55 protein-coding genes and 2 pseudogenes (2 of these 57 only partly in view) are annotated in these 55,293 nt (G+C 70.3%); 28 read left to right on the forward strand and 29 right to left on the reverse strand.

The genetic code is table 11. The annotated features are described in order from the left end of the window. On the forward strand, positions 1–229 hold the final stretch of the coding sequence (locus tag ACIRVH_RS26140) for a hypothetical protein (protein ID WP_403957434.1). Its footprint begins 374 nt before the window's first position; the window shows 229 of its 603 coding nt (coding positions 375–603); its start codon lies beyond the left edge, outside the window; it ends in the stop codon at positions 227–229. Here the strand turns inward: ACIRVH_RS26140 and ACIRVH_RS26145 are convergent. Then, a complete protein-coding gene (locus ACIRVH_RS26145; protein ID WP_403957436.1) occupies positions 226–660 on the reverse strand; it encodes a winged helix-turn-helix transcriptional regulator in 435 nt (144 codons plus the stop codon). The genes ACIRVH_RS26140 and ACIRVH_RS26145 overlap by 4 nt on opposite strands. Before the next feature lie 65 nt (positions 661–725). Here ACIRVH_RS26145 and ACIRVH_RS26150 point away from each other — a divergent pair, with 65 nt between their 5' ends. Beyond that, the gene (locus ACIRVH_RS26150; RefSeq protein ID WP_403957439.1) at positions 726–1,421 is read left to right on the forward strand and encodes an NADPH-dependent F420 reductase; all 696 of its coding nucleotides are present in this window, start codon (positions 726–728) and stop codon (positions 1,419–1,421) included. Positions 1,422–1,525: 104 nt separating this feature from the next. Here the strand turns inward: ACIRVH_RS26150 and ACIRVH_RS26155 are convergent, their stop codons facing one another. After that, entirely contained in the window at positions 1,526–1,744 is a 219-nt protein-coding gene (locus tag ACIRVH_RS26155; RefSeq protein WP_403957442.1) for a hypothetical protein, read from the reverse strand. A 170-nt stretch (positions 1,745–1,914) separates the two neighbouring features. Between ACIRVH_RS26155 and ACIRVH_RS26160 the strand changes: the two genes are divergently transcribed. Together ACIRVH_RS26160 and ACIRVH_RS26165 are read left to right on the forward strand one after the other, a co-directional pair. Continuing rightward, positions 1,915–4,086, forward strand: coding sequence for a trehalose-6-phosphate synthase (locus ACIRVH_RS26160; protein ID WP_403957444.1), 2,172 nt, complete (start codon positions 1,915–1,917; stop codon positions 4,084–4,086). Between the two features lie 103 nt (positions 4,087–4,189). Beyond that, positions 4,190–4,939 (forward strand): hypothetical protein, encoded by a 750-nt coding sequence (locus ACIRVH_RS26165; RefSeq protein ID WP_403957447.1) that lies wholly within the window; start codon positions 4,190–4,192, stop codon positions 4,937–4,939. A gap of 49 nt (positions 4,940–4,988) precedes the next feature. Here ACIRVH_RS26165 and ACIRVH_RS26170 read toward each other — a convergent pair whose 3' ends face one another. Next, complete coding sequence (locus ACIRVH_RS26170; protein WP_403957449.1) at positions 4,989–5,762, reverse strand: class I SAM-dependent methyltransferase; 774 nt, start codon at positions 5,760–5,762, stop codon at positions 4,989–4,991. A 32-nt stretch (positions 5,763–5,794) separates the two neighbouring features. Then, on the reverse strand, positions 5,795–6,736 hold the full coding sequence (locus ACIRVH_RS26175) for a DUF6924 domain-containing protein (protein WP_403957453.1): 942 nt from the start codon (positions 6,734–6,736) through the stop codon (positions 5,795–5,797). Between the two features lie 548 nt (positions 6,737–7,284). Between ACIRVH_RS26175 and ACIRVH_RS26180 the strand changes: the two genes are divergently transcribed. The 5 genes from ACIRVH_RS26180 to ACIRVH_RS26200 all read left to right on the forward strand — a co-directional run bounded on the left by ACIRVH_RS26180 (position 7,285) and on the right by ACIRVH_RS26200 (position 12,118). Continuing rightward, positions 7,285–7,869, forward strand: coding sequence for a hypothetical protein (locus tag ACIRVH_RS26180; protein ID WP_403957456.1), 585 nt, complete (start codon positions 7,285–7,287; stop codon positions 7,867–7,869). A 171-nt stretch (positions 7,870–8,040) separates the two neighbouring features. After that, entirely contained in the window at positions 8,041–8,556 is a 516-nt protein-coding gene (locus tag ACIRVH_RS26185) for a hypothetical protein (protein ID WP_403957996.1), read from the forward strand. Between the two features lie 197 nt (positions 8,557–8,753). Then, positions 8,754–9,446 carry a DUF4232 domain-containing protein gene (locus tag ACIRVH_RS26190; protein ID WP_403957459.1) on the forward strand — a complete coding sequence of 231 codons (693 nt, stop codon included), beginning with the start codon at positions 8,754–8,756 and terminating at the stop codon, positions 9,444–9,446. A 633-nt stretch (positions 9,447–10,079) separates the two neighbouring features. Further along, positions 10,080–10,742 (forward strand): response regulator transcription factor, encoded by a 663-nt coding sequence (locus ACIRVH_RS26195; RefSeq protein ID WP_403957462.1) that lies wholly within the window; start codon positions 10,080–10,082, stop codon positions 10,740–10,742. After that, the gene (locus ACIRVH_RS26200; protein ID WP_403957465.1) at positions 10,739–12,118 is read left to right on the forward strand and encodes a sensor histidine kinase; all 1,380 of its coding nucleotides are present in this window, start codon (positions 10,739–10,741) and stop codon (positions 12,116–12,118) included. The genes ACIRVH_RS26195 and ACIRVH_RS26200 overlap by 4 nt, the downstream gene beginning before the upstream one ends. Here ACIRVH_RS26200 and ACIRVH_RS26205 read toward each other — a convergent pair. From ACIRVH_RS26205 to ACIRVH_RS26225, 5 genes and pseudogenes are all read right to left on the reverse strand, one after another. Beyond that, positions 12,099–13,001: a hypothetical protein gene (locus ACIRVH_RS26205; RefSeq protein WP_403957468.1), complete on the reverse strand. Its 903-nt coding sequence runs from the start codon at positions 12,999–13,001 to the stop codon at positions 12,099–12,101. The genes ACIRVH_RS26200 and ACIRVH_RS26205 overlap by 20 nt on opposite strands. A gap of 174 nt (positions 13,002–13,175) precedes the next feature. Next, positions 13,176–13,412: pseudogene (locus ACIRVH_RS26210) on the reverse strand (hypothetical protein); the annotation flags it as partial. A gap of 70 nt (positions 13,413–13,482) precedes the next feature. Continuing rightward, positions 13,483–14,283, reverse strand: a complete 801-nt coding sequence (locus tag ACIRVH_RS26215; RefSeq protein WP_403957471.1) for a thioesterase family protein — start codon at positions 14,281–14,283, stop codon at positions 13,483–13,485. A gap of 178 nt (positions 14,284–14,461) precedes the next feature. Further along, entirely contained in the window at positions 14,462–15,589 is a 1,128-nt protein-coding gene (locus ACIRVH_RS26220; RefSeq protein ID WP_403957474.1) for an aminotransferase, read from the reverse strand. Continuing rightward, complete coding sequence (locus tag ACIRVH_RS26225) at positions 15,589–16,497, reverse strand: ornithine cyclodeaminase family protein (protein ID WP_403957477.1); 909 nt, start codon at positions 16,495–16,497, stop codon at positions 15,589–15,591. The genes ACIRVH_RS26220 and ACIRVH_RS26225 overlap by 1 nt, the downstream gene beginning before the upstream one ends. A 63-nt stretch (positions 16,498–16,560) precedes the next feature. Here ACIRVH_RS26225 and ACIRVH_RS26230 point away from each other — a divergent pair, with 63 nt between their 5' ends. After that, entirely contained in the window at positions 16,561–17,136 is a 576-nt protein-coding gene (locus ACIRVH_RS26230; RefSeq protein ID WP_403957480.1) for a helix-turn-helix domain-containing protein, read from the forward strand. Between the two features lie 15 nt (positions 17,137–17,151). Here ACIRVH_RS26230 and ACIRVH_RS26235 read toward each other — a convergent pair whose 3' ends face one another. Beyond that, positions 17,152–17,757: a TetR/AcrR family transcriptional regulator gene (locus tag ACIRVH_RS26235; RefSeq protein ID WP_403957483.1), complete on the reverse strand. Its 606-nt coding sequence runs from the start codon at positions 17,755–17,757 to the stop codon at positions 17,152–17,154. A 53-nt stretch (positions 17,758–17,810) separates the two neighbouring features. Here ACIRVH_RS26235 and ACIRVH_RS26240 point away from each other — a divergent pair, with 53 nt between their 5' ends. Further along, positions 17,811–18,737, forward strand: coding sequence for a DUF2867 domain-containing protein (locus ACIRVH_RS26240; RefSeq protein ID WP_403957486.1), 927 nt, complete (start codon positions 17,811–17,813; stop codon positions 18,735–18,737). 35 nt (positions 18,738–18,772) lie between these two features. Here ACIRVH_RS26240 and ACIRVH_RS26245 read toward each other — a convergent pair whose 3' ends face one another. Next, positions 18,773–19,732, reverse strand: a complete 960-nt coding sequence (locus ACIRVH_RS26245) for a DUF4331 family protein (RefSeq protein WP_403957489.1) — start codon at positions 19,730–19,732, stop codon at positions 18,773–18,775. Positions 19,733–19,919: 187 nt separating this feature from the next. Here ACIRVH_RS26245 and ACIRVH_RS26250 point away from each other — a divergent pair, with 187 nt between their 5' ends. Together ACIRVH_RS26250 and ACIRVH_RS26255 are read left to right on the forward strand one after the other, a co-directional pair. After that, positions 19,920–20,459 carry a hypothetical protein gene (locus tag ACIRVH_RS26250; protein ID WP_403957999.1) on the forward strand — a complete coding sequence of 180 codons (540 nt, stop codon included), beginning with the start codon at positions 19,920–19,922 and terminating at the stop codon, positions 20,457–20,459. Positions 20,460–20,645: 186 nt separating this feature from the next. After that, the gene (locus tag ACIRVH_RS26255; protein WP_403957490.1) at positions 20,646–20,861 is read left to right on the forward strand and encodes a hypothetical protein; all 216 of its coding nucleotides are present in this window, start codon (positions 20,646–20,648) and stop codon (positions 20,859–20,861) included. Between the two features lie 74 nt (positions 20,862–20,935). Here ACIRVH_RS26255 and ACIRVH_RS26260 read toward each other — a convergent pair whose 3' ends face one another. Continuing rightward, a complete protein-coding gene (locus ACIRVH_RS26260; protein WP_403957493.1) occupies positions 20,936–25,231 on the reverse strand; it encodes a CHAT domain-containing protein in 4,296 nt (1,431 codons plus the stop codon). Positions 25,232–25,330: 99 nt separating this feature from the next. Here ACIRVH_RS26260 and ACIRVH_RS26265 point away from each other — a divergent pair, with 99 nt between their 5' ends. The 4 genes from ACIRVH_RS26265 (at position 25,331) to ACIRVH_RS26280 (ending at position 28,314) form a co-directional block, all read left to right on the forward strand. Next, positions 25,331–25,690, forward strand: coding sequence for a hypothetical protein (locus ACIRVH_RS26265; protein WP_403957496.1), 360 nt, complete (start codon positions 25,331–25,333; stop codon positions 25,688–25,690). Next, entirely contained in the window at positions 25,687–26,547 is an 861-nt protein-coding gene (locus ACIRVH_RS26270) for a hypothetical protein (protein WP_403957499.1), read from the forward strand. The genes ACIRVH_RS26265 and ACIRVH_RS26270 overlap by 4 nt, the downstream gene beginning before the upstream one ends. Positions 26,548–26,737: 190 nt before the next feature. Then, on the forward strand, positions 26,738–27,151 hold the full coding sequence (locus ACIRVH_RS26275; protein WP_403957502.1) for an ANTAR domain-containing protein: 414 nt from the start codon (positions 26,738–26,740) through the stop codon (positions 27,149–27,151). A 74-nt stretch (positions 27,152–27,225) separates the two neighbouring features. Next, entirely contained in the window at positions 27,226–28,314 is a 1,089-nt protein-coding gene (locus ACIRVH_RS26280; protein WP_403957505.1) for a glutamate--cysteine ligase, read from the forward strand. A 110-nt stretch (positions 28,315–28,424) separates the two neighbouring features. On the opposite strand, the gene ACIRVH_RS26285 is transcribed toward ACIRVH_RS26280, so the two are convergent. The 4 genes from ACIRVH_RS26285 to ACIRVH_RS26300 form a co-directional block, all read right to left on the reverse strand. Continuing rightward, positions 28,425–28,793 (reverse strand): low affinity iron permease family protein, encoded by a 369-nt coding sequence (locus tag ACIRVH_RS26285; protein WP_403957508.1) that lies wholly within the window; start codon positions 28,791–28,793, stop codon positions 28,425–28,427. After that, positions 28,790–29,527, reverse strand: coding sequence for a UdgX family uracil-DNA binding protein (locus ACIRVH_RS26290; RefSeq protein ID WP_403957511.1), 738 nt, complete (start codon positions 29,525–29,527; stop codon positions 28,790–28,792). Before ACIRVH_RS26290 ends, ACIRVH_RS26285 begins: the two co-directional genes overlap by 4 nt. 438 nt (positions 29,528–29,965) lie before the next feature. Further along, positions 29,966–30,514 carry a type 1 glutamine amidotransferase domain-containing protein gene (locus ACIRVH_RS26295; RefSeq protein WP_403957514.1) on the reverse strand — a complete coding sequence of 183 codons (549 nt, stop codon included), beginning with the start codon at positions 30,512–30,514 and terminating at the stop codon, positions 29,966–29,968. Between the two features lie 39 nt (positions 30,515–30,553). Continuing rightward, complete coding sequence (locus ACIRVH_RS26300) at positions 30,554–30,985, reverse strand: CBS domain-containing protein (protein ID WP_403957516.1); 432 nt, start codon at positions 30,983–30,985, stop codon at positions 30,554–30,556. Between the two features lie 489 nt (positions 30,986–31,474). On the opposite strand from ACIRVH_RS26300, the gene ACIRVH_RS26305 reads away from it, so the two are divergent. Next, on the forward strand, positions 31,475–31,843 hold the full coding sequence (locus ACIRVH_RS26305) for an STAS domain-containing protein (protein WP_403957519.1): 369 nt from the start codon (positions 31,475–31,477) through the stop codon (positions 31,841–31,843). A gap of 30 nt (positions 31,844–31,873) precedes the next feature. Next, positions 31,874–32,359, forward strand: coding sequence for an ATP-binding protein (locus ACIRVH_RS26310; RefSeq protein WP_403957522.1), 486 nt, complete (start codon positions 31,874–31,876; stop codon positions 32,357–32,359). Here the strand turns inward: ACIRVH_RS26310 and ACIRVH_RS26315 are convergent. Continuing rightward, positions 32,292–33,206, reverse strand: a complete 915-nt coding sequence (locus tag ACIRVH_RS26315; RefSeq protein WP_403957525.1) for a SigB/SigF/SigG family RNA polymerase sigma factor — start codon at positions 33,204–33,206, stop codon at positions 32,292–32,294. The two genes, ACIRVH_RS26310 and ACIRVH_RS26315, sit on opposite strands and share 68 nt — an antisense overlap. 130 nt (positions 33,207–33,336) lie before the next feature. On the opposite strand from ACIRVH_RS26315, the gene ACIRVH_RS26320 reads away from it, so the two are divergent. Both ACIRVH_RS26320 and ACIRVH_RS26325 read left to right on the forward strand, forming a co-directional pair. Next, a complete protein-coding gene (locus tag ACIRVH_RS26320; protein ID WP_403957528.1) occupies positions 33,337–33,789 on the forward strand; it encodes an ATP-binding protein in 453 nt (150 codons plus the stop codon). 77 nt (positions 33,790–33,866) lie between these two features. Then, on the forward strand, positions 33,867–36,827 hold the full coding sequence (locus tag ACIRVH_RS26325; RefSeq protein ID WP_403957531.1) for a HAMP domain-containing protein: 2,961 nt from the start codon (positions 33,867–33,869) through the stop codon (positions 36,825–36,827). A 71-nt stretch (positions 36,828–36,898) separates the two neighbouring features. Here the strand turns inward: ACIRVH_RS26325 and ACIRVH_RS26330 are convergent, their stop codons facing one another. After that, positions 36,899–39,169 carry a SpoIIE family protein phosphatase gene (locus ACIRVH_RS26330; RefSeq protein WP_403957534.1) on the reverse strand — a complete coding sequence of 757 codons (2,271 nt, stop codon included), beginning with the start codon at positions 39,167–39,169 and terminating at the stop codon, positions 36,899–36,901. Positions 39,170–39,450: 281 nt separating this feature from the next. Between ACIRVH_RS26330 and ACIRVH_RS26335 the strand changes: the two genes are divergently transcribed. After that, entirely contained in the window at positions 39,451–40,476 is a 1,026-nt protein-coding gene (locus tag ACIRVH_RS26335; RefSeq protein ID WP_403957537.1) for a cation diffusion facilitator family transporter, read from the forward strand. Here the strand turns inward: ACIRVH_RS26335 and ACIRVH_RS26340 are convergent. Together ACIRVH_RS26340 and ACIRVH_RS26345 are read right to left on the reverse strand one after the other, a co-directional pair. Next, a complete protein-coding gene (locus ACIRVH_RS26340; protein ID WP_403958002.1) occupies positions 40,396–40,971 on the reverse strand; it encodes a DUF6328 family protein in 576 nt (191 codons plus the stop codon). The two genes, ACIRVH_RS26335 and ACIRVH_RS26340, sit on opposite strands and share 81 nt — an antisense overlap. 8 nt (positions 40,972–40,979) lie before the next feature. After that, positions 40,980–41,768 (reverse strand): SigB/SigF/SigG family RNA polymerase sigma factor, encoded by a 789-nt coding sequence (locus ACIRVH_RS26345; RefSeq protein WP_403957540.1) that lies wholly within the window; start codon positions 41,766–41,768, stop codon positions 40,980–40,982. Between the two features lie 260 nt (positions 41,769–42,028). Here ACIRVH_RS26345 and ACIRVH_RS26350 point away from each other — a divergent pair, with 260 nt between their 5' ends. Next, entirely contained in the window at positions 42,029–42,202 is a 174-nt protein-coding gene (locus tag ACIRVH_RS26350) for a CsbD family protein (RefSeq protein ID WP_403957544.1), read from the forward strand. 390 nt (positions 42,203–42,592) lie between these two features. Beyond that, positions 42,593–43,216: pseudogene (locus ACIRVH_RS26355) on the forward strand (caspase domain-containing protein); the annotation flags it as partial. Positions 43,217–44,008: 792 nt separating this feature from the next. On the opposite strand, the gene deoC reads toward ACIRVH_RS26355, so the two are convergent. Further along, entirely contained in the window at positions 44,009–44,770 is a 762-nt protein-coding gene (deoC, locus tag ACIRVH_RS26360) for a deoxyribose-phosphate aldolase (RefSeq protein ID WP_403957547.1), read from the reverse strand. 128 nt (positions 44,771–44,898) lie between these two features. Between deoC and ACIRVH_RS26365 the strand changes: the two genes are divergently transcribed. Next, a complete protein-coding gene (locus ACIRVH_RS26365; protein ID WP_403957550.1) occupies positions 44,899–45,660 on the forward strand; it encodes a GntR family transcriptional regulator in 762 nt (253 codons plus the stop codon). A gap of 107 nt (positions 45,661–45,767) precedes the next feature. On the opposite strand, the gene ACIRVH_RS26370 is transcribed toward ACIRVH_RS26365, so the two are convergent. Continuing rightward, positions 45,768–45,965, reverse strand: coding sequence for a hypothetical protein (locus tag ACIRVH_RS26370; RefSeq protein WP_403957553.1), 198 nt, complete (start codon positions 45,963–45,965; stop codon positions 45,768–45,770). A 66-nt stretch (positions 45,966–46,031) separates the two neighbouring features. Between ACIRVH_RS26370 and ACIRVH_RS26375 the strand changes: the two genes are divergently transcribed. Further along, positions 46,032–46,181 (forward strand): hypothetical protein, encoded by a 150-nt coding sequence (locus ACIRVH_RS26375; RefSeq protein WP_403957557.1) that lies wholly within the window; start codon positions 46,032–46,034, stop codon positions 46,179–46,181. Positions 46,182–46,254: 73 nt separating this feature from the next. Here ACIRVH_RS26375 and denD read toward each other — a convergent pair whose 3' ends face one another. Continuing rightward, positions 46,255–47,265, reverse strand: coding sequence for a D-erythronate dehydrogenase (denD, locus tag ACIRVH_RS26380; protein WP_403957560.1), 1,011 nt, complete (start codon positions 47,263–47,265; stop codon positions 46,255–46,257). Positions 47,266–47,681: 416 nt separating this feature from the next. On the opposite strand from denD, the gene ACIRVH_RS26385 reads away from it, so the two are divergent. Next, positions 47,682–48,659, forward strand: a complete 978-nt coding sequence (locus ACIRVH_RS26385) for an asparaginase (protein ID WP_403957563.1) — start codon at positions 47,682–47,684, stop codon at positions 48,657–48,659. 83 nt (positions 48,660–48,742) lie between these two features. Here the strand turns inward: ACIRVH_RS26385 and ACIRVH_RS26390 are convergent, their stop codons facing one another. After that, positions 48,743–49,138, reverse strand: a complete 396-nt coding sequence (locus ACIRVH_RS26390; RefSeq protein ID WP_403958005.1) for an iron chaperone — start codon at positions 49,136–49,138, stop codon at positions 48,743–48,745. A 205-nt stretch (positions 49,139–49,343) separates the two neighbouring features. Beyond that, positions 49,344–49,799, reverse strand: coding sequence for a carboxymuconolactone decarboxylase family protein (locus ACIRVH_RS26395; RefSeq protein WP_403957566.1), 456 nt, complete (start codon positions 49,797–49,799; stop codon positions 49,344–49,346). 186 nt (positions 49,800–49,985) lie between these two features. On the opposite strand from ACIRVH_RS26395, the gene ACIRVH_RS26400 reads away from it, so the two are divergent. Beyond that, positions 49,986–52,424, forward strand: coding sequence for an ATP-binding protein (locus ACIRVH_RS26400; protein WP_403957569.1), 2,439 nt, complete (start codon positions 49,986–49,988; stop codon positions 52,422–52,424). Between the two features lie 52 nt (positions 52,425–52,476). Here the strand turns inward: ACIRVH_RS26400 and argF are convergent, their stop codons facing one another. The 4 genes from argF to msrA form a co-directional block, all read right to left on the reverse strand. Continuing rightward, the gene (argF, locus tag ACIRVH_RS26405; protein ID WP_403957572.1) at positions 52,477–53,433 is read right to left on the reverse strand and encodes an ornithine carbamoyltransferase; all 957 of its coding nucleotides are present in this window, start codon (positions 53,431–53,433) and stop codon (positions 52,477–52,479) included. Between the two features lie 189 nt (positions 53,434–53,622). Further along, positions 53,623–54,168, reverse strand: coding sequence for an HD domain-containing protein (locus ACIRVH_RS26410; RefSeq protein ID WP_403957575.1), 546 nt, complete (start codon positions 54,166–54,168; stop codon positions 53,623–53,625). A 116-nt stretch (positions 54,169–54,284) separates the two neighbouring features. Beyond that, positions 54,285–54,860 carry a hypothetical protein gene (locus ACIRVH_RS26415; RefSeq protein ID WP_403957578.1) on the reverse strand — a complete coding sequence of 192 codons (576 nt, stop codon included), beginning with the start codon at positions 54,858–54,860 and terminating at the stop codon, positions 54,285–54,287. 172 nt (positions 54,861–55,032) lie between these two features. After that, positions 55,033–55,293 carry the final stretch of a peptide-methionine (S)-S-oxide reductase MsrA gene (gene msrA / locus ACIRVH_RS26420; RefSeq protein WP_403957581.1) on the reverse strand. It continues 261 nt past the right edge of the window, so 261 of the gene's 522 nt are visible here — the last part of the coding sequence; the start codon falls outside the window, past its right edge; its stop codon occupies positions 55,033–55,035.

The raw sequence follows: 55,293 nt of genomic DNA on the forward strand, positions 1-55,293 counted from the left end.
GGGTGCCAGGCTGCGCGAGCGTCACGCCTCCCCCACCATGTCGATGTTCGCCCGGCTGCCCGCCTGGATGAAGTCCGCTCACCACCGTGACCAGGTGCTGGCCGGGCTGTCGACTCTCCGGGCCCTCGCCCGGCGCTCGGCCCCGGCCGACCGCTCCGACACGGCCCACGAACGCGGTGACCGCCCGCGCCACTACGGCAGCATCCTCTTCCGCGGCGGCTCCTACTAGAGCGTGTCCGACCGGTCGTCGTCCGCTGGACCGTCCGTAACGCGTTGGCGCTGCTCGAAGCAGTCCTGTGCCGCCAGCACGTCGTCTCCGTAGGCCGCCGCCCAGGCGCCCAGGGCGCGGATCGGGGTGAGCAGGGCGGTGCCGGCATCGGTCAGGGCGTAGTCGACGCGGGGCGGGGCCTCTGCGTAACGACGGCGCCGCACCAGGCCGTTGTACTCCAGCCGCCGCAGCGCCTCGTTGAGCACCTTGGGGCTGATCCCGCCGATCCGGGCCAGCAGCGCGCGCGGCCGCATCGCGCCCGCCTCGCCGAGGACGTAGACGACCACGCTGTCCCAGCGGTTGGCCAGTACCTCGACGGCGATGCGCGCCCGGCAGTCCGCCGCGAACGGTTCCCCGCCCAGGTCGTCCCCGTCCCCATCCACCTGTCCCATGCGGACATCCTGCCCCGCCCGATGCCTACCGGACGGTGTGCATCGGCTCGCCTAGCGTCCGGGCCATGACATTCCAAGACGCGAACGGGAGCAGGACGATGCGCATCGGCATTCTCGGCACGGGCGCCATGGCAGCAGCACTGGGCGGGGCGTGGGTACAGGCCGGACACGAGGTCATGGTGGGCGGCCGCAACGCCGTTTCCGCCGCCGCCACGGCCGCCCGTATCGGGGTCGCCGCGCACGGCGGCCCTGCCGAGACGGCGCGGTACGGCGAGGCGATACTGCTCGCCGTACCGGCCGACGCCGCACCGCAGCTGGCCCGGGAACTGGCAGCGGACCTGGCCGGACGGACCGTCCTCGACTGCACGGTGCCGATGCAGCCCTCCAGCGACGGCGGCCCGGTCCTGTCCACTGCCGGAGGTTCGGACTCGGCCGCTTTGCGCATCGCCGCGGCCGCGCCCTCTGCCCATGTCGCCAAGGTGTTCGGTATCTGCCACGAGAGCATCTGGACCCTGCCGCAACCGGCTTTCGAGGGTGCTCCGCTGGCGGTGCCCTTCTGCACGGACGCCCCGCCCGCCGACTCTGTGACAAGGGAGTTGATCTCGTCGATGGGCTGCACCCCGCTGCCGTGCGGCGGTCTGGAGCGAGCGGCGCTGCTGGAGGCTGCAGCGGTCTTCGCCATCGGCGTGTGGTGGTCCGGCAGCGAAGTCCGCCACGCCTTCCCCGCCCCAGCCCTGGCCCCCGGCGCCGTCGACGACTGAAGCGTGTCCGACGGGTCGCGTGACCGAGCGGTGTTGGTGTCGTCCCGGCCGGCGTGGAGCGATCTGGTCTCTTGGGCCGGGTCCTCCACCCGATCGGGCGGTCGTCACCAGGCCGGGTCGTGGGTGATCGGGTCGATGACGCAACCCGCGTCGGACGGCTTCATCGGCGGGGAGCCGGAGCTGGTCCTCTGGATTTCCTGGATGGCACGTCCGAGCCGGGCCACGCGCGGATCGTCGCTGTGCAGCAGATGGGTGACCAGTTCCGCGCGCACGTTGCGTGCGCAGGACACCAGCTCGGTGACTGCGGGATCAGTCTCGTCCATGGCACCTCCGGGGCTGTTCGGCCGGGTGGGTTGCGGCGCCTCGATGTGCCCGAGGCGCAAACCTCATCTCATCTGGCCCTCGGCGGGGCGCTACCGGCGCGCGGTTTCCGTCAGAAAGTAACACTATGTGTTGTTGATCACACACTCTGTGTCACCGTCAAGGAGAAGTGATGGGCAACATCCCGCGCACCCCGTACAGCCCGCATCGCCGCACCGACCGCGCTGCCGGCCCGCACCCGTCACCCAGCGCCGGCCGTGTGCTGGTCACCGACCTCGACGGAACCCTTTTACAAGGTGATGACCGCGCACGTCGAAGACTGCGTCACCTCCTGGGCCTGCACCCGTGCATCACCGTGGTCTTCGCGACCGGCCGCTCACTGCACTCCGTACGCTCGAAACTGGAGAGCGATCCGCTCGTGCCGTCGCCACGATGGATCGTCGCCGATGTCGGGGCCAGCGTCATCGACGCCGCTGAGCTGAGCCATGTCGACGCTCTGGAGGCTCGGCTGCGTGCCGGATGGCCCGGCGCGGACCCGGTGCTGTCTGCCTTGGCGAGATTTGACGGACTGGTCCACCAGGACGGAGTCGTCCAAGAGGGACGATGCTCCTTCTACCTGGCCCCTGAGCACCTGACCGCAGACCTCAAGGCGGCGGTGGCAGAGCTGGGCTGTTCGTGGACGTACTCCGCAGGGCGCTACTTCGATGTCCTGCCGGCGAACGCGAGCAAGGGAGCAGCCGTGCGGGAACTCGCCCGCACGCTCGGCTGGCCCATCTCTGCTTTGCTAGTTGCCGGCGACTCTCTGAATGACCTCTCCTTGTTCGGCCTCGGTGCGCACGGTGTGCTCATGGGGAACGCCGAACCCGGGCTGGGCACCCGCGTGCCCCTCGACGCGCGCGTGCATCGCCCGGCACTGAACGGTGCGTCGGCCATCCTGTCGGCCATGGAACGCCTCGGCTGGATCGACCGGCCCTCGCGGGTGGTGGTCGGCTACCACCGCCCGCCCATGCAATGGTGCGACGGCAGATGGCAGCCCCCGGCCAGCCCCAACGGCATCCTTCCCACGCTCGCCTCCGCCCTGGACCCCCGCTGCTGCGACCAGGACGCCGTGTGGGCGGCCGCCCTCGTCACCGACCAGGACACCCCTCCGGCCCCCAGCCCGAACACCCGCTACACACACTGCGCATGTCCGGCGCCGCCGACCCCGCTCCCACTGGCTCTGCTTCCCGTGCGGTACGAAACCTGGGCGGGCTACTTCCACGGCGCGTGCAAGGAGACGCTGTGGCCGGCCCTGGTCTCCGAACCCCAGCTGATCCGTCACGATGCACGCCACTGGGCCGACTTCGAGGAAGTCAACACCGCCTTCACCGAGCACATCGACGCCCACGCCGCGCACGGGGCGACCGTCTGGCTGCACGACTACAACCTGTGGCTCGTCCCCGGCCTGCTCAAACCGCGCCGCCCCGACGTGAACATCGGCATGTTCCACCACACCCCGTTCCCCGACCCGGACACCTTCGGGCGACTGCCCACGGCCGATCAACTGCGGGCCTCGCTGGCGCATCTGGACTGGGCCGGCTTCCACACCACCACCTGTGCCGACAACTTCGAACGGCTGTTGGAGAACGCCCCGTGCCCGCCACGTACCGGGGTGCATCCGCTGGGGATCGACCGCCAGGCTGTGGAAGCCCACGCCCGCGCACGCTCAGCGCGGTGTCCTCCGCGAAGCGGTGGGCAACTGGTCCTCTCCGTCGAGCGACTGGACTACGCGAAGGCACCCGTGCTCAAGATTCGCGCACTGGCGGCTCTGCTCGATCAGGTGCCGGCGCTTCACGGCCACCTACGCTTCCGGCTGATCTGCCCACCCCCCGAGCCGGGCATCCAGGCCTACGAGAGGACCCGGGTCGAACTGGAGAAGGCGATCAGCGGTCTCAACTCCCGTTGGGGTACCCCTGCCTGGCAACCAGTTGAATACGTGCCCCGATCGCTGCCCTTCCCGCACATCGTGGACAACTACCTTGCGGCGGACGTGTTCTGGGTGACGTCCCTGGCCGACGGCATGAACCTCACGGCGCAGGAGTACGTCGTATGCCAGGCAGCGGCAGGACGCACCGGCGTCCTCGTGCTGTCCCGACGCGCCGGCGCCGCCGAACACCTGGGCAGGGCCGCCCTTCTCACCGACCCGGGCACACCGCAGAACCTGGTCGACACCCTCCACCGGGCCCTCACGATGAGCCCCGCGCAGCGCCGCCTCCACACCGACCGCCTCGCCGCCTGCCTGACCACCCCGACCCCTGCCGACTGGACGCGCACCATCCTGAGAGCAATCCCCGGCGACAGATGACTGCACGCGTACTCGCGCGACGCCGCGCTGATCTGTCGAGCGGCCCGAAGTGTCCCCCGGGGCCCGCGTGGATCGCGGACGGTGCCCGTTCTAGCCTGGCCCGATGAGGTATGCGGGGGACTTCCGGGCCGGTGACGTGCTGTCGGTCGCCTGCCCCTTCACGCCGGCCACAGTCGAGCGAGGCGTGACGTGGGATCACGTCTCGGTGAGGTGGCCATGGTGGTGTATCGACAGCGACAGCGATTTCATTCACTGGAACGGAATCGTCGCCCTGGGCGTGGACAAGGGCGGGCGCGTCGCGCCCGAGGTGGAGGCGGAGCTGTTTCGGACCGACCCGCCGCCCGAGCACCTGGCGGCGGGAGACGTCTGCCGGATCGGAGTGCCGCCGACCGTCGTCCACGTGACGGCTGTCGACCACCACGACCCTCCGCTGGAGACGGGCTGGCTGCCACGCCCCCGGCTGACCGTGACTGTGCTGCGCCGCGGCCTGTCGTATCGTGAGTTTCCGGACGAGAGTCATCTCGACGGCTCGGGCTACACCATCCACCCGGGCGACGGGATCCCGTTCACCTTCGATCTGTTGATGCGGCCGTACGCGTTTCTCCAACTGGGCGACGAGGTCGCCGACGCCGCAGGACGGGCATGGCGGTTCGACGGGCCCTGGGACTGGACCGCCTTCGACGGAGCCGGGACCGGCCCGGGCCCCGAGTGGCCGCTCCTCCTGCTGACCCGCGCAGGGGTGCCGTGCTCCGTCGCTGACGCGGAGGCGGTGGCCGCAGGCACGGCGACCGGTTCCCACCAGGACACGGTCCAGCACTGGATGTCTCTCACCGAGGCTTCACCCACGCCCTAGCCGGACGGCCCGTACCGGACGTCCTGTACCGGGCGCGGATCAGGGCTGCCTAGTCGTCCGAGTCCACAGCCGACAGCGGTACCTCGACGACGAAGAACAGGAAGGTTGTTTTGGTCGAAAGGTCATGGAAGTCGTCGGGGAACAGCTCACGGGCGGCCGGGTCGGGCTGCGGCTCGCTGATGACGGCGATGCGGAAACCGGCGGTGGTGAACGCATCGGTCATCGCGTGCAACGGCTTGCGCCAGAACTTCATCGGGAAGGACTGCCCGTTGAACGTCCAGTCGAAGGTATAGCTGGTGGTCGCAAAGTAGTCGGGCCGAGGATCCTGGATCGTGTAGGCCACGAAGGGGTGGTCCACCGACGCGATGAGTCGGCCGCCGGGCCTGAGCACTCGCCGCAACTCGGCCAGCGTCGGGCCCCAGTCCTCCAGGTAGTGCAGCACCAGCGACGCCACCACGTCGTCGAACGCACCGTCGGGGAACGGCAGCGGGTCGCTCAGGTCGACCACGTGCAGGTCCGCGTCGTCCCCGAGCCGCCGCCTGGCCAACGCCGGCATCCCGGCGCTGGCGTCGATGCCGGTGACGACGGCGCCGCGGTCGCGCAGCGCAGCGGACAGGGGGCCCGAGCCGCAGCCGGCGTCCAGGATCCGACGGCCGGCCACGTCTCCGGCGAGGGCCACCATCGCGGGCCGCGCGTAGTACGCGTTCACGAGGTTGTTCTCGGTGCCCGCCGAGTACGCCTCTGCGAAACTGTCGTAGTCGTTCGCCTGGGCCGGATCTGCAGGCTGGGCGAGACCCTCGGGCACGTCGGTCATCCGTTCCATCGCCGCAGCCCAGTGGTCACATGATCTCCCGATCATCTCTCCCACCACGGCTCCATGCCCTCCTCGGCGATGAAGTCGTGGAAGTCCATGTTGCCGATCTCCAGGTTGCAGGCCATCGATCCGACCATGCTGCAGGGCAACACAGCGGTCTGCCCCGGGGTGTCGTACAGATCGACGACGGTCAGCGGTCGGCCGGGCTCGGCAAAGGTCCTGGCGTCGGCGAGCGCGACCAGGGTGGTGTGCTCCCCGGGCGGGGTCAGCGCCGGGACCTGGCCCGGCAGGAGGTCCTCGAAGGCCCGGTCGTCGACGACCAGCGCCTCCAACGGGTAGTTCTCCACATCGATCTCATCCGTGTCCGGATCAGCGCCGACCCAGCCCTCCTCGTCGGCCCCGCCCAACTCGTCGAGCAGGGCGCGCCAGCCGTCCTCGTTGTCGAAGGACGTTCGGACCAGCAGGGCCGCGGCTGTGGAGGGCAGTGCCGAGAAGGACCGGCGCGGCGGCGTCGTCGGCGTGGGGAAGGCCGGCCGGCCACCGTCACCTTGGTACATGCCGTACTTGTCCATGTCGCGCACCAGGTCGCCGAACGCGAGCGCGCCGCCCAGCAGAGCGGTCAGGATCTCGCCGAGCCGGGCCGACGGAACCCGGACACCGCGCCCGGGTATCGCTGCCAGGTCCACCAGTAACGGCCCGTCCCCGCCGTACACCACAGGGATGTCCGCCAGGACGACGACCGGCGGCACGAGGCCACCGCTCGGGACAAACGCCGGTACGTTGCCGCCGTGCAGGTCATCCCATCTGCGATCCTCGGTCAGGCGGAGCCGCACCTGACCGCCCGCGAGGACGAGCACGTCGCCTTCGCGGCGACCCCCTATCTCGTTGAGCAATCCACCCCACAGAGCCTTGCCATCCTCGTAGCACGTGCAGACCAACAGCGCTTCACCAGGCGCGGGCTGGGGAAGCCCGGGAATGGACATGACTCTCCTTCGAAGGATCGGCAGGGACCAGGACACTAGCCCACCACCAATCCCGAGCTGGAGCACTTCATTTGACGGACAGTGCGCGTCTGTCCGCGGACGGCATGCTCCGGGTCGCATACCCGGATCAGGACGGCTGGCTCCTGAAGGGCATCCTGCCGGATGGATCCACTGGTCCGACCGTCCGCCCGGACTGCGGCCCCGATGAGGAGGTCGGCGCGTTCGTCCTGCTCGATGACGGCTTCTGTGTCGCCTGGGCCGACGGCTCCCGCCTGCTTCGGAGGGCACGAAGCCGGCAGGCCTCGGTACCGCAGCCTCGGGTGGCCCGGTACACGCGGGACGGAACGAGCCTGTGGTCGACGCCGATCCTGCTCGGTGCGGTGTCGCATCCGGGTGGGGTGGAGGTGGGTCGGGACACCGGGTGGGCGATGCGTCCGCATCGCCCCTGGGTGCCGAAGGAAGTCGGAGTCGATCACTGCGAGCCGCTGCTCGTGTCGGGCGACCGGGTCGGGGCCGGCTTCAACGACACGAGGAGTGGGGTCGGAAGGGTGTTCTTCCTCGACCTGGACAGCGGCCGGATCGTCTCGGCCACCGCCCCCGCTCCGACGGGACACAAGGCGATCGCGGGTCCGGGCGAGTTCTTGATCGGGTCCCAGGGGTATGGCGCATTCACGACGGGCCGCTACGGCCGAGATGGTGGCGAAACAGCGCGATGGGCCAGCCATGGAGCGATGCTCGTCGACGACCGGGGCACCGTCCGTGGCCCCGAACTGGAGAACGTCCTGCCGTCGAGATCACGCTTCCGGCGGCTCGCACCGGGCAACACCCTGGTGGACGGACCTTCGCTGACGGGCTACTACACGTCGTATCCCGCGATGGACAGCGAGGGCACCACGGTGTTCTGGCGGGATGGCAAGCTCCTCGCCGTGGACGCGGACCTGACCGCGCACGAGCTGTTCGCGATGGACGACGACCGGAAAGTCATAGGCCGCGCACTGCTGTTGGGCGAAGGTCGCGTCGTCGTGTCCTTGGGCAGTGAAGTGCTCACCTTCCACACTCCGCTGGGCGCCCCGGACGAGGGGCCCTGGCCATGTGGGGACGCGAATCTTCGGGGCAACCCTGTTCTGGGCTGACACCGCCCAGTGATGTGGCCGGGAACGTTCACCGGGTTCGTCGCAACCGAATCCGTACTCAGGTCCACTCAGGTCCACTCAGGTCCTCCCCCAAGCGGGTACACCCTCCGCCGCACGGGGGAGACGGTCTGCCGCAGCGGACGAAGCGGGTCTGCCATGTCCGCGCACAGCATGTGTGTCATGACGACAGAATCCACCCCTCTCCCCGCCCCCGCACCTGTCTGGGCCCGTCGTGCCGCGCACGCCATCGCCCTGTGCGCCGTCCCGTCGGGCCTGTGGCGCATCGCCATGGCATCCGGCATCTACGTCGGCTACAGCGACCAAGTCCTGCGGGACGTCTTCGACATCCCGGGTTGGGGTGTCGCGTACGTCATCGGCCTCTCCGTACTCACCGAGCTGGCCGCCCTGTTCCCGCTGCTCCTCGTGAGCGACCGGTGGCGACCGCTGCGGCCCCGGACCCTCGCCACGCTGGCCCGGACCGCCTCGGCCGTCCTGGTCCTGGTGGCGCTGTGGCAACTCGTGGTCGCTTTCGCGGTCGAGAGCCAGACGTACATGTCGAGCGGTGCGGCACAGACCGTCTGGGGCCTCGTCTACGCCCCGCTGTTCGCCGTTCCGGCCCTCATGACCGCGGTGACCTGGTCATACGCAAAGCGGCACCGGGGACTTCGGCACGTCACCCGCATCTGACCTGCAAGGAGTTGACCATGTGTCACTCGGTGGTGGGCGCGGGCCGCGCGGGGCCGACGGAAGGATCTGCCAGGTGGTTGCCGCTCTCCCCGCGTCCAGGCCTGTGACCCTTGTCATGAACCGGCACGGAACGGAGCACGGTGTCACCCGCGTCTCCTCGCATGCAATTACTGAACGGTCATTCAGGAGGGATCTTCATGCGAGTTCGTACCGCGGTCGCCGCCGCCACCATGCTTGTCGCCGGGTTGGCTCTCACGGCATGTCAAGGAGACGACAGCAAGGCCGCCGACAGCCCGTCCAATGCCGGCACCGCCACGGCCAAGAGCACACCGGGCAAGTCCCAGGGCGACACCGCCAACTCCAGCACCGGAGGCAAGGGCACGTCGAGCGGCTCGACCGGCTCCGGCACCTCGGGAAGCAAGGGCACGTCGGGCGGCAAGGGCGGCACGATCGTCGCCTGCACCGCGAAGACGACCAGCGTGACCTTCGTGGCAGCCACCAAGCACGCGACCGAGTCCGAGCCCGCGGCCGCCACGGTGAAGATCACCAACACGTCGGGCAAAGCCTGCACGATCGTCGGCGCCACCAGCCTCGTCGCCAAGGACGACCAGGGCAAGAGCGACCCGATCGAGACCGACAACTCCGCGGCCGGAACCGACGCCGTCGACCTGGCGCCGGGTGCCACCGCGACCGCCGACGTGCTCTACGCCGACCTGAACTTCGAGGGCAGCCAGTCGGCCCGCGAGGTGTGCGGGGTCCAGGCTTCGAAGGTGGAGATCGCTCTGCCCAAGGATGTCGGCCGCACGGTGAAGGTCGTCAACGGCAGCGGCTCGGCGGCCACGTTCAACGTCTGTGGTCCCGCAGTGAAGTTCGAGGCGTTCCACGCCTGATCGGGCGGGGCACGCGAGGGGGCTCGGAGAGCCATGCGGTCAAAGCAGTTGAGCAGACCATGGCTCCAGGACCGCACCGCGCCCCCTGACGGACGGCCGGGCTGGAGTCCCCCTTTCGCATGACCTTGCTGTCCGGATGAGGAACCTCGCGTGGCGTCGGGACGACCCGAGGGTCTGGGCGAGGTACAGGGCGAGACCGCCGTCGGCGCCCTCACCAGCGAAGTCGCCGATCGCTGTCCACTGAAGGACATCGCCGAGGCACGAGTGGGCCGACTCCGGTGTGCGTGGCCGCGTGCTCGTCGGCATCCCTGACCGACGCGCGGGAGTCGGCCGACCGTGCGACCTCGGATGACCTTCGGGTGGCACCCGTCACTCGGGAACCTTCCTCGACCGAGGTTCGTCTACAGTTACGTAGACCGTCTACTCTCCTGTAGTCATCCGCTGCCATCTGCATGCTCACGCCCGCTGGGCCGCTCGGAAAGGGCTCGTCCTGCATGATCTCTTCGTTGCACCCGGCCACGCAGCGCCGCCGACGGGCCGGCCGACGGTGTGTCCGGGGGCTAGGGACCGGTGGCTGCCCGAGCCCTTCCTTCATCGCACGTACGAGCTCGGCCGGAGCGCCGACGGAGGATCATGCGACCCAAGATCCTGGTTGTTGAGGACGATCACGCCCTGCGGGACGTGCTGCGGCGAGGCCTGCAGGAAGAGGAGTTCGAGCCGGTTCTCGCCGCCGACGGCGCCACCGCCCTGCGGTTGGCGACGGCCGACATCGCGGCGGCCGTACTGGATGTCGGCCTCCCCGACTCGGACGGGCGTGACGTGTGCCAGGCGATGCGTGCCAACGGCTTCCTCGCTCCTGTGATCTTCCTGACCGCCCGGCACCAGCTCACCGACCGCCTGTCCGGCTTCTCCGCCGGAGGCGACGACTACCTGCCCAAGCCCTTCCATCTCGCCGAGCTCGCCGCCAGGCTGCGTGCCGGGGTCAGACGGGCCGCCCCGCGGTCCTCCGCCACAACCGGTGATCTGGTCCTGGACGCGGTGGATCACAGTGCGATCGTGCACGGTACGCGCGTCGACCTCTCCCCCACGGAGTTCCGGTTGCTGGCCACGCTCGTCGGCGCGGACGGGAGCCTCGTGCGCCGGCGTGACCTGGTGCGGGCCGGCTGGCCCGAAGGCGCGCAGGTCAGCGACAACACCTTGGACCAGTACCTGAGCCGGTTGCGCCGCAAACTGCGCGAGGCGAGCAGCCGACTGACGATCGACACGGCGCGCGGGGTCGGGCACCGCCTGTCATGAACCGTGTCTTCCGCTGTTTTCGCCGCTTGGTTCCACGCACCCTGCGAGGACGGCTCTCCCTCCTCGCGCTGGCCACCACCGCCCTGCTGATGACGGTCCTGACCGTGGCGTTCAACGCCGTGATGGACGAGCACCTGCAACACCAGGCCGACGACGAACTGCGCACCAGGGCGGCAGCGGTGACCACGACCGTCGACACCAGCGGACCACGGGTGCACGTCCTGGAAACCGTCAACGACCGGCTTCTCGACGCGAACGTGTGGATCTACGCCGGCAGCCGTCTCCTGGAGAAGCCGCCGTCGGCCACCGCCGGGAGCCCGCTGACCCGGGCCGCCGGCCGGCTGGCCGCAGAGGCGAAGCATGTGTGCGAGACGGTGGACGGTCGCCGGCCCGTCCGGATGTGCTCCCAGCCGGTCCACGCCCGCAACGCCGCAGCCACTGTCGTCACCGCGCTCGACCTGGCTCCGTATCGCAGCTCGGCCGAGACCGTGCTGCTGGGGTCGCTCGTCCTGGACGCCGTGATGCTCGGATGTACGTACGCACTCACGCGCCTGTCCGTCGGCCGGGCACTGCGCCCGGTGCGGACGATGACCGACCAGGCCACGCAGTGGAGCGCCGTGGGCTCCGACGACCGCTTCGGCACGGACGATCACCCGGCCGAACTCGCCCGTCTGGGTGGCTCGTTGGACGCGCTTCTTGATCGCATACGCACCGTACTGCGCCACGAACAGCAGCTGACGGGAGAGCTGTCCCACGAACTGCGCACGCCGCTCACCCGCATCATCATGGAACTCGACTGGTGGCGGACCCGTCCGCGCACGGACGCCCAGACCCGCGCCACCCATGAGGTGATCGCCGAGGCCGCGCAGTCCATGCGCACGATCTGCGACACGCTCCTCGACGACGCCCGCGAGAACGCGCTGAACCCGGCGACAGCCCCCGCCACGACGGACGTCGGGCCCGTCCTGGACCGCATGCTCCAGCACGTCGACCCACCGGATCGATTGAAAGCCACGGTGGAAACAGGCGTCCAGGTGGTGGAGGCGGGGGTCGCACCCGCTCTCCTCGAACGGATCCTCAGCCCTCTGATCGCCAACGCCGTCCGCTACGCCCGCTCCAGCGTGACCGTGTCCGCGCGCCGCCTGCCCGGTTCCGTGCGGATCGATGTGGTCGACGACGGTCCCGGTGTGCCTGAGACCTTCGTGGACGAGCTGTTCCAGCCCGGCCGACGCGCCGACACCGACGACGGGCACGACGGCGCGGGCCTCGGGCTGCCGCTCGCACGACGCCTGGCCCGCGCCGTCGGCGGGGATGTCTCCTACGACCCCGGACACGCGCCCGGGGCGAGATTCACGGTCAGTCTCCCTGCGGGGTGACCGGCTCCCGCTCCGCGCCCGCCGCCACGACAGCGCTCCGGCGCTCCTGCACCTGGGCGTACGCCATCAGGCCGAACAGCACGATGAGCAGGACGGCGGACGAGCCCGCCGTACCGAGGTTGAGGCCGCCCTTGGCGACCGGCTTGGTGAGGAAGTCGCCCGCGGTGGCGCCCAGCGGGCGGGTGAGGACGAAGGCGATCCAGAACAGCAGGACGTTCGACACGGCCGGCACCTTCATCAGCGCCAGGAGTACGGCGAGCAGCCCGGTCACGAGCAGCGCGCCACCCGCGTAACCGAGGCCGGAGCTGTCGGACAGGAAATCGCCCATCGAGGTGCCGAGCGTGTTCGACACGAGGATCGCCGACCAGAACAGGGCCTCGCCCTTGAAGGTGACGATGTCGCGGATCTGGAAGGTCATCCCGGTCAGCTTCCAGGCGAGGAAGATCGCCAGGAGGATCGAGATCAGGATCGCCGCTCCGGTGGGGTAGCCCAGTCCGAGGCCCTGCGGGCCCCAGCCCAGCTTGGTCGCGCCGTTCGAGAGGAACTTGGTGCTGGCGTCGCGGTTCATGAAGTCGGACATCGTGGTGCCGGCCATGCTGGTCGACAGGATCACGGTCCAGTAGAAGAACGGGTTGTAGCGGCTGGAACGCAGCTGGATCACCAGAGTCACCACGAAGATCACGAACAGTGCGATCGTGGTGAGGAAGTAGCCCAGCTTCAGGGTCTGCGCGAAGAGGTCGCCCGCCGTCTCACCCAAGGTCGTCGCTGCGGTCTTCATGATCCAGAAGGCCAGCGTGACTTCAGGCAGTTTCTTCATCACCGACTTGGTCGTGCTCGACGTGCTCGCCACGTCGAGATCGGTGAGGACCTCGCTCGTATCCAACTGAGCTTCTCCTGTTCGGTCTAACGACAGGGCGCTCGCCCCAGAAATCGGGACGAGCGCCCTGTGAGATCAGTCGGCCGCCGGCGGCGGCCTTGATCAACGACCGTGGCACAGAGATCCTGAACGCATCCTGAACGCATCCTGAACGCATCCCGAACGCGGACGAGTTGCAGGTCAGGCCGCGTATCGGGCGTCCTGCTGCGGCTCGGTGACGTCCTTACGGGTCACGCCGAGGTACACGACCAGACCGAGGACGATCGTCAGGAACGACGCGCTGGTGTTCACGGTGCCCAGGCCCAGACCGCCGTCTCCGGTCGGCTGGGAGAGGTAGTCGCCGATCGACGCGCCGAGCGGCCGGGTGAGGATGTACGCGATCCAGAAGCTCCATACCGCGTTGAGACCGAGCGCACGCCTACCGAGGGACTCCGTGGAGCCGCTGGACGGGCCCGGGTCCTGGACAGCGCCTCCGAGTACGGGTGCCTCAGCCGCGCGCGGCCACGTACAGGGTCTGGGTGCTGCGGCCGATCGGGCCCTTCTCGTCGTGCAGGGCGGACTCGGCGAGGCCGATGCCCGCGCCGTCCACCATCGTCCGCGCGTCCAGGCAGACCCACTCGCCCTCGGGGTGACGGTGCAGGCTGACGGTGAGGTCCGCGTTGATGAAGACGTATCGACGGAAGTCCAGCTCGGAGCTGACGCCGTTGCCCGAGTCGGCTGCCGTCAGCACCCGGCTGAGCGGGGTGATCTCCTCGCCCGCGACCAGGGGGACCCGCATGCGCATCCACGCCGTGGCCGGGCCGGACTCGAGGAACGAACCGGCGGCGAAGCGCACTTCCATGGCGGTGTGATAGCCCTGGTCCCAGGGGACCGGGAAGAACGCCTTCGTGGGTACGGCCTCAGGCCCGGGCACCCGCCGGCCCGGCGACACCTCCGGTACCGAGTCCGGCGTCGTCTTCATCAGCAAGGCCGTCGCCCGCATCACTTCCTGGCCGCCGTCGGGTGTGAGACCGACCTCCACGAGCTCGACGCTGCGCCCGGAGCGCAGCACCCGCGTGGTCACGGTCAGCGGCCGTATCGGGACAGGCCGCGTGATCTCGTACGTGAGACGGGCGACCCGCATGTCCGGCCGGCCATCCGGTCGTTGTTCGACGGCCAGACCGAGCAGTGCGGCCGGCGGACCGGCGTGCTGGGAGTCGGCGTCCCAGGGCCCCCGGGTGTACGCGGTGGGGAGGAACCGGGCGTGGGCCTCCCGCTCGTAGAAGGCCTCGGCTTGCGACGTCGGCATATCGGTCCCTTCATGTCGCGCGTTCTGTCCGACGCCATATTACTAAGCGCTTGCTCATATGGGCGGAAGGACAGCCCACTGACCGAGCCCCAACGGCAGCACCCCAGGCATCGCCACGAGAGCCGCGAGGCTCACGATCACCAGGCCTGGCATCGGTCGCACCTCGGAGCGGGAGCGGTTATTCCTGGGCGAGTTGGTCCAGGAACCGGCCGACCAGGTGCAAGCCGGTGCGCAGGGTCTGGGTGTCGTCGGCGAAGCCGATGCGCACGGTGCGTTCGATGCCGAAGGCGGCTCCTGGGGTGAACATGACGCCGGTCCGCTCCAGCAGGCGGGTGCAGAAGTCGTAGGAGCCGATCGGGGCCTCGTAGCGCAGGAGCGCCGTGGTGCCCGAGGCGGGCCGGACGTAGCTGATGTCGTCGCGGCTGGTGATCCACTCGTCCAGGACGGCGAGGTTGGTACGGGTGATCCGGTGGGAGCGGGCCAGGATCGCGTCCTTGTTCTCCAGGGCTACGCAGGCGAGCAGGTCGTCGACGCGTCCGACGCTGATCGTGGTGTAGTCCCGGTGTGTGGCGACGTCGGCGAGCAGTCCGGTGGGGCCGACGATCCAGCCGAGGCGCAGGCCGGCCAGGGAGTAGGGCTTGGACATGCTGCCGGTGGAGATACCGCGTTCGTACAGGTCGGCGATCGAGACGGTGAATCCGTCGCCGGTCTGGTCCACGCCCCGGTAGACCTCGTCGCACAGCACCCACGCCCCGGCGCGGTCGGCGATGCCGGCGATGCGGGTCAGGCCTGCCTCGTCGATGAGGGCGCCGGTCGGGTTGTTCGGGTTGTTGACGGCGATGAGCTTGGTGTCGGCGGTGACCAGACGATCGAGTTCGTCGAGATCGGGCAGCCAGCCGGTCTCCTCGCGCAGCGGCAGGTGGTCGACGCGGGCGCCGTAGCCGTCCGGGATGGAGTAGTGCTGCTGGTAGGTGGGGACCACGGCCACGACGTGGTCGCCCGGCTCGACGAGGGTGGCGTGCACAAGGGCGTTGGCGCCGATCGCCCCGTGGGTGATCAGCACGTTGTCCGGGCCCTGGGCCGCGTACAGGCCGGCGACCAGGCCGCGCAGGCGCGGGCTGCCCGGGATCGGCCCGTAGGTGAGCGGGGTGGCGTCCAGCTCGGCCAGTATGTCCTCACGCCGGCCGGACAGTGCCAGCAGCTCGCCGGTGGTGAGCGAACGGACGCAGGTCTCGGCCAGGTTGTACCGGCACGTCTCCTCGTAGTCGTTCATCCAGCGCTCGACTTCGAACTCGCGGATCTTCATCAGGACCGTCCCTCGGTGGTCTCGTTGTCGTGCTCGTAGGCGGCCCAGGCAACAGCCGCGTCCTCGATGCCCAGTCCCACGGACCGGAAGTACACCGGGCGCTGCCCACTGGGAAGTAGGGCCTTGTCGGCGACCAGGTCGGCCAGGTCACCGCGCACCGCGGCGGGGTCCCAGCCGGATGCGGCGGCCTGCACCAGCTCGGTGGCCACGTCGAGGGTGGTGCGCGCGTCCACGTACACCTCGAGCTCCGCCACCGCCGCGGCCGGGATCTCGCGCGCTCCGGGAGCGTTGGTCGAGATCGAGGTGACGACGACGCCCGGGGCCAGGGTGCGGGGGTCGACCACGTCGTCGGCCGCCGAGGTGCACAGCATCACCAGGTCCGCGCCCGCCAGGGCCTCCCGGCTGCCGGCGACGGCCTCGACGCCGTCGTCCACATGCTCGGGCCGCGGCGGTGAGTACGTGCGAACAGTCATGCCGGGACGGACATGGCGCAGGTAGCGGGCGTGCTCGCGGCCGACGCGGCCGTACCCGATGACGGCGGCGGAGCGGGCGTCCGGCGGAAGCAGGTGGTCGGCGGCGAGCACGGTCGTGGCCGCGGTGCGCTCCACGGTCAGAGCCGAGGCGTCGAGCAGCGCGACCGGCTGCCCGGAGGACAGGCTCATCAGCATCGTCCAGGCGGTGACCACGGCAGGGCCGGCCGTTCGCGGCAGGTACGGGGAGACCTTGATCGCGTAGACCCCTGCGCCGGGCAACACGGCCGGGTAGTGGATGACGTCACCGCCGCCGGGCAGGTCGACGGCGAACTGGCCGGGTCCGGCCACCTCACTGTGGGAAAGATCCCCGAATGCCTCGCGCAGCGCGGCCAGCACGGCCCGCTCGGAGACATGGGGAGTGGTGATCACTCGCATGATGAGCAATATATTGCTCACTCCGCGATTCGAGCAAGCTTTTTGTGCACTATAGTGCTCACCATGAGCAGCGAGGTCGACGCCGGCAGCAGCGCCACGCAGGAGTTCGTCGCCCGTATCGGCGGGCGTATCCGGGCACTGCGCAAACAGCGTGGCTGGAGCGTGCAGCAGCTGGCCGAGGCCGGCGGGCTCAGCCGGAGGATGCTCACGGATGTCGAGCTGGGTCAGGCCAACCCGAGCCTAGCCACCGTCGACCGCGTCGCACGCGCCCTGGACACCGACTTCGCCGCCCTGGCCCTGCCGGAGCGTGACACGGCGGACGAGCAGGTCGAGGGAACGCTCGTGTGGCAGGACGCCGACGGCAGCCACGCGCTGCTCCTCGCGGCGACACAGGACCCACGGGCCGAACTGTGGCGCTGGACCCTGGCCCCCGGGGGCCACTACGACGCCGAACCCGACCGGCCCGGCGCACAGGAGATCCACCATGTCCTTGCCGGCCGCCTGACCCTGACGCCGGAGAGCGGACCCCACGTGCTGGCACCCGGGCAGAGTGCCGTCATCGCCAGCGACCAGCAGTACGCCTACCGCAACGACGGCACCGAACCGGTCGTCTTCATGCGGGTCGTCACCGGCGCCTGATCCCTACGACACGCTTCAGGACTCCGGAGCAGCCGTCATCAGCGTGTCGAGCACCGAGGCCACGTAGCGCTCGCCCTCCTCACCGGCAGGAAGCGTCTCCGGCACCGCGTGCGCCAGCTGCGTGTGGCCGAGGTAGCCGGTGTACGCCAGCAGTGCGCGGCGGCGGGCATCGTCCGGGGGGAAGCCCAACTCCATGAAGAGCTCGGCCAGGTAGCCCACCCGACGCTCCGTCACCCGGCGCAGTACGGCGGCGACTCGCGGATGCCCGGCCGAGGCCGGCAGCGAGACCTCCAGCGGGTCTTCGGCGGCGAGTTCGGACGCCTCCGCGAAGAGCCTGCGCAGCCGTGCGGCCGGATCCGGCTCGGACTGCAGCCCGGCGATGACGCTCTCGGTGGACTTCTGCTCCCAGCGGTCGAGCGCGGCCTCGATCAGCGCCTCACGGTTGGCGAAGTGCCAGTAGAAGCTGCCCTTGGTGGTGCCGAGGCGCGCGGCGAGCGGCTCGACGGCGACCGCCGCGAGACCGCCTTCGCCCATCGCGGAAAGGGCCGCGTCAGCCCAGTCCTGCACCGTCAGTCGCTTCCGCCCGCCCCCACGGGGCCCCTCCGCATGCCGCTGCACCATGTCCATACGCTACCGTATGGTCGACAACATACGGCAGCGTATGGAGGCGCGTTATGCGCAGGTTCCGCACGATCCGCAATGTCCATGAGCGCACCATCGAGGCGCCCGCCCAGACGGTCGGGACCCTCCTTGAGCGGCTTTCCTCGCCCCACGACCCGGTCTGGCCCGCGCCGGCCTGGCCCCCGATGCGCTTCGACCGCCCCCTGGGCGTCGGTGCGGACGGTGGCCACGGCTTCGTCCGCTACCGGGTCTCCGCGTACGAGCCCGGCCGCCGCGCCCGCTTCGACTTCAACCCGCCCATGAGCGGCCACCATGAGTTCGTCATCGAGCCGACGGGGCAGGACCGCTGCCGCGTGCGGCACACCCTGGAGCTGCAGCGCCGTGGCCCGATGGTGCTGGGCTGGGCCCTGGCGGTGCGCTGGATGCACGACACGGTGATCGAACAGCTCTTCGACAACATCGAGCGGTCCGTCACCGGGACGGTGCCCAGCCCCGTCCGCTGGTCGCCGTGGGTCCGGCTGCTCCACCGGCTGACGTGGGAAAAGGCAACCGGCGGCCCGCTCCCGAGCGACGCCCGCCTGGTCCGTGCCGCGTTCGAGCAGACCGACTACACCGATGCCTGGCGCATGACGATGCGTCCCGGCATGCCGCGGGACCCCGAGCCCTGGCGGGATGTCCTGCGCGGCGCCTCCTTCCCGGTGGTGGGCCGCGAGGGCGGTGAAGTGCTCCTGGGCGAGGACGCCGGACATCTCGACTTCCGCGCGTCGATCCACGTCGACGACCGTCAGGTCACGCTCAGTACGGTCGTGCGGATCCACAACTGGCGCGGCAGGCTGTACTGGGCGGCGGTCAAACGCGTCCACCCCTTCATGGCCCGCATGATGCTGCGCCGCATCCACCGCCGGCTCGCTCTGACGGCTCCGAGCGCTGCCGAACGCGCGCTGCGCGAACCCGCTTCACCTGTCCCGCAAGGGAGTTGAGCCCGCTTGGACGTATCTCTCCCCCACCGCGGTGGTCAGGAGACCGGGTGCGGGCGGCCGAGGTAGGGAAACTCGGACAGCAGGTCGGTGTGCGGGCCGATGTGGTCGTCCGTGATCTTGCCGCCGGAGACCATGGCCAGCCGCGCGGAGGTGACGTCGTCGGTGAGCTTGCGGCCGTTGGGATAGGCGACCGGCTTGCTGCGGTCGTAGCGGAGCACGTCCGGCAGGACGGTACGCAGCGTCCTCTCGGCCTCCTCCGCGCTGTAGCCGCCGGTATGGGCGAGGACGGCACTCCACGGCTCCAGGTAGGTGTCCCAGTCGTCGGCGGGCTCGCCCTCGTTGTACTTCTCCTTGGCTTCCTCGGCGTTGAAGTACGCGGTCAGGGAGGGGTGGGCCCCTCGGTCGACGGAGACGAGCCGGCCGTTCTGCCGCAGACTGACCCGTGCCCACACGCCGATCGGCCCGCCGCCGAGTTCGTCGTCGGGGACCTCCAGCACGATCCCGAAGACGTTCTTGTCGATTCCGAAGTCGTTGCCGGTCCAGCGGAAGTTGTCGACGATGCCGTCCAGGTCGGCGAAGAAGGGATCACTGCGCAATCCGGCGGAGAAGCGGTAGCCACCGCTCTCCACAATGTTGGGCTCCGCACCGAAAGCGACCTCGGCATCCGACATCACGGCCTGACCGTCAGGCACGTGATTCCGGGCGCCGGCGCCGACCGCCCGGTGGACGGTGACCGTCTGCCGGCCCTCCGAGGGCGCCGAGAAGACGAAGCTGTAGGCCAGGTCGGCGACGTTGTCTCCGTCGGTGTCGACGTTGATCCGGTACACGGCGTCCGGGTGGAACGCATCACCCTGGGTCGGCGCGAACGGATTCACGTTCATGACCAGGACGGTGCGCCCGCTCTCCGCCGCGGCGAACACGAACACATCTGTCAGGTCCAGGCGGGCGTCGTCCTTGGGCGAACGCAGATCGGGTCCGCTGAGGTGGTGCGACATGGTGGCCTCTCGGTGAGCATGCAGCCCCCTGACGCCGCGCGAGCAGCAACAGGAAATCACAGCTCGCCCGCCTCGGCACCTGGGGCGCCGCCCGGGACGCCGACGCGCCGTCGACGTTCGGATCGTGAAGCCCATCAGCGGGAAAACTCCCCTGTCCCGGTCGCGGTGTCGGTCTAGGTTGGCCGGCATGGAAGTGCCGGGACGGGAATACCGCTATGTCGGGCCCAGCGATCTGAAGGGTCTCGTCCGGCCGGGCGGGGAGGGTGCGAGCATCCGCGCGGCAGCGGACTTCGCCCTGTGGGTGTCGGCTCGCGGCGCTGCGGAGTTGGCTGAGCCGTTCACCTTCGTGGTCGATGCCGAGGGCGTACTGCGACTGGCGCCGCGCCGCAGCGAGCATGTGGTCTGCGCGGGCGGAGGGACAGTGCTGAGCGCTGGTGAGATGAGCTTCCGCGAGGAGTCCGGGCGGTGGGTGGTCGACGAGGTCAGCAACCAGTCGACCGGATACTGCCCGGACATCGGCTCATGGTCGGTCCTTGCGGATGCCTTGGACCGAGCGGGGCTCGCTCACTCCGGCGGGTTCACCCACGGGGTCGTGTTCCGTCGCTGCGTGTCGTGCCAGCAGGTCAACATCGTGCGTGAGGACGACTTCGCCTGCGTCTTCTGCGACGAGAGCCTGCCGTTCGACTGGAACGTCGATCAGGACGTGGGTGAGCGCCGTGGTAGGTGAGTTCGCGGTGGAACGCAGCCGCGAACTCGGCCGCCCAGTCCGTTTCGTCGTTACTCGTGCGGATTGCCCAATCCGGTACAGCGGGGCCATCAGGGTGGCCCCAGGCCGTGTCGGGCGGCCGGGATGAGCCCTGTTGGCCATGCTGGGCGGGGTGTGCACCCCCTTCCCGGCGACAAGGAGCACGGTATGCCGACGGACTCGGTCGAACGATTCCTGGCGGCCCTGGACCCGGAGCACCGGGAGGCCGTCGGCGCCAAACCGCGAGAAGCGCAGGAGCAGCTCGCGGCGGCCTGGGAACGGGAGCTCGAGTCGGACGACGAGCTCGACACCCTCGACGAACTCTCGCCGCCGGCCGCGGAAGCCGAGGCCGCCCGCCGTGTCCTGGAACGGGAAACCGACTGACTCCGGCCGGACGGTTCGTCCGACTGTCGTCCCGCCCGGCCAGGGGCCCCTCTGCGCATGAGCTTCTCGCCCGGTCAGGGCCCCATGTGCACATAAGGGGCCCACAGCCATGGGCTGCGCGGATAGCGCTCGCGCAGGTCGCGGGTCACTCGGTGTATCGCCTCGGCCGGCGGGACGCCCTCGGCCAGGAGGCCGTACAGGGTCGTGGTGAACTCGGTGGCGTCGCCGTCGGCGACCTCCCACAGGGTGGCGATCACATGGGTGAAGCCTGCCAGCTGGAACGACGAGGCGACATGCTGGGCTTCGTCGGCGAGGTGGTAGGCGCCGGCAGCGGATCCGCACGAGGCGAGGAAGACCAGCTCGGCGTCGAGGGAGAGCGCCGTGATGTCCGGTAGCGACAGTGAACCGTCCTGCAGTGCGAGCTCGTTGGCGGACCTGCCGAGAATGTCGGCCTGCGTGTGGCAGGCGAAGTGGGCCCAGGAGTGCTGCGTGAGCTCGCGGAGTACGGCCTGCTTCGTAGCGGCATCACCGGTCAGGACGGTGGTCCGGGGAAACAGCTCGGCGAGCGCCTGCGCGTCCGCGGCCGCGTGCCGCAGGGGTGCCGCTCCGGGCGCTTCCGGGGTGGCGACCACCAGCAGGTGCGGATCATGGACGAGGCGGGAGCGGCTGGGGCTGTCGTGCTCGGCGGTCTTCGGGCGCAGTGCGTTGAGTGTTGTCGTGTACGACGACATGACGTAGTCGGCGATTCCCTGTGGGGCACCGCCGGTGTACCGCCCGGCCGCGTGCAGGGGCAGGAAGCTCAGGATGCCGGTTGGGCACCACCACAGCTGTGGAAGGTGGTCACCGCCGCTTTCGAGACCCAAGTGGCGGACGACTGGTCCGGCGATCGCCTCCCACAGCCAGGCGAGTGTGTCGAGGACGACGGTGCCTGCCTCCCAGCGGTGTTCCGCAGGCTCGTGCGGGTCGTGCAGCGCGTGGACCGCCGAGCTGAAGGCCATGAACCGGTCCGCCGCGGACCTCAGGTCGGCCCGGGGCAACGGCACACACTTCGCCGTGCCCTCGGCGAGGACGATCGCGTCGCTGCGCAGGGTCGCGAGGTTGACGACCACCACCGGGCCGGCCTCGGTCAGTGCGCCGAGGTCAGGTACTCCAGGCCGGAGAAAGGTCTCGAAGCCGGGCAGGCCACGGATCGTGTCGCGCATCCGCTCCCAGGAGCGGACCGTCAGCCGGTGCTCGTCCCTGGTGGGACCGGGCGCGTGGGTGGAGGCACGGTCGGTGCTCGCGCCGAGGGACGTCATGGCCTCGCTGAGCCGACTGAACTCATCGGCCAGTTCCGGTGCTTGGCGACGGAGGTCCGTCAGGTCGCGACGAGTCTCGGTGAGCTGTCCGAGCAGGATGCCCCGCCCGCGTTCGAGCAGATCCAGTGCCTCCTCGGGATCGCCCAGCTGCAGGGCGCAGGCCGCGGCCTGGGAGGCGAGCAGGAACTCGTCGGCGAGCAGCAGCTCGCGGTCGGAGCGTGCGAGGCGGTGCCCGACCAGAAGCGGCAAGAGGTCCACCGCGGCTTCGTAGTGTGTGGCCGCGCCGTGCCAGTCGCCGACACCGGCGGCCAGGTCACCGGCCGACTTGGCGGCCTCGATGCGATCTGGAAGAGAGAAGTGCGGGGATCGGTAGACCTGGCTTCTCAGTTCGAGCACGTCCGGCGCCGAGTGGCCCGTCTCGCCGTCGCGTCGCGCCAGGACGTGGGACAGCACCAGCAGCGCTCGCACGTGCCGTACGTCGTCCGGGCTCGTGGCGGCCTTGGCTTCGCGCGTCACGGCTTCGGCCTCGTCCAGCAGCGGCGCATCAGCGTCGTACCGGTGGACGTCGAGCAGAGCGTTGGCCAGGTTGGTGCCCCAGAGGGACCGGTGCGGGTGGTCGGCAGGACCCGTCCGGATCGCCTCACGCAGCAGTTCGGCGGCTTCGCGGGCGTCTTGTGCCGACCTACGGTCCCGCGCTCGGCCCAGTAGCACCACGGCCAGGTAGGACAGTGAAACGGACCGTTCTGAGCTGCCTTGTGTCCGCAGTGCCAGGGACTTCCGGCAGAGGTCGACGATCGCGTCGAGTTCGTGCTCGTACGCGGCGAAGGGCTGGGCGAAGAGGTCCGTGAAGATGCGGGGACTGCTCTCTCGGGCCCTGCGGGCCATGTCCATGAAGGGGGCGAACTGCCGGGTGTGGTGCAGCCTCGCTTCCGCCAGCCTCGCCATGGCCTCCGGCGTCGTACGCCAGGCCTCGGGCCCCGACGCGGCCTCTTCGAGTACGTCGATGGCCTCCAGCAGCGCCGAGCTGTCCCGTGAGACCTCGTAGAGCGAGACCAGGGAGACCCCCAACTCCAGCAGGGACCGGGCCCGCTCGAAGGACTTCTCCCGGGCGAACCGTACGGCGGCGCGGCAGACGGGAACGAGCTCGTCGAGGAGCCTTCTGTCCTGCGTGCTGTAGTAGGCGGTGCTGAGGGCACCCGCACATCTGCCGAGGAGCAGCCCGCGCTCGTCCTCGTCCAGCGTGGGGTCTTCCAGGTAGCTTCGGGCCAGCCTGAGGGACTCGTCCAGCGCCGCTTCCTCCCGGGTGAGTTGGAATTCCACGCGGTAGGAGTCGATGAGGTTGGACTTGGCGCGGCGCGCCTCGGCATGGTCGGCGGGGAGTTCGGCGACGACCGACTGGAGGACACGTCTGCCCTCCGCCACGGCCTGCGGATCCTTGCCCAGTTCGCCCCGAAGAGTCAGCGAGTGGCCCAACTCGACGCACACGGGAACCTGTTGAGGGTGTCGCGCATTCAAGTGCTCGGCCGCCGTCCGTAGCACGGTCACCGCGTTGTCGGCGTCGGAGAGGGTGCTGGTGGCTGTGGCCGACTCCTGGTGGGACAGCCCGGCGTTCATCAACTGCGCCACGTAGGCCGGATCGGCCGGGTCCAACGCTCGTGCGGCCGCATGGTTCAGGCGTGCCGACTCTCGCATGGCCTCGACGTCGCGCAGCAGGAGCGCCTTCACCCGCAGCACATTGCCGAGACAGGACAGCGTTCCGGCGTCCTCCGGTGCCGCCTGATGGGCACGGCGCGCCCACTGCTCGGCCGCCGCGATGTCGTGCCGCACGCCTTCACCGACCCTGGCGTCGGTGTCCTCTCTCCGCCCGTCGTGCGCACGCGACTTGAGGGCATTGGCGAGACTGACCATCCGGCTCACGGCGTCAGGCCCCGGCCCGTCCGAACCGGACAGCGCAGCCTCCAGGACCTCCACCGCCTCGTCCAGCGAGGCGACCTCGCCCGTGGCGGCGTGCGTCATCCGCAGACACATACCGAGGTCCGCCTGGTACTCGCGCCGCTGACCGTCGCTCATCCCCGGGTGCACGACGAGCCGGCGCAGCACGAGGGCTCGTGCGCGAAGCAGGGTGGGCTCGCCCTGCGCGACGTGCAGCGGCACGACGGAGGTCAGGGCGTCGAGGACGCGACGCGAGCGGGGGTCGGCCGGATCGTATGCGTCGGGCACGCGCTCGATGTAGGCGCCGGCCTGCCGGACCCACTCGGCGGACGGGGTGTGCAGGTGGCCCTCGATGAGAGCCGCGGCCAGTCGGAGCCGGACCTGTACCCGTGTCTCCTGGTCCATGGCCTTGTCCTGGACACGGTCCCATGCCGCCGCGGCCAGGGAGAGCAACCGCGGATCGCGGCCCGTGGGGCCGGCCGCACCGTCGCGGTAGGCGTTCAGCAGGTTTCCCCCCAACGGACCGAGCAGCGGTACGGCCTGTTCGTCGGGGACCGCCGCGAGGGAGTCGATCGTGCGCGAGGCCCACCCGACGGCCTCTTCCAGCGAGTCGGGGTCGTCGCCTCTCGCATGCCGCTGCAGCAGGACTTCCACCAGGTTGATCTGCAGCATCTCCGGCAGGGCTGCGATCTCCCGCAGGATGCCGATGCCGCGTCGGAGCAGACCGACGGCCTCGCTCAACTGCGTCGGGTCGCCGGTGGTTCGGTGCGCGGCGGCGCGGTCGGCTGCCTCGTTGGCGAGCTGCAGCGCTTCTTCGAGCCGTTGCGGTGTGGCGGACTCCCGCGCCAGTACGGCGCCGATCGCGTCCGGTACCGCGTCCGGCAGCCGCGCCCACAGGGGCCGGAAGAGCTCCAGGGCTTGCTGGAAGTCCGTTCCGTCGTACGTCTGTTGGGCCAGGCAGCGGGACCAGTGGAACCGGCCCAGGGCGTGGGCGGCCTCGTCGCTCCAGGACATGTGCAGGGACTCGGCGAGACGTCTGGCCGCCGTGTCGGCCTCGGGTCCGAGCACCTCCTGCGGATCGGCGCTGGACGCGAAACGTCCGAGCCGTGCCTGCACAGTGGTGAGTGGCGAGTTCCTCATCTGTTCCATCGCTCCCCCGCGGTGGCTGTTCGGCGTGCGGCGCCCGTACCATCATGCAGCGACGCTGACGCGTCTTCTGCAGGAGGGACGAGGGGCAGCATGGAACGTCGGGGGGATGTCGCGGCATGGTGTGAGGCCCTCCCTCTCCTGCGCCGTCTCGCCGCTGCGCAGGGCCGCGCGGACGAGGTCACGGAGCTGGTGCTCCGTATGCGTACGGATGGCGAGGTGGTGCCGCAACTCGACGAACTGGGGCGGGAGTTCGGGATTCCGGCCGTCGGCGCCAGGTCGGTGCTCGGAGTGCCCGGGGTGGCCCCGGGGGTGCCGGTCGACGAACTGTTCGTCTGTCCGGCAGGGCGGTGCGACCGGGACTGGCTTCGGGCGCCGGGTGTGGCGACGCCCGAATGCCACCTGTTCGAGGAGCCGTTGGCGCGGGCGACGCCTGAGCGGCGCGCTCGGTGAACTCCTTCCTCAACGAGCTCGCCAAGCAGTTGGCCGGCAAGTGGGTCTCCCTCCTGGTCGTGCCCGGGGCCCTCTTCGTCGCCTCCGTTGTGGTGGGTCGGCGGATGCACTCCGGGTCGTGGCCCGGCGACGAGCACTTCGTGGCGGCAATGCAGCAGGGCAGGGCCTCGGGTGGCCAGCTCGCCGCCGTCACTCTGGGCGCCGTACTGCTGTCGGCCTGGGCGGGGCTGCTGGCGCAGGGCGCGGGAAGGGCTGTTCACTGGCTGTGGCTCGGCCGGTGGCCCGGACGTACGGGCGAGGCACTGACCGGTCGGCGTCGTCGCCGCTGGGCTCGCACCCAGGAACGCTATGAACAGGCATACCGCCAAGGGCAGTCGGACGAGACGCTGGCCCAGCTGGCGCACCGGCGCAATCGCATCGCGCTGGCGCCGCCGACGGGGCCGACGTACATGGGTGACAGCATCGCGGCGCTGAGCATCCGCGTCGGGATCGAGTACGGACTCGACCTCGAACACGGCTGGCCACGGCTGTGGTTGGTGCTGCCCGAGGAGGCACGGGCGGTACTGGACGAGAGTCGGGATGCGTTCAACAGGTCCGCCGCGTTGGCTGGTTGGGGAGTTCTCTACACCCTCGCCGGAGCCGTCTGGTGGCCCCTCGGGCTGGCGGGACTGGGAACGCTCCTCACGGCCATCGTCCGAGGCCGGTCGGCCGTCACGAACCTCGCTCAGCTGATGGAGTCGGCGGTCGACCTCCATGGAGCGAGCCTCGCCACCTCGCTCGGCATTTCCGTCCCGGACGGGCGTGTCACACCGGAGATCGGGCGCGAGGTGACTCGGGTGGTGCGTAAGGGGGCGTGACGGGCGGGCGACGACAACCCCAGCGACCGGGGGAAGCCCGGTGCGAACACGCGCCGACGACGGCCCTCGGCATCGGGCCCGTGATGCACGTACGCGCGCTCTTTGGGTAGTCGCGGGTCGTCCTCCTCGTCATCGGGCACGTCGGCGGCGACGGTCCGGGGCGGAGAGCCAGTTCCGGGACGTGATGACGATGGGTTGCTCGCATCGGGGCAACACGGGAAGCACCGCAGTGGGCGCCCTCCTGACCTGCGAAGATCTCCACATCAAGATCTGCTGTTTGCGAGGGGAGATCCACCAGCTGCAAGAGGCCGTCGTGTCACACGCCGTGATCGACCAGGCGATCGGCGTGGTCATGGCCGTCGGCGGGCTCTGTCCCGACCAGGGCATCGAAGTCCTCGGGGCAGTCTCCCGGCGCACCGGCCTCGGACTGCCCACGATCGCCCGTCTCCTCGTCGACTGGGCGGGGGCCGATCGACTGCCCGACGGCCTCCGTCGGGCACTGGACACCGCGATGGCGGACGCGGGAGCCGGCGCAGCCGAGCACACCCCGCCGGTCGTCGGCTCGCCCGCTGGCCGATGGCGCGGCAAGCTTGAGGTGGCGTGAGCATCGCACACCCGGGCTGAGGCGACGGCTCCGGTCACCGGACGGCCCTGAACGGCACAGGAGGGCGGTGTCAGGTGCGTACCGTGGGAGTGGAGGAAGAACTCCTCCTGGTCGACGCCGACAGCGGGGAGCCGAGGGCGGTGTCGGCCGCAGTCCTTGCCCGTGCCGCCCAGGACAACCCCGGACAGAACGTCTTCGAGAAGGAGCTGTTCGGGCAGATGCTGGAGTTCGCCACACAGCCGCAGTCGGAGATGGCGGACCTCGGCGCCGAGATCGTGCGCTGCCGCAAGGAGGCGGCACGGCACGCCGGCGAGATCGGATGCGCGGTCGCCGCGCTTGCCACCTCCCCGCTGCCGGTCAGCCCGTCGATCACCGTGAACGACCGCTACCAGTGGATGGCCGAGCGGTACGGGATCGGCACCCGGGGCCAAATGGCCTGCGGCTGTCATGTGCATGTGTCGGTGGAGTCCGACGAGGAGGGCGTCGCCGTTCTCGACCGGATCCGGCCCTGGCTGCCCGTGTTCTGCGCGGTCAGTGCAAACTCTCCGTTCTGGCAGGGCCTCGACACCGGCTACGACAGCTACCGCACCTGGGTCTGGGGGCGCTGGCCGTCGGCCGGGCCGGCCGAGCTGTTCGGGTCCGCCGAGCGGTACCACCAGCGGGTGGCGGACATGGTGGCCACCGGCGTCATCCTGGACGAGGCGATGGCGTACTTCGACGCCCGTCTGAGCGCGCACTTTCCGACGGTGGAGATCCGGGTGGCGGATGTGTGCCTGTGCGCGGACACCGCCGTGCTCGTCGCCACACTGATCCGGGCCTTGGTGGAGACCGCCGCGCGCGACTGGCGGGCGGGCAGGCCACCGCTCGACCACAGCGTCAGCCTGCTGCGGCTGGCCGCCTGGCAGGCCGCCCGGTCGGGCCTGACGAAGGATCTCCTCGATCCCACGACCCTGCGGCCCCGGCCCGCAGCGGACGTGGTGCGCTCATTGCTGGAACACACCGAGGACGCGCTGATCGAGAGCGGCGACGCGGCCCGCGTCGAAAAGGCCGTCTCCGAGCTGCTGAGCCGCGGGAACGGCGCGCGCGAACAGCGGGTGCTCATGGAACGCACGGGCAGCCTTCAGGGCGTCGTCACCGAGTGCGTACAGCGCACCCTGGCGTGAGCGACTCGGTGCGAGGATCAGTACGCCAAAGCCCTCGGCGTCGGGCAGCTTCGGCATTCCTGCGCCGCGGGATGGAGCCGTGGGCGCATCCTGTCCCGCTGATCCTCTCGTCAGATCTCCTCCTCCATACGGATGGCCGCTCTGAGGTCCTCGTGCGCCTTGCCCGGCGAGCCCTCCTGCGCTTCGAGCAGGGCCGCGGCGATGGCGTCCAGCTTGCGCTGGATGGCGCGCTCGGCCCGTAGCTCGGAGTTCTTCAGCAGGGCGAGCAGGAGCAGCGTCACGGCCGTCATGAAGTCCCCGGCGAGCACCTGCCACTCCGTGCCCATCCCGACGGCATGGACGATCACCACCCATGCGACCAGCGCCAGGCACAGCAGGAAGAACAGAGGGGAGCTGGTGAACAGCCACGCGCCCCCCGCGAACCGTTCGAACCACCGGCGCCGGTCGCCACCCCGGTCAGCAGGATGCGGGAAGGTCATCGGCTCTCACCTCTCCGGGCGCGCCCGTCGCCGTTCGCGAGGAGGTCCGCGACCAGTCGCAAGTCTCCGACGAGGCCGTCGTACACCGCCGTGCGGTCGTCGGCGCGCAGGACGGCGGACGGGTGGATCGTCGCCACCAGCCCGCTGATCCCCTCGCCGGCCCCGCCGGCGCCGTCCGCCTCGCCGTGCTCGTCGAGGCCGGGCCAGGGCAGCAGGGCGCCACGCTGCTCGGTCACCCGGAATCCCGGGCCGAGCAGGGCCTTACCCGCCGTGCCGCCGAGCGCGACGACCACGGTCGGTGACACGACCCGCAGCTCAGCAACCAGCCAGGGCCGGCAGGCCGTCATCTCGCGCAGGGTGGGCGCCTTGTGGATACGGCGTTTGCGGCCTTCGGAAACCGTGAACTTGAAGTGCTTGACGGCGTTGGTGACGTAGACCTGCTCCGGGTCGATGCCCGCGTCCGCGAGGGCTCGGCGCAGCACCTTGCCCGCGGGGCCGACGAACGGTCTGCCCTGCCGATCCTCCTGGTCCCCGGGCTGCTCGCCGAGGAGCAGGACGCGTGCGTCCGTGTCGCCTTCGCCGAACACGGTCTGGGTCGCCTCCCGGTACAGCGGGCAGCCCCGGCACAGCGCGGCCGCCTTCCGCAGCCCGGGCAGCCCCGCGTGCCGGCCCGGGAGGAAGGGCGTCGCGTCATGCCCCTGGCCGCTCTGGACCCCGGTTCCCGTCCCGGCCACGGCGAGTCACCCCCCGGGAACGACCCGGCCGCGCCGCGAACCGGACTCGCCTTCGACCCCGACCGCTTCCCTCGCCGTGCCCATGGTCGTCGCTCCTTCCGTATGAAGCCCGCGCTCGTCACCGGGTGGGGCTACGGGCTCCCCCGTCCGAGTACCCCCACGAGGCGGGGTGCTCGCGGCACCGTGGGAGACGACTCCCCGGCCGTCGGGCATCCCGTACGGCGGTTTGTGGCGGCCGGTCGGGGCAGCGGACGGAGAGCAGGTCGAGTCGACGAGCGCCCGCAGTCCGAGCGGGCCGTTCGGTCCTGAGGTCGCGGGGCGAGCCTCAGCGACCGTTCTTCGATGCCGATCGCCACCGACGGCCACCGACACAGTCGAAAGAGAACTCGTCCTGTTCCGCCCCAGTTGGACCCCGGGTTCCCATGCCGGGCAGCAGCCTCATCGTGCAGTCATCTCTTCGGCGAATACGTCCAGAATCGCTGCGCAGAAGGCCTTCAGATCGCCCGGCTTGCGGCTGGTGACCAGCTTGTTGGGCCCGTGGTCGCAGATTTTCACCTGCTCGTCGACCCAGGTGCCGCCCGCGTTGCGGATGTCCGTGCGCAAGCTCAGCCACGAGGTCAGCTCACGCCCCCGCACCACATCCGCCTCGACGAGGGTCCAGGGCGCGTGACAGATCGCGGCGACCGGGCGTCCCAGCTCGAAGAACTCCTTCACGAACGCGACGGCCTTGCCGTTCATCCGCAGGAAGTCCGGATTGGCGACGCCGCCCGGCAGCACCAGGCCGCCGAAGGAATCCGCGGGCACCTCACCGACGACCTCGTCCACCGTGAACCTGTCCGCCTTGTCGAGATGGTGGAAGGCCTGGACCTCACCGGACTCGGTCGATATCAGCACCGGCGCGTGCCCGGCTTTCAATGCCGCCTGCCAGGGCTGGGTGAGCTCCACCTGTTCGACGCCCTCGGGCGCTGTCAGAAACGCGATGCGCATGATCGGTCGACTCTCCTTTCCCGGTGTCGTCGATACCTGTCATGGGGCGGGTCCGGCGCCGCTGTCGACATCAGGTGTCGGTGCCACGATGGGCCCCGAGGTCGCTTCGATGGCCGGGTCGTCGAGGCAGACGAGACCCACGGGGCCACCGTCGTCGATCACCGCGACCTGTCGAACCGACCGCTCACGCATCGTCTTCGCGGCGTGTTCGATGTCTTCGTCCGCGTGGACCGTGACCAGATCCCGGCGCACCGCTCGGGCCACGGGCGTCTGCCGGGGGGCGGCTCCGTCCGCGACCGCGCCTATCACCAGATCGCGATCGCTGACCAGCCCCATCAGGTCGCCGTCGTCCGTCACCAGCACGAGACCGATGCCTTGGTCGCGCATCACTTGAGCCGCCGAGGTCACGGACGCCTGCGCGTCCACGGTCGTCAGGGCATCGGTCATGATGTCGCGCACTTTCCTGACCATGTCGGCCCCCTTCCGCACTCCGGTAGGGCGCTCACCGCGCGCTCGGCTGCCGGGTACCCCGCACCGTGCGCCTCACCGCGAACGCACAGGCGGACGAGGCCGCCGCGCGCATCGGGGACGGGCTGATCACCATGGGGCCCGAGGCCGGCAAGGTCGAGCGATTCCGGCGCGGGGCGGCGGCACCATGCCGGTCTCCGGCAGGGGCAAGGTGTGCTGGGGCACCGATCGGCGCGAGGCCGTCCGCACCGCACGCCGTCCGTGGGTCAACGAGCAGCTGCCTGGCGAACTCGCGCAGACCCTGCCGACCCCACGCCACCCACCGCACCAAGGTCCTGCCGCCGCTGTGCGGCTGATGGGCGCACAGCGAGGTGGATATCGGGTAGCAATGTGGGCATATGCCCTTCACGGGGCATCCTGTCCGTTTCCGGGTGCAGGGAGGAGGCGTGCGTTGCCGTGGACGCTGACGAGCGGGCAACGAACCATCACACGATGGGCGCAGGCCAGGGCGGTCGGCTCGTCGTGGAGATACGGCCCGAGGCCCGGACGGACACGGTTGTACTGGTCATGACCGGAGAGGTGGACCACGACTCGGCGAGGCCCCTGAAGGAGGCCCTGGAAGAGGGAATCGGAGCACGGCGGATCATCGCCGACTGCTCCGGCCTCCGGTTCTGCGACTCGACCGGGCTGAACGTCCTGCTCAAGGCACGGCTTCGCATGGTGCAGCACGGAGGACGCCTGGATCTCGCAGGGCTGCGCCCACCGGTGGACCGTATGTTCGAGATCACCGGCGCTCACAACGTGTTCCGGGTGTTCCAGGACGTCGAGACGGCACTCACGGACGGCGAGGCAGGCACGTGACGCGCGGCGGTCGGAGCCGACGGAGGGACCATGACGAGGACAGGCGCCGACCACGAGCAGGTCAGACGACTCGTCCTGCGTGGCACCAGCGGGGCGGTGACCCGCTGCCGTGACTTCACCGCTGCGGCGTTGACCGACTGGGGCTGGTTGCCGGCCGCCACTCCGGAGGCACGCGAACAGGTCGAGGATGTACTGCTGCTGGTGTCGGAGGTGGTCACCAACGCGTGTCTCCACGCCGGGGGCCCGGAGGAACTGGTCCTCCGGCACGGCGGCGAACGGCTGCGCATCGAGGTGTCCGACGCCAGCCCCGAGCATCCGCATGCTCAGGCTCCGCGTTCGCCCGCGCTCCCCGGCGGGCACGGCCTGATGATCTTCGATCGGCTGGCCCGCACATGGGGATCCGAGGCCAAGCCTGATCGCGCCCGCGGGAAGGTCGTATGGGTGGAGGTCACCCGCCCGCCCGGGCAGGAATCTCTTCGGGCGCGGTCGGCTCGTCGTCGACCAAGCCCGCTCTGAGTTCGTCGAGGATCCGCTTGAGCAGACGCGAGATGTGCATCTGCGACAGTCCGAGACGCTCACCGATCTCCGCCTGGGTGAGCTCCTCGCCGAAGCGCAAGGACAGCACGAGGCGATCCCGTTCGCCCAGCTGCGCGATCAGCGGCTTCAGCGACTCGAAGTCCTCGACGAGTTCGTACGACGGCTCCGATGTGGCCAGATGGCGCGTCACGAGACGCAGCGCGTCGGCGTCGTCGTCCTCGACCGGCGCGTCGAGGGAGCGGGCGGCATAGCCGTTGGCAGCGCGTTCGCCCTCGGCCACGCACTCCTCGGTGACGTGCAGCTGAGCGGCGAGTTCGCCGCGGCTGGGCCGGTGCCCGAGGCGCTGCTCCAGACGGTCGGCGGACTTCGCCATCTCGATCCGCAGCTCCTGGAGCCGTCGGGGCACCCGCACGGCCCAGGTCGTGTCGCGGAAGAACCGCTTCATCTCGCCGACGATCGTCGGCAGGGCGAACGCAGAGAACTCGACGTCGCGGTCGGCGTCGAAACGGTTGATCGCCTTGATCAGACCGATCGTGCCGACCTGGATGATGTCCTCCGCCGAGTCCGCATGGTCTCTGAACCTCCGGGCGGCGAACCTGACGAGACTGAGATTCAGCTCGACCAGGGTGTTGCGCACGTAGGAGTACTCGGGCGTGCCCTCCTCGAGTTCACGCAGGCGGAGGAAGAGGGCCACGGAGAGCGACCGCGCGTCATCCGTCGAGACCTCGGTCGGCCGTGTGATCTCGGGCAGTCCGGCAAGGGCCTCACGGCGCATGACGGCGCCCGCGTCGTGGGCGGAGGTTACGGAAGTCTGGGCGGTGGACATGAGATTCCTTCGACAGTGGCGGTGAGCCTGCGCCGCGGCGAGCGCGGCGGGGTCCGTCGGTCGTGCGTCCTCTACTCATTCTTCCCCTATGGGATGGTTTGATGCGGTTTGTTCCGGAAAGGCGCAGCGCGTGGCCAGGACCACGGAGCAGCCGACCGGCGACCGCTCGTTGCGCTACGAACTCCCGGCGGAACCTGGAGTGGTCGGCCATTGCCGTGCCCTCACACAGCGGGCGCTGCTCAAGTGGTTCGGATCCGCAGGCCAACCCGGGCGAAAAGCCGCCGACGACGCCGTGCTGCTGGTGTCGGAGGTGGTCACGAACGCCTGCACGCACGGCGGCGGTCCGACCGCGCTGCACCTCACGGCAACCGATCGGGCACTGTGGGTGCAGATCAGCGACACCAACCCAGCGGCTCCTCATCCGCACGGCCGGCACAGTGCCTCTCGCACCTCGGGGCACGGGCTGTATCTCGTCCAGCGGCTCGCGGCGCACTGGGGGTGCGTACCGGGCTCTCACGGTGGCAAGACCGTCTGGTTCGAGGTGGACATCGTCCCGGAAGCCGCAGCTCCGGACCGGTCCTAGAGTGGAAACGCGGTGCGTGGACACCCCGGAGTCAGGTATGTCCGTCCACGCGTCGCCCGCTCGTACGAGGTGCTCTCATGGCAAAGCGCAGAGCAGCACGCCTCGGCCCGGCCCCGGCCGCCGCCGGCTCGGATGAGGACGGCCTGCGTCGGCTGCTCGTCGGACTCACCGCGGTACGGGACGGAGATCTCTCCGTCCAGCTCCCCGAGGATGCCGCCGGAACCCTCGGCGACATCGCCGTGGTCTACAACGACATGGTCGACCGGCTCTCCCTGCTCACTTCCGAGGTCACCCGGGTCGCCGGACAAGTGGGCGACGAGGGGGTGCTCGGCAGCCGCGTGCACGAACCGCGGACGAGCGGGGCCTGGCATGAGCTCACCACCGGCGTCAACGCGATGGCGGACAACCTCACTCTGCAGGTGCGTTCCATCGCGCATGTGGCGACCGCAGTCGCCCGCGGCGATCTCACCCAGAAGATCCGGGTGGACGCGCGCGGCGAGATCCTGGAGCTCAAGGAGACGATCAACACCATGGTCGACCGGCTGTCGTCGTTCGCGGAGGAGGTCACCCGCGTGGCGCGTGAGGTCGGCACGGACGGCAAGCTGGGCGGTCAGGCCACGGTCCGCGGGGTGTCCGGGACCTGGAAGGACCTCACCGACAACGTCAACTTCATGGCCGACAACCTGACCAATCAGGTTCGTAACATCGCCCAGGTCACCACGTCCGTCGCACAGGGCGACCTGACCAGCCGCATCGACGTCGCCGCACGTGGCGAGATCCTCGAACTCAAGACCACGATCAACACCATGGTGGACCGGCTGTCGTCGTTCGCCGCCGAGGTGACCCGAGTGGCACGCGAAGTGGGAACGGAGGGGAAGCTCGGCGGCCAGGCCACGGTCCACGGGGTGTCCGGGACCTGGAAGGACCTCACCGACAACGTCAACGAACTCGCCGGCAACCTGACCCGGCAGGTCCGGGCCATCGCGGAGGTCACGAGTGCCGTGGCCGAGGGGGATCTCACCCGCTCCATCACCGCCGACGCCCCCGGCGAGGTGGGCGAACTGCGCGACAACATCAACGCCATGGTCGAGTCGCTGCGCGCGACGACCCGGGCCAACCAGGAGCAGGACTGGCTGCAGACGAATCTGGCCCGGATCACCGGGCTGCTCCAGGGCACCCGCAGCGTGCCCGAGATAGCCCAGCTGATCATGACGGAAGTGCCACCGCTGGTCTCGGCCCAGTACGGCGCCTTCTTCGTCGTCGAAGAGGGCGAGCACGGCCCCGAGTTGGTCATGGCGGCCGCGTACGGGCTCGCCGAGCCGCCCGAGTCCGGCACGCCACGCCGGTTCCGCTTCGGCCAGGGCCTCGTGGGCCAGGCCGCCCGCGACAGACGCGCCCTCGTCGTCGACACGGTGCCCCCGGGGTACGCCACCATCTCCTCCGCCGCCGGATCGGCGGAGCCCACGGCACTCGTCGTGCTGCCCATCGTGGTCGAGGATCTGGTGCTCGGCGCCGTCGAACTCGCCGCCCTCCACAGCTTCACCGCCCTGCACCGCGACTTCCTCGGCCGGTTCGTCGTGAGCGCCGGAGCCGTGCTCAGCTCGCTGGTGGCCAATCTGCGCACCGACGCGCTGCTCGCCCAGTCGAGGAATCTCGCGGACGAACTCCGTTCCAAGACCGAGGAGTTGCAGGCCCGGCAGCAGGAGCTCCAGCGGTCCAACGCGGAACTGCAGGAGCAGGCGGCCCTGCTCGCCGAACGCAACAAGGACATCGAGTCGAAGAACCGGGTCATCGAGCAGGCCCGGCAGGAACTGGAGGAACGCGCCCAGCAGTTGTCCCGTACCTCAAGATACAAGTCCGAGTTCCTGGCCAACATGAGTCATGAACTGCGGACCCCGCTGAACAGTCTGCTCACCCTGGCCCGCCTCCTCGCCCAGAACCCCGAGGGCAACCTGACGAAGAAGCAGGTGAACTACGCGGAGGTCATTCACTCGGCCGGTTCCGATCTGCTCCAGCTGATCAACGACATCCTGGATCTGTCCAAGGTGGAAGCGGGCAAGATGGACGTCCGGCACGAGCCCTTCCTCCTGTCGCATCTCCTGGAGCACCTGACGGCGGCGTTCGGTCCCGTGGCGCACGAGCGTGGGCTCGACTTCACCGTCTCCGTGGCGCGGGAGGTGCCCGAGTCCCTCACCACCGACGAGGCACGGCTGCGTCAGGTGCTGGGCAACCTGCTCTCCAACGCGCTGAAGTTCACCGACGAAGGAAGCGTCACGCTGAGCGTCGAACCCGCCGACGCCGCCGAGGCGCCCACCGATCTGCGCGGTTCCGCACCGGTACTCGCCTTCCGCGTCACCGACACCGGAATCGGCATCGCCGCCGACCGCCTCCGGCACATCTTCGAGGCCTTCCAGCAGGGCGACGGCACCACTGCGCGCCGCTACGGCGGCACCGGACTCGGTCTCTCCATCAGTCGGGAAGTGGCCATGCTCATCGGCGGCGCCATCGGGGTCGAGAGCACACCGGGGCGCGGCAGCCGCTTCACGTTGTACCTCCCCGTGCACACGGAGCCACCCGCACCGGCCGTGCCCGCCACGGGCGAGGACCCTCGATCCCGGGGGCACCTGCTCCCGGAGCCGTCCGCCCCTGGCGTCTCCGCGGCAGAGTCCGCCGCGGCCGTGCTGGTCGTCGACGACGACCAGCGCAACGTCTTCGCTCTCACGGAAGTCCTGAAGACCCACGGGCTGCGGGTCGTGACCGCCGACGGCGGAATCCGCGCCATAGAACTGCTGACCGAACGCGACGACATCGAGCTCGTGCTGATGGACGTCATGATGGCCGGGATGGACGGGTACGAGGCGATCGAGAAGATCCGCATGCTCCCTGACCGCGCGAACGTCCCGATCATCGTGGTCACCGCGAAGGCGATGCCCGGCGATCGTGCCAGCGCCTTGGCCGCCGGCGCCGACGGCTACCTGGCCAAGCCCATCGACGAGGCGGAGCTGCTCGCCATGATCCGTCAACAACTGGCGAAGTGACGGCTCCCGGGAAAGGTCGCTCTCTCGCGTAGCAGCTCACGAGCGGGACGGGTCGCGTCTCGGTTCGCGGGTCACCGCACCCCGACGGCGACGATGCACGTGTCGTCGTCGGTGTCCCCCATGGCCAGACCGAGCAGTCCGTCGACCAGCGGCCCCAGATGCCCGCCCGTCGCGAGTTCGTCCACCGCGGCGACGAGGCGGGCGAGCCCGACGCCCAGCCCGTCGTGCCGCCGCTCGATCAGCCCGTCCGTGTACAGCAGCAGCGTGTCGCCCGGCCGCAGCGCGATGCGGCGCTCCTGGTAGCGGAACGACGGGACCGCGCCGAGCAGGATGTCCTCAGGGGTCTTCAACAGCCGCGCGCGACCGTCCCGGAGCAGCAGGAGGGGAAGGTGCCCGGCGCTCGACCAGACGAGGTCCCGCGCGTCCGGGTCGTACAGGGCGCACACCGCTGTCGCGCTGGTCCCGTCACCGGTGCGCAGCGTGACCTCGTTGAGCCACCCCATCAGCTGCCCGGGCGGTCCGCCGGTGAAGGCGAGCGCCCGCTGGGCGTTGCGCAGCGCGACCATGCCGGTGACGGCGTCGATTCCGTGCCCGGCGATGTCACCGACGGCCACCAGCAGCTTGCCGTCCGGCAGCGGCAGCACGTCGTACCAGTCGCCGCCGACCTGGTACTCCTCCGCCGCCGGACGGTACCGAGCCGCGACCACCAGGCCCCCGGGCAGCTCCTGGGGGGCGGGGGCCTCGGGAACGATGGCCTGCTGGAGCTGGAGAGCCAGTCGGTGCCGTAGCTCCGCCTGGTCGCGGACCACGGTCAGGCTGTCGAACGTCGCGCTGAGCGCGAGTTCCGTGCGATGGATCACCGACTCGTCCTGGTACACCCCGACGAAACCGGTGACCGTCTCCCCGTCGAGCAGCGGTTCCGCCGCCACCCGCACATGCCGCACGGATCCGTCCGGGCGCACGATCCGCAGGACGGACTGCGCGCCCGTCCTGCCGTCCATGAGTGATCGCAGCAGTTCCGTGAGGGCACCGTCGTCCCCTCGGTGGATCCGTCCCCGCAGCGCCAGCAGGGGCACGGGAGCGTCGTCCCGTCCCATCCCGAACATGTCGTAGGCCTGCTCGGACCACACGGTCTCGCCGCCGGTCAGGCTGTCCTGGAAGGTGGCGACGCTCTGCAGCCGGGAAACGGCGCGACCGGTCGCGAGGCCGGAGTCGGTCACGGTGTTCCACAGGAGTACGTACCGAGCGTCCCCGGCGGGCAGGACCCGGACATCCAGCAGCGGTGCGGGCGCCCCGTGCGGCTCCGGGCGGGGGGTCGCCGGCAGCCGGGCGGCCCGCTGCGGACGGCGGCTGTGCCGGGCCCTCTGGACCAGCCGGCCGAGGGCCTGGTGGGCCAGCGGGAAGACACGCGACAGGTGCCTGTCACCGGCCGAGAGCGCTCCCCCGAGAGCGGCGACCGCCTCTCCGTTGACGTGTTCGACGATCACGGCTCCGGACACCTCGCTCGTCTGCAGCAGTGCCGCCGGCCGGGTGAGCGCGTCGAGCAGGTCGACCAGAACGGGCACGTCCGGCATCGGGCTGTCCGGGCGGTCCAGGACGGTTATCGCCATGCCCATCAGGTCGGTGACAGCGCGCCGTAGCGAGGCGTCGAACGGTGTGGGACCCGGCCAGCCGACCAGCGCCAGGCCGACCATCTCCCCCTGACGCCTCAGGGGCAGCAGGGCCCTGGCCGCGTCCGCCCGTACTCCGGGCAGCGGGCAGCCTTCGTCCGGACCGCTCTCCAGCCACAGGGGAGCACTGCCGTCGAGGGCGGTGCGAAACGGCTCGGGACAGGCCGGCGAGATCCAGCGCCAGGCCGCGGCCTCCGCGGCCCCGGCCCCGGCGTGCCCGGCGAGGCTCAGGCTGCCGGAGGCGACCGACCGCCACAGCCAGAGGCTGTCCGCCCCGAGCGGGTCGAGGGCGCCCTCGAGCAGCGTCCGGGCCGCGTCCCCGACGCTGTCCGTCGCCTCGGCGGCCGCGGCGGTGCGGCGCTGGTGCCGAGTCTGGAGCGGCGGGACCGGACTCGGGACGTAAGGCTGGTCGCCCGGCGCCGCGACCGAGTTCACGACGTCCGCGGCGAGATCCGCGGGCGAGAGTCCGGTCGCCCGGGCCAGAGCATCGAGATGCGCGGCCGCCTCTGCGATGGAGACCCCGAGCTGGACGGCGAGAACGCCCGTGGCCAGATCGGTCAGATGGCGGCGTGCGTAGTCGGCCCGGAGCCGCTCGATCTCCGCGGCCAGGCCGGTGAATCCGGAATCGGCCCAGTCGGCGGACGCTCCGGCGGGCCCCGCAGTTTTGGTCAAGGCAACCTCCGTTTCGCCGTCACGCGGGCGTCCCGGAACATGCGTTCGTACGTCTCCGGATTTTACCCGCCCGTCCTGCCACCGAGGCCTTCCGCCGCCCGCATGAACGGCGGGCACCGGGGCAGTCGCCGGTGAGAGGCCGACGCCGGGGCCTTGGCCACCGGTGCCGGATCCTCGCCGGAGCGGAGGGCGAGACCTCGAGACCTCCGCACCGTCACCGTCGTGTCCCTGAACCGACGCGCAACGCGAAGACCGCACGGCAAGGCTGGAGGGCAGCGCTGGTGACGCGCACGGACGGGCAGCGCGATCGGAGCTCCACGGCCCGGGACGTACGCACTCGGGTCACCGTCCTGGTCGCACTCGCAGCCAACCTCGTGATCGCCGCGGCCAAAGCGGTCGCCGGGCTCTTCGCCGGGTCCCCCGCGCTGCTCTCGGAGGCGGCGCACTCGGTCGCGGACAGCCTGAACGAGGTGTTCCTGCTCATCGCGGTACGCCGCAGCAGGCGCCCCGCCGACGACCGTCATCCGTTCGGCTACGGCAAGGAGCGTTACTTCTGGGCGCTTCTGGCCGCGGTCGGGATCTTCGTCATGGGCGGCTGTTTCTCCGTGTACCAGGGCGTCCAGGCCCTGCGCATGGACCAACAGGAGTCGTTCAAGGGCTACCTCGCGGGACTCGCGGTGCTCGGGGTGGCGCTGCTGGCCGACGGTGCTTCCCTGGTCCGCGCCCTGTACCAGGCGCGTCGGCACCGGGAGGGAGCGGCCGACCCGGCTCTGCGCACGGTGATCGCGGAGGACTCGACGGCCGTGGCCGGTGTGCTCCTCGCGGCGGGCGGTATCTCGCTCCACCTGGCGACCGGCCAGGTGGCTTGGGAGGCGGGCGCGTCCATGGGGATCGGCCTCCTCCTGGTGTGCGTGGCCTATCGGTTGGCCCGGGAGACACGGGACCAGCTGATCGGCGAGGCGGTCGACACGGAACTGCGCGACCGGATCCACGACTTCCTCGCGTCGCAGGACGAGATCGACCGGGTCGCGGCACTGCTGACCATGCGACTGGGACTGGACTCCCTGCTGGTCGCCGCTCGCGTCGATCTCGCACCGGGGCTCGACAGCGAGGAGGTCGAGCTGGTCTGTGTCCGGATCAAACAGCGGATCAGCGGCGAGTGGCCGCAGGCCGAGCATGTGTTCCTGGACATCACCGAGGCGCCCGGCCCCGACGAGGGTCCACCTTCATCGGCTGTCACCGTCCCCGTCACGGGCGGCCGGCTCCCCCGCGTCCTTGGCCGCGGTGGCACGAGCCCGGGCCCATAGCGGAATGCCGAACCAGCACACCACGAACCACAGGAGCATCGCGGTGACGATCCAGCCCGCCACCTCGCCCATGTGCGCCACCCGAAGAATCAGCAGCAGGGCACTCGCCATCGTGCACAACAGCAGGAGCAGACCCGTCATGGCCAGCCGTGCGGCCCAGTCCACGGTCTGCGGCTTGAGATGCCGGCCCGCCAGGCTGCGATGCACCGCGACCGGCCCGATGAGAGCGCCGGTCGCCGCCGCTCCGAAGACCACCGTCACCAGATAGATGGTCCGTTCGGCGTCCGACAGAGTGGTGAAACGGACTTGGAAGACCACGGTGAGCAGGAAGCCGAAGAGAATCTGGACGCCGGTCTGGGCAACTCGCAGTTCCTGGAGCAGCTCGCTCCACCGCCGGTCCGCCCTCTCCTCCTCGGTCTCGTCGCGACCCCGTGCAACGGAATCCGTACGATCCTCCACCACGTTCCCTCCGTCATCCCCGCGTCGTACGCCCATCCGGGCGGTCACGCGGCGTCGGCCAGTGCCTGCTCCCGCAGCTGTGCGCAGATGCGGTTCAGGACGCGGGAGATGTACATCTGCGAGACTCCGTACTCCGCAGCGATGCGTTGCTGCGTCATGCCCCGGAAGAACCGCAGATACAGGATGCGCCGGTCCCGCTCGGACAGCGCTCCGATCAACGGTCGCAGCGACTCTCGGTCCACCACGGTCTCGAGGCCGGGGTCCGGTCCTCCGAGCGTGTCCGCCAGCGTCTTTCCACCACCGGCTCCGTCCACTGCCAGCTCGACGTCCAGTGACAGCACGGCGTACGCGTTCCGGGCCGACAGCCCCTCGCGTACCTCGTCCGTCCCCAGGTGGGTACGCGCGGCGATGTCGGCGGCCGAGCACGCACCGCCCGACCGGGCGAGCTCCTGAGAGACCTTGATGACCCGCCGGCGCAGCTCCTGGGTGCGGCGCGGCACCCGCAGTACCCACGTATGGTCCCTGAAGTGCTTGCGCAGCTCGCCCGTGATCGTCGGTACCGCGTAGCTCGCGAACGCCCCTCCCCGATCCGGGTCGAACCCGTCCACCGCCTTCACCAGGGCCAGCGCGGCGACCTGGCGCAGATCCTCGAGAGATTCGCCCCGGTCGCGGTAGCGGGTGGCGATCCGGTGAGCCATCGGCAGCCAGGCCCTCACCACCTGGTCCCGCAGCCCGTCCCGTCGAGGTCCCTCCGGAAGGGTTCTCAGCAGGCGGAAGTCGGCCATGGTGTCGGGGGCGTCGTCATGCGAGTGCTGTACGCGGGTCACGCTCATCACCTGTTCCGGTAGCTCGTCACACACCGTCATCGGGCGAAAAGCGAGAGCGCCCTCGGCCGGCTCCTCCCGGTGGCCGCTGTGGGCAGGTGGCGGTGGTACCTCAGCAGGACAACCCGGCGACTGCCCACGCATGCGCCGGAGAAACCGCAGGACCCGTCGACAGCCGTTCAACGCTCTTGGGCGCGTTTTCCCGCCGCACACGGGTACCCGAAGTGGGCGGACAACGACGCCGCATTCGGTTAGGAGAGTGAAGGACAATGGCCGGAAACCAGAAGGCCAAGGCCAAGATGGAGCAGGCGAAGGGCAAGACCAAGGCGACGGTCGGCCGCGCGGTGGGCAACGAGCAGATGGCGGCCGAGGGGCAGATGGAGAAGTCGAAGGGCGACGCGCGCCAGGCGAAGGAGAAGACGAAGGACGTCTTCAAGCACTGACGTGCCGCGCTCGGAGCGGGGTTCTTTTCCTACACCACAGGAATCCCTCTCTTCGCTTTCCATGACGCACCGAATTCTTCGACATCTTTCCGCTGTCTGGCCTGCCCACGGCCCAGCGCCGAGCACACCGACTCGTCTCAGTTGCCTGCGTAATGCCCGGAGTACCCGAAGGCCCGGCACGAATAGGTGCGCGTCGCAGCCCAAGCCCTCACCCAGGCAGACGGGCTGGAGGTACGGCAGGGGACGCTATGCAATCGGGGGACTCATGCGCGTCGAGGATTCCACGAACCATGGACCAGGGAGACCCGGTTCGGATCGCGTGCTGCAGTTGCCGTCGTCCGTCGCGGAACTGATCGATACGTACGCCCGCCCCCGCACCGGCGCATAGCCATGGGCCGCCGGCTGGCGCTGCTGATCGCCACGTACGAGTACCAGGACGACGGGCTGCGGGCGTTGACCGCCCCGGCGCACAACGCGGAGGCGTCCGCTGCGGTCCTGGATGCGGACATCGCGGGGTTCGAGGGCACCACGCTGATCAACGAACCGTACTACCGGGTCGGTGAGGCCATCGGCGAGCTGTACCGTGACCGACGGCGTGACGACCTCACCCTGCTGTACTTCACCGGCCACGGCCTGAAGGACGACGACGGCCGGCTCTATCTGGCGACGACGAACACCCGCCGCGGCAGTCTGCTGTTCACGTCGCTGCCCGCGGAGCAGATCGACCAGGCCATGTCCGACTGCATGTCCCGGCAGAAGGTGCTCATCCTCGACTGCTGCTACAGCGGCGCCTTCCCCGCCGGGCGTACCGCCAAGGCCGACACCGACGTGCACGCGCTGGAGCGGTTCCAGGGCCGGGGACGGACCGTGCTGACGGCATCCGACGCCACCCAGTACTCGTTCGAGGACAACCAACCGCACGGCACGGCCGCACAGTCGGTGTTCACCCGCCACCTGGTATCCGGTCTCCGGGACGGCAGCGCCGATCTCGACGGCGACGGGGACATCACCCTCGACGAGCTGTACAGCTACGTGCACGACCGGGTCGTCGACGAAATGCCGCAGCAACGGCCCAAGAAGCAGGACAACGTCGAGGGCCGCATCGTCATCGCCCGGAACATCAACTGGACCCTGCCGACGCACCTGCGCCACGCGCTGGCCAGCCCCATCGCCACCGACCGGCTCGGCGCCCTCGACGGGCTCGCCCACCTGCACCGGATCGGCAACAAACACGTACGCCGGCACGCCCTCGACGAGATCCGGCGCATGGTGGACGACGACAGCCGACTCGTCTCCGCCGCTGCTGCGGCCCGGCTTCAGACCCTCCTGCCGCCGACCTCCCCGCCCCTACCCGAGCCGGCCGTCGAACCCGCGCCGACGACCACGCCGACCGTGGCAGTGCAGGCGACGCCACCCAGCACCGCTCCCCCACCCTCCCCGCCACGGGAGCCGCAGCCCGACGCCGGGAACGACTACTGGCCTCATCCGCTCATCAGTCCAGCCCCTGCACAGCCACAGAGGTCACGGAGCAGGGCCGGCAGCGGCCCGAAGACGGGACCGGCTCTTGTTCCAGGGGCTAGGGCACCTTCCGCTGCGCCACGGGCAGGAGCGGCGACTTCGCGCGCTGACGCGGGGGGCGCTCAAGGTCGTCAGCGTCGCCAGTGTGATCGCGGTCGTGTTCTCCGCGCTCGTGATTTCAGGCGGCGGCGCGGCAGGACGCCACCCCGCCTGGCCGGTCATCATCGCCGTGGGGACGGTGACGGGGATTCTCTCCGAGCGCCTACGGCGACGTCGACGCGATCGCGTTCAGTAGTCGCCCATCAGATGGTCGGCCGCGCTCTCAGCGGCCGGACTGCCGGTGCGGCGGCCTTCCAGGTCGTCGAGGATCGCCGCGGTGGCCGTCGCTCCGAAGCGCGTCGCGCCGAGTCGGTGGAGTTCCAGGAGGGCGTCCAGGGTGCGGACGCCTCCCGCGGCCTTCACCCGCACGCGGGACGACACAGTGCGCCGCATCAGGGCGATGTCGGCGGCCGTCGCCCCGCCGGGGGCGAACCCGGTGCTGGTCTTCACGAATGCCGCGCCCGCGTTCTCGGCGGCCAGGTAACCGGCCGTCTTCTGCCGGTCGTCGAGGTAGGCGTTCTCGAAGATCACCTTCACGAGGCGGCCTTCGGCGGCTTGGACGACGGCGGCGATCTCGTCCTGGACGAACGCGACATCACCGTCGCGCAGGCGACCGATGTTGATCACCATGTCGATCTCCTCCGCCCCCAGGGAGATCAGTTCGGTGGTCTCGAAGACCTTCGCCCGCGTGGTGCTGCTGCCGTGCGGGAAGCCGACGACCGTGCCGACGGCGACCTGGCTGCCACGGAGCACGTCAGCTGCCATCGGGACGTCGGCCGGCCGTAGACACACCGATGCCGTGCGGTGCTCCAGCGCGGTCGCCAGACCGTCCTGGACTTCGGCCAGGCTCAGTTCGGGTCGCAGCAGCGAGTGGTCGATCATCTTCGCCACTTCGTCGCGCGAGGGCAGGGGCCCTTCCCAGCGCGGGACGTCGATCGAGGCCACGGACATAGCACTCTCCTCAGAGTCACCTCGGGTAAGCTGTATATACAGCCTATACAGCACCTGGGACGGTGTCGATCGGCGTCACACTGGTATCTGCTGACCCACCCGTTCGACCGAGGAGGAACACACCCGCCATGGCCGCGTCGCAACCGCTCTACGAGCGCATCGAGAAGCAGCTGCGCCGACGTCTCGAAGCCGCCGCCGACGGCGACCCGTTCCCCTCGGAATCTCGCGTCGCGGAGGAGTTCGGCGTCTCCCGGATGACAGCGCGCGCCGCCCTGGTCCGACTGGAACGCGACGGTCTGCTGGAACGAGTGCCCGGGCGGGGCAGCTTCGTGCGCCAGGCCCCGGCAGCCCGCCCCGTCGGCACCCTGCTGAGCTTCCACGATCAGGCCCTGGCCGGCGGTCGGACGCCACGCTCCCGAGTCCTGGAGGCCGCGGTACGCCCCGCCTCCCCCCAGGAATCCGCCGCCCTCTACCCGGCCGACACCACGCAACCCGCGTCCGTGGTCGCCATCAACCGCGTCCGGTACTTCGACGACCTGCCGGTGGCCATCGAACACGCAGTGTTCCCCGCCACCCTCGACGCGCTGCTCACCGCCGACCTCGAGTCCGGCTCACTGCACCAGACCCTGCGTCGCCTCGGACTGCATCCGACCCTCGGCTCCTCCGTCCTCACCGCACGCACGGCCGACCGGGACGCACCCGAACTGGACGTCGACCCCACCACGCCGATGCTCGTCGAGACCCGCTCGATCGTCGACCAGCACGGCAACCCCCTCGAATTCACGGTCAGCTCCTACGTCGCCCACCGCTACGCACTCAAGGTCGACTTCTCGGTCGCGGCACCCAGCAGCCGTTCGCACCCGGCCGATACGGCGCCCGCTACACCGTGAGGCTCCTCGTCTGAAGCCTCGGGGCCACGGCCCGCTCGATACCGATGCCGCACTCGTCACCGGCTTCGGGTACTGCTCTTCCTCGATCAGGAAGGAGATCGAGGCGATCAGAGCGGTGCTCGCGTTGGCCAGGCGAATGTCGACGCCGATGATGCCAGGGCGATCGGGACGCTGCACATCTGGAGTCCGGTCAGGACGGTGCGCAGAATGCCGGGGATGTAGGCGGGTGCCAGTGTGTCGTTGGGGATCTCGTACAGAAAGCCCATGCCGGTCTCGTCATCTCCGGCGTGGATGGCGATCCGCACGGCGCCGGGGCGGGCAGGATTCCTCGCAGGCGATTGGCCTGCCGGTACGCGGCGAGTGAGGAGGGGGTGGAGGCGCTGATCCAGGTGGAGCCGGAGAATCCCGCATCTGCCGCGGTCGCGCAGCGGGCAGGGTTCACCCCCGCCCAGCAGACGCACAGCACGGACGGCACACGCTTCGACCGGTGCATCCGGGACCTGGGTTCCTCCAGCCAGTGAACCCCTGTGTGGATCGAGCGCGTCGACACCGAGGCCCTCAACGGCAGAGCGACACGAGCATCTCGGCCCGAACTCAGTCGCCTTGGACCGCGTCGGGATGATCGGCGAGGTAATCCTCCACGACGGACAGGAAGTTCGGGTCCGGCTGCAGACCGAGTGCGGCGGCGCGTCTGTTGTCGAAGACGGCGGGCCACGAGGCAACGATCGCCTCGATCGCCGGGTCGGGGTTCATGGTCACCAGGTCGGCGACGGCATCGCCGGCCACCTGCCGCAGCGTGGCGAGCATCTCGGCGACCGTGACCGTGAGCGCGGGAAGATTGACGGGCACGTGGCCTTCGAGTCGCCCCGGCCCGACGCCACGCTCTGCCTCCGCAATGCGGAGGATTCCCTGGACGGTCCGTCGTGGTGAGGCGAGGGCCACGCGCAGGTCGGGTTGTACCGGGCAGGTCGCCGGGAGTCCGGCGAGCGGCTCGCGGACGATGCCGGAAAGGAAGCCGGAAGCGGCCGCGTTCGGGCGGCCCGGCCGCACCGCGACGGTCATCAGGCGGGCGACGCGTCCGTCGAGGACGCCACGGCGCGTGCAGTCCGCGATCAGATGCTCGCAGATGAGCTTCTGTGTTCCGTAACTCGACCGCGGCATGGGCAGGGACGACTCGCTGACCACGGAAGGCAGGGGCAGCGCAGGGCTCGAACCGTAGACGGCGAGGCTGCTGGCGAACACCACCCGGACCGTCGGCCCGCCGGCGGCAGCCTGAGCCCGGGCAGCGGCGAGTAGGGCGCGGGTGGTGTCCACGTTGGCGCGCATGCCGAGGTCGAAGTCGGCCTCGCACTCCGCCGACACTGCGGCGGCGAGATGGAACAGCACGTCAACGGGTTCAGCGAACACGTCTTCGAGGCGGTCGATCAGGTCGCCGTGCACGACGTCCACGAGCGGGTCCGTCGCCGCGGGGAAGTCGGGCTGCACGATGCGATCGGCGAGCACCAGTCGGGTTATCGGTGCGCCACTAAACGTGCGGGTCTGCAGCAGCGCGGTAGCCAGTCGGCGTCCCAGGAAGCCGAACGCGCCCGTGATGACGACCCTCACTTCTCTGTCTCCTCGCATGCGTGCGGGAGGGGGCGTGGCACTGTCCAGTGCTGCGTCACCCTTGTCTGCGCCGGCTCCGGAGCAGCCGCAACGCCATTCGCCGATCCACACGGCTGGAGCCCCGTCCGACAGCGACGGCGAACTACCCACGGCGGCACATCCGCCAAACGCCCAAGTCGAGCTTCAGGCCACGGCGCGTACCGATGCGCTGTCCGATGATGACTTCGAAGTCCTCACCCGGCCGGGTGGCGTGATACGCGCCGCCGTGCGGGGTGCGGCCGCGGCGGGGAGTTCGCCCGGCGGTACTGTGACGCGAAAACCCAGGTGGACCACCTGCTCATATGACCGACGGCTCCGGCGATCCCGGGGGCCGGTCGGGCAGGTCGGCTCCCTCCGTGCACGGAAGGTCACCGCCGATGCCGCAGCCCGCCATGGCCACTGCAGCCGTCACCGTCGCCACCCCGGTCCTCGCCGAGGTCGTCCGTTCCGGATTCGTCGAGGGGCGGCACCGGGGCAGCCTGGTGCTGCTCGCCGCGGACGGCTCGGTGGAACTGGCGCTCGGTGACGTGACGTCCCCCGTCTTCCCGCGCTCCTCCAACAAGCCGATGCAGGCGGCGGGTGTGCTGCGGGCCGGTCTGGACCTCGCGGGCGAGCGGCTGGCGCTGGCGGCCGCGAGCCACTCCGGTGAGGCCTTCCACCGCGACCTGGTGCGCACGATGCTCGACGAACACGGGTTGAGCGCCGAACACCTGCAGTGCCCGCCGTCCCTGCCCCTGGACCAAGAGGAGCAGGAGACCTACCTGGCAGCGGGCGCACGCCGCGACCGGGTGGCGATGAACTGCTCCGGCAAGCACACGGCGATGCTGGCGGCCGCCGCACTGCGGAACTGGCCGCTGGAGTCGTACCTCGACCCCGACCACCCGCTCCAGCGGCTCATCCGCACCGTGGTGGAGGAGGCGGCCGGCGAGCCGGTGGCCGCCGTCGGCACGGACGGCTGTGGGGCACCGCTGATGGCGATCAGTCTGACCGGGCTTGCCCGTGCCTTCCGCTCCTTCGTCCTGGCCGCACCCGGCACACCCGAGCGTCGGGTCGCCGACGCCATGCGCGCCCACCCCGAGTACGTCGCCGGAACCCGTCGCCACGACACCTGGCTCATGCAGGGGATACCGGGCGCCCTGTCGAAGGTGGGCGCCGAGGCCGTCCAGGCCGTGGCCCTGCCCGACGGCCGCGCCGTGGCCCTCAAGATAGAGGACGGTGGCGCTCGGGCCCTGGGGCCGGTCCTGGCCCGCGCGCTGCGTCTGACCGGCCTGACCTCGCCCGTGATCGACCGCGTCGGCCGTATGCCCTTGCTGGGCGGAGGGCGGGAGGTGGGAGAGGTACGGGCCGTGTTCTGAGGCGGGGCGTGGAGAGAGAGGTCCCTCGTCGCCCCGCTCCGCTGCCAAGTTCGGTCGCGCAGTGGGGCGTTGGACCTCGGGAGTCAGTTCACCGCTCGCTTCACCAGTTCGGCGATCCTCGCCTCGTCGGCGGCGGTCAGCTCCTTCAGGGCGTAGGCGGCCGGCCACATGGTGCCCTCGTCGAGGTTGGCCTTGTCGCTGAAGCCGAGCGTCGCGTACCTGGAGTTGAACTTCTGCGCGCTCTGGAAGAAGCAGACGATCTTTCCGTCCTTGGCGTACGCGGGCATGCCGTACCAGAGCTTCGGCGCGAGCTCCGGCGCGCCGGCCTTGATGACGGCGTGGAGCCGTTCGGCCATGACACGGTCCGACTCCTGCATCTCGGCGATCTTCGCGAGTACGGCGGCCTCTTCCTCGGCCGCCTTGTCGGCGCGTGATCCGCGGCGCGCGGACATCTTCAGCTCCCGGGCGCGCTCCTTCATCGCGGCGCGCTCCTCGTCGGTGAATCCCTCGTACGTCTTCTCGGTCGCAGCGGTGCTCTTGGCGGGCTTCTGTGCGTCCTTCACAGCGGGCTCCTCCTGGTCCAAGGATTGATGGGTACATTTTCGTGCTGGAGAGGTGCCGCAGGGCCGGCTTCTCCGAAGGTGCTGGTCACGGGGTTCCCCCGTGGTGGCATCGCGGTGTCCGTCAGCCCCGGACGCCGGCGATCTGGCGGGTGGTGGCGTTGAGCCGGTTGAACAGGTTGGTGACGCCGATCATCAGGATGATCGCGGCCAGCTGCTGCTCCTCGAAGTAGGTGGCGGCCGTGTCCCAGACCTCGTCGCTCACCGCGTCGGGACGGTCGGCCAGTCGCGTCGCGGCCTCGGCCAGCGCGAGGGCCGCCCGCTCCGCCGGGGTGAAGTACGGGGCCTCCCGCCAGGCGGCGACCGTGGCCAGCCGTTCGTCGCTCACTCCGGCCTTACGGGCCGTCCTGGCGCCGGCGTCGACGCAGGCGCTGCAGCCGTTGATCTGGCTGACCCGCAGATGCACCAGCTCCAGCAGCCTGCCGTCGACGCCGGCGGAGTGCGCGGTCCTGTAAATCGCTTGGATGGGCTGCATCGCGTCGGGCAGTACGACGGCGGGGTTCCGCATGCGGGACTGCATCTCGGTCCGCTCCTCCTCCGGGTCGGTGCCCCGTTCCGTCGGGGCGTGACTCCATGACAGCCGAGCCCGCGTGCCACGACCACGGCGGTGGGACACCGTGGGACAGCTGAAACAGCCTTGACCAGGGGCGACTTGACTCGCGAGACTTCAGCCGGAACGGGACGGGGAGGCGGGGGAACGGTGGACATGCACGAACGGACGGCGCAGGACGAGCTGGCGGCCCGGCTGCGCCTGCTGCAGGAACTGTCCGGGCTCGGAGTACGGGCCCTCGCGCGGGACGCCGGACTCAGCTCCTCGTCGCTGTCGCGCTACCTCAACGGGCAGACCGTGCCGCCCTGGCCCGCGGTGGTCGCTCTCTGCCGCCTCGTCAAGCGCGACCCCCGCCCCCTGCGTCCCCTGTGGGAGCGGACCTCGAACCCCTTGCCGGCGCCCCCGAAGAGCAGCCGCCAGGTCCGGCCGCCCGCCCGCAACGATCTGCCACGCGACGCACCCGACTTCACCGGACGGGAGGCCCAACTCGCCGCCGTACTCGACGCGGTCGACAGCCATCGGGCGGTGTCCGTCGACGGTATGGCGGGCGTCGGCAAGACCTGTCTCGCGGTGCACGCCGCGCACCGGCTCGCCGCCGGCTTCCCCGACGGCCGGCTCTATGTGGATCTGCACGGGTTCACCGAGGGCCGGGAGCCGATGGACCCGGAGTCCGTGTTGCGGATGCTGCTCGGCGCGCTCGACGTCCCCTCCGAGAGGGTCCCGCGGGAGGGAGTCGAGCAGCTCGCCGCCTGCTGGCGGTCGGAACTGTCCCGCCGACGGGTCGTCGTGGTCCTCGACAACGCCGCCGACGCCGACCAGGTACGCCCGCTGCTGCCCGGTGCGGGCGACTCGGTCGCCCTGATCACCAGCCGCAACCGGCTGCTCGGCCTGGACGAGGTGCCCCCGGTCTCGCTCGACGTGCTGAGCCCGCAGGAGAGCGCGGAGCTGCTGGCCCGGGCCAGCGGTGACCCCGGCGGCCCGGGCGGCAGGCTGGCCCGTGATCCGGAGTCCGCCGCCGAGGTGCTGCGGCTGTGCGGCCATCTGCCGCTCGCCCTGCGGCTGGCCGCGGCACGGCTGCGGCACCGGCCGGGCTGGACCGTGGGCATCCTGGTCGAGCGGTTGGCCGAGGGTGCGAGCGAGTTCGACACCGCGTTCGCCATGTCGGTCCGGCAGCTGAACCGGTCCCAGGCCCGCCTGTTCCGGATGCTGGCCCTGCTGCCCGGGGAGTCCTTCGACGAGTACGTGGTGGCGGCGCTGGCGGACGTGCCGCTGCGTGACGCCCGGGCGACGCTGGAGGACCTGGTCGACGCGCACCTCGTCCAGCAACCGACGGCGGGCCGCTACCGGCTGCACGACCTCGTGCACCAGCACGCGCGCCGGGCCGCGGCGGAACAGGACACTGCGGCCGAGCAGGAGCGGGCCCTGGGCCGGGTGCTCGACTACTACGTGCACGCGGCGGCCGCCGCCGACGCCGCAATGCCGTTCCTCTCCCCCAGCCGTACGGCTTCGGCGGGCCGGCCCCCGGCCGAGCTGCCCAGGTTCCCGGACAAGAACGCGGCCCTCGCCTGGCTCGTCATGGAGTACGGAAACCTCATCGCGGTCTTCGAGACGGCGGCCGCCGTCGGCTCCGACGTGCACGTGTCCGAACTGCCGCGCTTCCTGCGGGCGTACTTCGCACGGCGCTGCGGTACGACGCATCTCAACTTCCTCTTCGAGCGGTCGCTGGCCGCCGCCGAGCGCCTGGGCGATCCGCTGCAACTGGCCGAGGCTCACAGCGACCTGGGCTTCGCGCGGTACAACGCGGGCCGGACGGCGGAGGCGGCGGCCGCGTACGAGGCGGCCGGACTCCTGGTGTCCCGGACGCAGGACACGCAGGTGGAGGCCGAACTGGCCATGCGCCGCGGCTATCTGAGCTGGGATGCGGGGCACGTCGAGGAGCCGCTCGAACTCTTCGGGCTGGCAGGAAAGTTGTACGAGCAGGCCGGGAATCGGGCGGGCGTGGCCCACGCGGCCGCGTCGGAGGCCTGGGCGATGTTGCAGCTGGGGCACCGCGAGGAGGCGGCGCAGCGGGCCAGGCAGGTGCTGGGCGTTCCGCACAGCGATCCGGCGTGGCCACCCGCTCTGACGGCCCGGATCACGCTCGGTGTGGCCATCGCCCACGAGGCAGCGGACGAGGCGGCTGAACACCTGTACCAGGCGCTGGCGCTGGCCCGCGAGGACGGGCACCTGCACAACCAGGCGTGGTGCCTCAACTGCCTGGGTGTCGCGCTACGGCAGATGGGCCGGTACGAGGAGGCACTGGCCAGCCACCGGGAAGCGTTCGCGCTGCTCGACGAGCTGTTCGAGGAGCACTGGAAGGTCCGTTTCCTCAACGGCTACGGCGAGACCTGCCGGCTTGCGGGCCTCCCCGAAGAGGCCCTACGGCTGCACCGGCAGGCGTTGGAGCTGGCGCCGCAGCTGGGCAATCGGTACGAGGAGGCGCTGGCCCACGAAGGCATCGCGATCGTGCTCGACGGGACTGATCCGGCCGGAGCCGCCGAGCACCGTGCCGCAGGGCAGGCCGTCCTCCAGGAGCTGAGCCCCGGAGCTCACTGATCGGTTCAGCGAGAGGCCCTTCGCTTGTGCGGAGACCGGTGGACCTGCGCTGTCAGGTGGTGCGTCTGCGCCGGCGGGCAGTGCTGATGAGGGTGTGCAGCACCGCCTGGGCCGTGGGAAGCCGGTTGGCCGCCTGGCGCCAGACCAGGGATCGGGGGCCGTCGAGCACCTCTGAGGCGATCTCCTGCCCGCGGACGGCAGGCAGGCAGTGCATGGCCACGGCATCGCGGGGCGCATGGGAGAGCAGGGCGTCGTCGACCCGGTAGGCGGCCAACTGCTCGGTCCGCTCGGCGCGTTCGTGGTGTCTGTCCATGGGCACCCACACCTCGGCGTAGACGGCCTGCGCGGCGCCGACGGCCTCGACCGGCTCGGCGGTGAGCGTGACGGAACCACCGGTCTGCGCCATCAGCTCACGGGCCTCGCCGAGGATGTCCTCCTCGGTCTCGTAGCCGGGCGGGGTGGCGACGACGAGGTGCATGCCGGAGGCCGCGCACGCCGCGAGGAACGAGTTGCACGTATTGCTCGTGCCGTCCCCGATGAAGGCGGCGGTCATGCCGGCCAGGGTCCCGAAGTGCTCGCGCAGCGCGAGGAGGTCGGCCAGGGACTGGCAGGGGTGGTGGGTGTCGGACAGGGCGTTGACGACCGGCACCGTCGAGGCGTCGGCCATCTGCTCCACCGTGGCATGGTCAAAGGTGCGCACCGTGATCGCGTCGAGATAGGACGACAGGACGCGGGCGGTGTCGGCGGCCGTCTCGCCGTGGCCGAACTGCAGGTCCTCGCGGTTGAGCACGATGGCCGCCATGCCCAGGCGCTGGGCAGCCGTGGCCAGGGACACCCGGGTCCGTGTGGACGGCTTCTCGAAGATGCACCCGACGGCGCCCCCGCGCAGATCGCGCTCCCACCCCAGCGGCTCGCGCTTCATGCCCTCCGCCAGATCCAGCAGCCCCACCAGGGTCTGTGGGTCCAGGTCGCTCAGCCTCAGCAGATCGTCGGGGACTTTGCCAGTCACAGCCGGACGGTCGGCCTCACAGGTGGGGATGGGCTGGGTCATCGTGGCTCTCCCGCTCCGTTCACGCGGTCGGGGCTCGTTGTCGCCAGTGTGGTCGGCGGCCGCCGGCGACGCACACCGGCACCTGCCGACGGGTGAACCGCTGCCAGGCCCTGGTCGCGATCGGGAAGGCACCGGCGGGCCGGTTGTTCAGCCGGCGGCGACGCGCTGCACGACGGGGCGCCAGGAGTCCAGGGCCGCCACTCGTAGGCCCACCACCTTGCCCGCGTCGTCGGCGCGGCGCAGCGCGATCGCCCCGCAGAAGTCGGGGTCGGCCTCGAAAGCGGTCGCCTCCGGCGGGGTCATGGGGCCGCCCTGGCAGCCGAGGGTGCGGACGCTCTCCGAGGACAGCGCGAGGCGTGGGTCGGCGGCGGCGAGATAGCGCTTGGCCGGGATGTGCAGTGCGACGAGTCGGGCGACCCGGGGACCCAGCAGGCCCTCCACCGCCGTCGCGGCGTGCGAGCCGTGCCCCGCTTCGTCGCCGGGCACGAGGTGGTGGCCGATGTCGTGGACCAGCCCGGCCACCTGAAGTTCCTCGTCGTCCGGGTGCCGCTCGGCCAGCACGGCGGCGACTTGAAGGCTGTGGTCGAGGATGTCCACCGGGTCGCCGGAGCGGTCCGGGGTGTCCCAGACGTCCGCGCAGTCGGCCAGCAGAGCCATGAGCGCGTCCACGCTCGGTATCGGGTCGTACGTCATGCGGCGACACTGCCGCAGTGGGGCGTACGGCAGGTGACGGCAGGCTGTACTCCGCTTGCGCGGCGCCGGCTGAAACGCGCGTGAGTGCCGACGACGTCAGCCTGGCGTGTCGTGTCTCAGCCGTCGCCGACGAGCGCGAACGCGAAGGCGAGACGGCGGTCGACCCAGCCCGCCCGCACGGTCACCTGCTCGCTGCCCTCCGAGACCATGACGATCTTGTCCTCGGCCCGCCACTCCAGCGCCCGTGCCCTGGAACGCTGATCACCGCCGTCGGCTCCCAGATCCCCGATCGCGTCCAGGACTCCCCCGATGAGCTTCCCGACCAGACGTCCGGTGATCTCCTTGGCATCCCCGCCGGCCCACTCGCCGCGGCCCACGATCTCCGGGTGGCCGGGCTGTTCGATGCGCCAGGAGTGCTTGAAGGGACGGCGCTTCGGCGGTACGCGCACCAGGGTGCCGACGACCTGTCCCTGCCCGTCGCGCACGACGTGCCGCCGCGCTCCGTCGACCTCCACGGCCGGTTCCACGTAGCACAGCAGGTGTCGCGCGCCCGGATCCTCGAACAGCGTCTGCTCGGGGCGGGACGGCAGGCCGGGCGGATGAGCCTCGGCGGACCCCAGAAACGCACAAGGGGCCAGGACCCGCCAGTCCTTCGAGCCCCGGGCCACGCGTACGGCCTTTCTGCCCCACACGGCTCGTTTCCGCCTGACCGTTTCCGGCCGCTCGACAGAGGAGATGACGAACGTTTGGACGTCGGTCCACCCGACCGGCTCCACCGGCGGCTCCTGCGCCTTCTGCCTGCCGAACCCCAATTCCCCTCCACGGCCCGCGCGCCCCGCCCAGCGGATCGGCGCGGCCGGCGACTCAGCTCGTCTGGGACGAGGACCGGCGCGGCAGCTTCCAGTTCGGTCGCGGGAAGTGGCAGGTGTAGCCGTTCGGATAGCGCTCCAGGTAGTCCTGGTGCTCCGGCTCGGCCTCCCAGAAGTCGCCCACGGGCTCGACCTCCGTGACCACCTTCCCCGGCCACAGCCCGCTCGCCTCGACGTCCGCGATCGTGTCCACGGCGACGCGGTGCTGTTCTTCGTCGGTGTAGTAGATGGCGGACCGGTAGCTACGCCCGATGTC

The organism is Streptomyces sp. NPDC101165 (genome assembly GCF_044768135.1).
Taxonomy (GTDB): domain Bacteria; phylum Actinomycetota; class Actinomycetes; order Streptomycetales; family Streptomycetaceae; genus Streptomyces.

Coding starts and splice junctions, on each gene's coding strand:
- ACIRVH_RS26315 (WP_403957525.1), bottom strand. CDS start 33,206: ATGTCCACCGCCCAGACTTCCGTAACCTCCGCCCACGACGCGGGCGCC.
- ACIRVH_RS26295 (WP_403957514.1), bottom strand. CDS start 30,514: ATGCGCATCGCGTTTCTGACAGCGCCCGAGGGCGTCGAACAGGTGGAG.
- ACIRVH_RS26410 (WP_403957575.1), bottom strand. CDS start 54,168: ATGACGTACGACCCGATACCGAGCGTGGACGCGCTCATGGCTCTGCTG.
- ACIRVH_RS26300 (WP_403957516.1), bottom strand. CDS start 30,985: ATGGTCAGGAAAGTGCGCGACATCATGACCGATGCCCTGACGACCGTG.
- ACIRVH_RS26200 (WP_403957465.1), top strand. CDS start 10,739: ATGAACCGTGTCTTCCGCTGTTTTCGCCGCTTGGTTCCACGCACCCTG.
- ACIRVH_RS26230 (WP_403957480.1), top strand. CDS start 16,561: ATGAGCAGCGAGGTCGACGCCGGCAGCAGCGCCACGCAGGAGTTCGTC.
- ACIRVH_RS26400 (WP_403957569.1), top strand. CDS start 49,986: ATGCACGAACGGACGGCGCAGGACGAGCTGGCGGCCCGGCTGCGCCTG.
- ACIRVH_RS26185 (WP_403957996.1), top strand. CDS start 8,041: ATGTGTGTCATGACGACAGAATCCACCCCTCTCCCCGCCCCCGCACCT.
- ACIRVH_RS26160 (WP_403957444.1), top strand. CDS start 1,915: ATGGGCAACATCCCGCGCACCCCGTACAGCCCGCATCGCCGCACCGAC.
- ACIRVH_RS26390 (WP_403958005.1), bottom strand. CDS start 49,138: ATGAAGGAGCGCGCCCGGGAGCTGAAGATGTCCGCGCGCCGCGGATCA.
- ACIRVH_RS26310 (WP_403957522.1), top strand. CDS start 31,874: ATGACGAGGACAGGCGCCGACCACGAGCAGGTCAGACGACTCGTCCTG.
- ACIRVH_RS26325 (WP_403957531.1), top strand. CDS start 33,867: ATGGCAAAGCGCAGAGCAGCACGCCTCGGCCCGGCCCCGGCCGCCGCC.
- ACIRVH_RS26170 (WP_403957449.1), bottom strand. CDS start 5,762: ATGGAACGGATGACCGACGTGCCCGAGGGTCTCGCCCAGCCTGCAGAT.
- ACIRVH_RS26215 (WP_403957471.1), bottom strand. CDS start 14,283: ATGCCGACGTCGCAAGCCGAGGCCTTCTACGAGCGGGAGGCCCACGCC.
- ACIRVH_RS26220 (WP_403957474.1), bottom strand. CDS start 15,589: ATGAAGATCCGCGAGTTCGAAGTCGAGCGCTGGATGAACGACTACGAG.
- ACIRVH_RS26385 (WP_403957563.1), top strand. CDS start 47,682: ATGCCGCAGCCCGCCATGGCCACTGCAGCCGTCACCGTCGCCACCCCG.
- ACIRVH_RS26340 (WP_403958002.1), bottom strand. CDS start 40,971: ATGGGCGTACGACGCGGGGATGACGGAGGGAACGTGGTGGAGGATCGT.
- ACIRVH_RS26365 (WP_403957550.1), top strand. CDS start 44,899: ATGGCCGCGTCGCAACCGCTCTACGAGCGCATCGAGAAGCAGCTGCGC.
- ACIRVH_RS26275 (WP_403957502.1), top strand. CDS start 26,738: ATGGGTTGCTCGCATCGGGGCAACACGGGAAGCACCGCAGTGGGCGCC.
- ACIRVH_RS26245 (WP_403957489.1), bottom strand. CDS start 19,732: ATGTCGCACCACCTCAGCGGACCCGATCTGCGTTCGCCCAAGGACGAC.
- ACIRVH_RS26235 (WP_403957483.1), bottom strand. CDS start 17,757: ATGGTGCAGCGGCATGCGGAGGGGCCCCGTGGGGGCGGGCGGAAGCGA.
- ACIRVH_RS26250 (WP_403957999.1), top strand. CDS start 19,920: ATGGAAGTGCCGGGACGGGAATACCGCTATGTCGGGCCCAGCGATCTG.
- ACIRVH_RS26155 (WP_403957442.1), bottom strand. CDS start 1,744: ATGGACGAGACTGATCCCGCAGTCACCGAGCTGGTGTCCTGCGCACGC.
- ACIRVH_RS26225 (WP_403957477.1), bottom strand. CDS start 16,497: ATGCGAGTGATCACCACTCCCCATGTCTCCGAGCGGGCCGTGCTGGCC.
- ACIRVH_RS26175 (WP_403957453.1), bottom strand. CDS start 6,736: ATGTCCATTCCCGGGCTTCCCCAGCCCGCGCCTGGTGAAGCGCTGTTG.
- ACIRVH_RS26305 (WP_403957519.1), top strand. CDS start 31,475: ATGGGCGCAGGCCAGGGCGGTCGGCTCGTCGTGGAGATACGGCCCGAG.
- ACIRVH_RS26260 (WP_403957493.1), bottom strand. CDS start 25,231: ATGAGGAACTCGCCACTCACCACTGTGCAGGCACGGCTCGGACGTTTC.
- ACIRVH_RS26165 (WP_403957447.1), top strand. CDS start 4,190: ATGAGGTATGCGGGGGACTTCCGGGCCGGTGACGTGCTGTCGGTCGCC.
- ACIRVH_RS26265 (WP_403957496.1), top strand. CDS start 25,331: ATGGAACGTCGGGGGGATGTCGCGGCATGGTGTGAGGCCCTCCCTCTC.
- ACIRVH_RS26240 (WP_403957486.1), top strand. CDS start 17,811: ATGCGCAGGTTCCGCACGATCCGCAATGTCCATGAGCGCACCATCGAG.
- ACIRVH_RS26345 (WP_403957540.1), bottom strand. CDS start 41,768: ATGAGCGTGACCCGCGTACAGCACTCGCATGACGACGCCCCCGACACC.
- ACIRVH_RS26350 (WP_403957544.1), top strand. CDS start 42,029: ATGGCCGGAAACCAGAAGGCCAAGGCCAAGATGGAGCAGGCGAAGGGC.
- ACIRVH_RS26195 (WP_403957462.1), top strand. CDS start 10,080: ATGCGACCCAAGATCCTGGTTGTTGAGGACGATCACGCCCTGCGGGAC.
- ACIRVH_RS26395 (WP_403957566.1), bottom strand. CDS start 49,799: ATGCAGTCCCGCATGCGGAACCCCGCCGTCGTACTGCCCGACGCGATG.
- deoC (WP_403957547.1), bottom strand. CDS start 44,770: ATGTCCGTGGCCTCGATCGACGTCCCGCGCTGGGAAGGGCCCCTGCCC.
- ACIRVH_RS26285 (WP_403957508.1), bottom strand. CDS start 28,793: ATGACCTTCCCGCATCCTGCTGACCGGGGTGGCGACCGGCGCCGGTGG.
- ACIRVH_RS26255 (WP_403957490.1), top strand. CDS start 20,646: ATGCCGACGGACTCGGTCGAACGATTCCTGGCGGCCCTGGACCCGGAG.
- ACIRVH_RS26150 (WP_403957439.1), top strand. CDS start 726: ATGACATTCCAAGACGCGAACGGGAGCAGGACGATGCGCATCGGCATT.
- ACIRVH_RS26145 (WP_403957436.1), bottom strand. CDS start 660: ATGGGACAGGTGGATGGGGACGGGGACGACCTGGGCGGGGAACCGTTC.
- ACIRVH_RS26190 (WP_403957459.1), top strand. CDS start 8,754: ATGCGAGTTCGTACCGCGGTCGCCGCCGCCACCATGCTTGTCGCCGGG.